The sequence below is a fragment of the Aeromicrobium halocynthiae genome (assembly GCF_039531385.1).
GTDB classification, from domain to species: domain Bacteria; phylum Actinomycetota; class Actinomycetes; order Propionibacteriales; family Nocardioidaceae; genus Aeromicrobium; species Aeromicrobium halocynthiae.
This window is the reverse complement of the sequence record NZ_BAAAPY010000001.1, coordinates 115,344-169,957: the sequence shown is the minus strand read 5'-3', so window position 1 is coordinate 169,957 and position 54,614 is coordinate 115,344. Positions and strand designations below refer to the sequence as shown.

General features: G+C 71.0%; 60 protein-coding genes and 1 tRNA gene (2 of these 61 cut by a window edge). 25 read left to right on the top strand and 36 right to left on the bottom strand.

Going from position 1 to position 54,614, the window contains the following annotated elements; translation table 11 throughout:
* Positions 1–526 carry the 5' portion of an undecaprenyl-diphosphate phosphatase gene (locus ABD213_RS00760; protein WP_344323129.1) on the bottom strand. 314 nt of this gene lie to the left of the window's left edge, so the window shows 526 of its 840 coding nt (coding positions 1–526); it begins with the start codon at positions 524–526; its stop codon lies beyond the left edge, outside the window.
* A gap of 48 nt (positions 527–574) precedes the next feature.
* Here ABD213_RS00760 and ABD213_RS00755 point away from each other — a divergent pair, with 48 nt between their 5' ends.
* Together ABD213_RS00755 and ABD213_RS00750 are read left to right on the top strand one after the other, a co-directional pair.
* Positions 575–1,537, top strand: coding sequence for an aldo/keto reductase (locus tag ABD213_RS00755; protein ID WP_344323127.1), 963 nt, complete (start codon positions 575–577; stop codon positions 1,535–1,537).
* Positions 1,538–1,723, top strand: a complete 186-nt coding sequence (locus ABD213_RS00750) for a DUF5703 family protein (RefSeq protein WP_344323124.1) — start codon at positions 1,538–1,540, stop codon at positions 1,721–1,723.
* Positions 1,724–1,739: 16 nt separating this feature from the next.
* Here ABD213_RS00750 and ABD213_RS00745 read toward each other — a convergent pair whose 3' ends face one another.
* The 3 genes from ABD213_RS00745 to ABD213_RS00735 are packed head-to-tail and all read right to left on the bottom strand — an operon-like array spanning position 1,740 to position 4,054.
* Positions 1,740–2,336: a DUF1294 domain-containing protein gene (locus ABD213_RS00745; RefSeq protein ID WP_344323122.1), complete on the bottom strand. Its 597-nt coding sequence runs from the start codon at positions 2,334–2,336 to the stop codon at positions 1,740–1,742.
* 14 nt (positions 2,337–2,350) lie between these two features.
* Entirely contained in the window at positions 2,351–3,646 is a 1,296-nt protein-coding gene (locus ABD213_RS00740) for a M20/M25/M40 family metallo-hydrolase (RefSeq protein ID WP_344323120.1), read from the bottom strand.
* 9 nt (positions 3,647–3,655) lie between these two features.
* Positions 3,656–4,054: an SRPBCC family protein gene (locus ABD213_RS00735; protein WP_344323118.1), complete on the bottom strand. Its 399-nt coding sequence runs from the start codon at positions 4,052–4,054 to the stop codon at positions 3,656–3,658.
* Positions 4,055–4,090: 36 nt separating this feature from the next.
* Between ABD213_RS00735 and ABD213_RS00730 the strand changes: the two genes are divergently transcribed.
* The 4 genes from ABD213_RS00730 (at position 4,091) to ABD213_RS00715 (ending at position 6,932) form a co-directional block, all read left to right on the top strand.
* Positions 4,091–4,969, top strand: a complete 879-nt coding sequence (locus ABD213_RS00730) for an AAA family ATPase (protein WP_344323115.1) — start codon at positions 4,091–4,093, stop codon at positions 4,967–4,969.
* Positions 4,970–4,979: 10 nt separating this feature from the next.
* Complete coding sequence (locus ABD213_RS00725) at positions 4,980–6,368, top strand: VWA domain-containing protein (RefSeq protein ID WP_344323112.1); 1,389 nt, start codon at positions 4,980–4,982, stop codon at positions 6,366–6,368.
* Positions 6,369–6,466: 98 nt separating this feature from the next.
* A complete protein-coding gene (locus ABD213_RS00720; protein WP_344323110.1) occupies positions 6,467–6,661 on the top strand; it encodes a DUF6458 family protein in 195 nt (64 codons plus the stop codon).
* 94 nt (positions 6,662–6,755) lie between these two features.
* Positions 6,756–6,932: a DUF6458 family protein gene (locus tag ABD213_RS00715; protein WP_344323107.1), complete on the top strand. Its 177-nt coding sequence runs from the start codon at positions 6,756–6,758 to the stop codon at positions 6,930–6,932.
* Here ABD213_RS00715 and ABD213_RS00710 read toward each other — a convergent pair.
* The 5 genes from ABD213_RS00710 to ABD213_RS00690 form a co-directional block, all read right to left on the bottom strand.
* Positions 6,913–7,656, bottom strand: a complete 744-nt coding sequence (locus tag ABD213_RS00710; RefSeq protein WP_344323105.1) for a hypothetical protein — start codon at positions 7,654–7,656, stop codon at positions 6,913–6,915. The two genes, ABD213_RS00715 and ABD213_RS00710, sit on opposite strands and share 20 nt — an antisense overlap.
* A gap of 178 nt (positions 7,657–7,834) precedes the next feature.
* On the bottom strand, positions 7,835–8,203 hold the full coding sequence (locus ABD213_RS00705) for a MerR family transcriptional regulator (RefSeq protein WP_344323102.1): 369 nt from the start codon (positions 8,201–8,203) through the stop codon (positions 7,835–7,837).
* Positions 8,204–8,205: 2 nt separating this feature from the next.
* Positions 8,206–8,508 carry a WhiB family transcriptional regulator gene (locus ABD213_RS00700; RefSeq protein WP_344323099.1) on the bottom strand — a complete coding sequence of 101 codons (303 nt, stop codon included), beginning with the start codon at positions 8,506–8,508 and terminating at the stop codon, positions 8,206–8,208.
* Positions 8,509–8,854: 346 nt separating this feature from the next.
* Positions 8,855–8,940: transfer RNA gene (locus ABD213_RS00695), tRNA-Leu, on the bottom strand.
* Positions 8,941–9,014: 74 nt separating this feature from the next.
* Entirely contained in the window at positions 9,015–10,289 is a 1,275-nt protein-coding gene (locus ABD213_RS00690; RefSeq protein WP_344323097.1) for a DUF445 domain-containing protein, read from the bottom strand.
* A gap of 52 nt (positions 10,290–10,341) precedes the next feature.
* On the opposite strand from ABD213_RS00690, the gene ABD213_RS00685 reads away from it, so the two are divergent.
* Together ABD213_RS00685 and hrpA are read left to right on the top strand one after the other, a co-directional pair.
* Positions 10,342–11,106, top strand: coding sequence for a CPBP family intramembrane glutamic endopeptidase (locus ABD213_RS00685; RefSeq protein ID WP_344323095.1), 765 nt, complete (start codon positions 10,342–10,344; stop codon positions 11,104–11,106).
* Between the two features lie 61 nt (positions 11,107–11,167).
* Entirely contained in the window at positions 11,168–14,815 is a 3,648-nt protein-coding gene (hrpA, locus tag ABD213_RS00680; protein ID WP_344323093.1) for an ATP-dependent RNA helicase HrpA, read from the top strand.
* 67 nt (positions 14,816–14,882) lie between these two features.
* Here hrpA and ABD213_RS00675 read toward each other — a convergent pair whose 3' ends face one another.
* Positions 14,883–15,245 (bottom strand): FKBP-type peptidyl-prolyl cis-trans isomerase, encoded by a 363-nt coding sequence (locus tag ABD213_RS00675; RefSeq protein WP_344323091.1) that lies wholly within the window; start codon positions 15,243–15,245, stop codon positions 14,883–14,885.
* A 73-nt stretch (positions 15,246–15,318) separates the two neighbouring features.
* Here ABD213_RS00675 and ABD213_RS00670 point away from each other — a divergent pair, with 73 nt between their 5' ends.
* Positions 15,319–16,338, top strand: coding sequence for a zinc-binding dehydrogenase (locus ABD213_RS00670; protein WP_344323089.1), 1,020 nt, complete (start codon positions 15,319–15,321; stop codon positions 16,336–16,338).
* A gap of 22 nt (positions 16,339–16,360) precedes the next feature.
* Here ABD213_RS00670 and ABD213_RS00665 read toward each other — a convergent pair whose 3' ends face one another.
* From ABD213_RS00665 to ABD213_RS00655, 3 genes are all read right to left on the bottom strand, one after another.
* Positions 16,361–16,813 (bottom strand): MarR family winged helix-turn-helix transcriptional regulator, encoded by a 453-nt coding sequence (locus tag ABD213_RS00665; RefSeq protein WP_344323087.1) that lies wholly within the window; start codon positions 16,811–16,813, stop codon positions 16,361–16,363.
* A 63-nt stretch (positions 16,814–16,876) separates the two neighbouring features.
* Complete coding sequence (locus tag ABD213_RS00660; protein WP_344323085.1) at positions 16,877–18,091, bottom strand: acyl-CoA dehydrogenase family protein; 1,215 nt, start codon at positions 18,089–18,091, stop codon at positions 16,877–16,879.
* 13 nt (positions 18,092–18,104) lie between these two features.
* Positions 18,105–19,412: an acyl-CoA dehydrogenase family protein gene (locus tag ABD213_RS00655; protein ID WP_344323083.1), complete on the bottom strand. Its 1,308-nt coding sequence runs from the start codon at positions 19,410–19,412 to the stop codon at positions 18,105–18,107.
* 202 nt (positions 19,413–19,614) lie between these two features.
* On the opposite strand from ABD213_RS00655, the gene def reads away from it, so the two are divergent.
* Entirely contained in the window at positions 19,615–20,208 is a 594-nt protein-coding gene (gene def / locus ABD213_RS00650) for a peptide deformylase (protein ID WP_344323081.1), read from the top strand.
* Here the strand turns inward: def and ABD213_RS00645 are convergent.
* A complete protein-coding gene (locus tag ABD213_RS00645) occupies positions 20,163–20,774 on the bottom strand; it encodes a 1-acyl-sn-glycerol-3-phosphate acyltransferase (RefSeq protein ID WP_344323079.1) in 612 nt (203 codons plus the stop codon). The two genes, def and ABD213_RS00645, sit on opposite strands and share 46 nt — an antisense overlap.
* 10 nt (positions 20,775–20,784) lie before the next feature.
* The gene (locus tag ABD213_RS00640; RefSeq protein ID WP_344323077.1) at positions 20,785–21,624 is read right to left on the bottom strand and encodes a TrmH family RNA methyltransferase; all 840 of its coding nucleotides are present in this window, start codon (positions 21,622–21,624) and stop codon (positions 20,785–20,787) included.
* Positions 21,625–21,725: 101 nt separating this feature from the next.
* Between ABD213_RS00640 and ABD213_RS00635 the strand changes: the two genes are divergently transcribed.
* A complete protein-coding gene (locus ABD213_RS00635; RefSeq protein WP_344323075.1) occupies positions 21,726–22,253 on the top strand; it encodes a YbhB/YbcL family Raf kinase inhibitor-like protein in 528 nt (175 codons plus the stop codon).
* Between the two features lie 44 nt (positions 22,254–22,297).
* On the opposite strand, the gene bluB is transcribed toward ABD213_RS00635, so the two are convergent.
* From bluB to ABD213_RS00615, 4 genes are all read right to left on the bottom strand, one after another.
* Positions 22,298–22,927 (bottom strand): 5,6-dimethylbenzimidazole synthase, encoded by a 630-nt coding sequence (bluB, locus tag ABD213_RS00630; protein WP_344323073.1) that lies wholly within the window; start codon positions 22,925–22,927, stop codon positions 22,298–22,300.
* Complete coding sequence (locus ABD213_RS00625) at positions 22,924–24,003, bottom strand: SPFH domain-containing protein (RefSeq protein ID WP_344323071.1); 1,080 nt, start codon at positions 24,001–24,003, stop codon at positions 22,924–22,926. The genes bluB and ABD213_RS00625 overlap by 4 nt, the downstream gene beginning before the upstream one ends.
* A 333-nt stretch (positions 24,004–24,336) precedes the next feature.
* Positions 24,337–24,780 (bottom strand): NfeD family protein, encoded by a 444-nt coding sequence (locus ABD213_RS00620; protein ID WP_344323069.1) that lies wholly within the window; start codon positions 24,778–24,780, stop codon positions 24,337–24,339.
* 94 nt (positions 24,781–24,874) lie between these two features.
* A complete protein-coding gene (locus ABD213_RS00615) occupies positions 24,875–25,678 on the bottom strand; it encodes an ABC transporter ATP-binding protein (RefSeq protein ID WP_344323068.1) in 804 nt (267 codons plus the stop codon).
* A gap of 106 nt (positions 25,679–25,784) precedes the next feature.
* Here ABD213_RS00615 and serB point away from each other — a divergent pair, with 106 nt between their 5' ends.
* Positions 25,785–26,996, top strand: coding sequence for a phosphoserine phosphatase SerB (gene serB / locus ABD213_RS00610; protein ID WP_344323067.1), 1,212 nt, complete (start codon positions 25,785–25,787; stop codon positions 26,994–26,996).
* On the top strand, positions 26,993–28,195 hold the full coding sequence (locus tag ABD213_RS00605) for an MFS transporter (protein WP_344323066.1): 1,203 nt from the start codon (positions 26,993–26,995) through the stop codon (positions 28,193–28,195). The genes serB and ABD213_RS00605 overlap by 4 nt, the downstream gene beginning before the upstream one ends.
* A 46-nt stretch (positions 28,196–28,241) precedes the next feature.
* Here the strand turns inward: ABD213_RS00605 and ABD213_RS00600 are convergent, their stop codons facing one another.
* Complete coding sequence (locus ABD213_RS00600) at positions 28,242–28,457, bottom strand: dodecin (protein WP_344323065.1); 216 nt, start codon at positions 28,455–28,457, stop codon at positions 28,242–28,244.
* Positions 28,458–28,512: 55 nt separating this feature from the next.
* Between ABD213_RS00600 and ABD213_RS00595 the strand changes: the two genes are divergently transcribed.
* Together ABD213_RS00595 and ABD213_RS00590 are read left to right on the top strand one after the other, a co-directional pair.
* On the top strand, positions 28,513–28,863 hold the full coding sequence (locus ABD213_RS00595) for a DUF3099 domain-containing protein (protein ID WP_344323062.1): 351 nt from the start codon (positions 28,513–28,515) through the stop codon (positions 28,861–28,863).
* Positions 28,853–29,053: an acetone carboxylase gene (locus tag ABD213_RS00590; RefSeq protein ID WP_344323060.1), complete on the top strand. Its 201-nt coding sequence runs from the start codon at positions 28,853–28,855 to the stop codon at positions 29,051–29,053. The genes ABD213_RS00595 and ABD213_RS00590 overlap by 11 nt, the downstream gene beginning before the upstream one ends.
* A 21-nt stretch (positions 29,054–29,074) precedes the next feature.
* Here ABD213_RS00590 and moaA read toward each other — a convergent pair whose 3' ends face one another.
* Complete coding sequence (moaA, locus tag ABD213_RS00585; protein WP_344323058.1) at positions 29,075–30,061, bottom strand: GTP 3',8-cyclase MoaA; 987 nt, start codon at positions 30,059–30,061, stop codon at positions 29,075–29,077.
* A gap of 71 nt (positions 30,062–30,132) precedes the next feature.
* Between moaA and ABD213_RS00580 the strand changes: the two genes are divergently transcribed.
* The gene (locus ABD213_RS00580) at positions 30,133–30,915 is read left to right on the top strand and encodes an SURF1 family cytochrome oxidase biogenesis protein (protein WP_344323056.1); all 783 of its coding nucleotides are present in this window, start codon (positions 30,133–30,135) and stop codon (positions 30,913–30,915) included.
* Here the strand turns inward: ABD213_RS00580 and abc-f are convergent.
* The 10 genes from abc-f to ABD213_RS00530 form a co-directional block, all read right to left on the bottom strand.
* Entirely contained in the window at positions 30,902–32,503 is a 1,602-nt protein-coding gene (abc-f, locus tag ABD213_RS00575) for a ribosomal protection-like ABC-F family protein (protein WP_344323054.1), read from the bottom strand. The genes ABD213_RS00580 and abc-f overlap by 14 nt on opposite strands.
* Before the next feature lie 151 nt (positions 32,504–32,654).
* Entirely contained in the window at positions 32,655–33,782 is a 1,128-nt protein-coding gene (gene bioB, locus ABD213_RS00570) for a biotin synthase BioB (protein WP_344323051.1), read from the bottom strand.
* A gap of 70 nt (positions 33,783–33,852) precedes the next feature.
* On the bottom strand, positions 33,853–34,272 hold the full coding sequence (locus ABD213_RS00565; RefSeq protein WP_344323049.1) for a metal-sulfur cluster assembly factor: 420 nt from the start codon (positions 34,270–34,272) through the stop codon (positions 33,853–33,855).
* Positions 34,269–34,748: a Fe-S cluster assembly sulfur transfer protein SufU gene (sufU, locus tag ABD213_RS00560; protein ID WP_344323047.1), complete on the bottom strand. Its 480-nt coding sequence runs from the start codon at positions 34,746–34,748 to the stop codon at positions 34,269–34,271. Before sufU ends, ABD213_RS00565 begins: the two co-directional genes overlap by 4 nt.
* Entirely contained in the window at positions 34,748–36,064 is a 1,317-nt protein-coding gene (locus ABD213_RS00555) for a SufS family cysteine desulfurase (protein WP_344323045.1), read from the bottom strand. Before ABD213_RS00555 ends, sufU begins: the two co-directional genes overlap by 1 nt.
* Positions 36,064–36,828 (bottom strand): Fe-S cluster assembly ATPase SufC, encoded by a 765-nt coding sequence (gene sufC / locus ABD213_RS00550; protein WP_344323043.1) that lies wholly within the window; start codon positions 36,826–36,828, stop codon positions 36,064–36,066. Before sufC ends, ABD213_RS00555 begins: the two co-directional genes overlap by 1 nt.
* Position 36,829: 1 nt before the next feature.
* Positions 36,830–37,156, bottom strand: coding sequence for a non-heme iron oxygenase ferredoxin subunit (locus ABD213_RS00545; RefSeq protein ID WP_344323040.1), 327 nt, complete (start codon positions 37,154–37,156; stop codon positions 36,830–36,832).
* On the bottom strand, positions 37,153–38,379 hold the full coding sequence (sufD, locus tag ABD213_RS00540; protein WP_344323038.1) for a Fe-S cluster assembly protein SufD: 1,227 nt from the start codon (positions 38,377–38,379) through the stop codon (positions 37,153–37,155). The genes ABD213_RS00545 and sufD overlap by 4 nt, the downstream gene beginning before the upstream one ends.
* Entirely contained in the window at positions 38,376–39,800 is a 1,425-nt protein-coding gene (gene sufB / locus ABD213_RS00535; protein ID WP_344323036.1) for a Fe-S cluster assembly protein SufB, read from the bottom strand. The genes sufD and sufB overlap by 4 nt, the downstream gene beginning before the upstream one ends.
* Positions 39,797–40,483 carry a helix-turn-helix transcriptional regulator gene (locus ABD213_RS00530; protein WP_344323034.1) on the bottom strand — a complete coding sequence of 229 codons (687 nt, stop codon included), beginning with the start codon at positions 40,481–40,483 and terminating at the stop codon, positions 39,797–39,799. The genes sufB and ABD213_RS00530 overlap by 4 nt, the downstream gene beginning before the upstream one ends.
* Positions 40,484–40,631: 148 nt before the next feature.
* Here ABD213_RS00530 and ABD213_RS00525 point away from each other — a divergent pair, with 148 nt between their 5' ends.
* Positions 40,632–41,717, top strand: a complete 1,086-nt coding sequence (locus tag ABD213_RS00525; RefSeq protein WP_344323032.1) for a DNA polymerase domain-containing protein — start codon at positions 40,632–40,634, stop codon at positions 41,715–41,717.
* 55 nt (positions 41,718–41,772) lie between these two features.
* Entirely contained in the window at positions 41,773–42,585 is an 813-nt protein-coding gene (locus tag ABD213_RS00520; protein ID WP_344323029.1) for a GTP pyrophosphokinase, read from the top strand.
* Positions 42,586–42,594: 9 nt separating this feature from the next.
* Here the strand turns inward: ABD213_RS00520 and ABD213_RS00515 are convergent, their stop codons facing one another.
* From ABD213_RS00515 to ABD213_RS00505, 3 genes are read right to left on the bottom strand one after another with little or no spacing between them, the layout of a single operon-like run.
* On the bottom strand, positions 42,595–43,071 hold the full coding sequence (locus ABD213_RS00515) for an OsmC family protein (protein ID WP_344323027.1): 477 nt from the start codon (positions 43,069–43,071) through the stop codon (positions 42,595–42,597).
* Positions 43,072–43,096: 25 nt separating this feature from the next.
* Positions 43,097–43,669 (bottom strand): YdeI/OmpD-associated family protein, encoded by a 573-nt coding sequence (locus ABD213_RS00510; protein ID WP_344323025.1) that lies wholly within the window; start codon positions 43,667–43,669, stop codon positions 43,097–43,099.
* Positions 43,666–44,766: an ATP-dependent DNA ligase gene (locus ABD213_RS00505; protein WP_344323023.1), complete on the bottom strand. Its 1,101-nt coding sequence runs from the start codon at positions 44,764–44,766 to the stop codon at positions 43,666–43,668. The genes ABD213_RS00510 and ABD213_RS00505 overlap by 4 nt, the downstream gene beginning before the upstream one ends.
* Positions 44,767–44,876: 110 nt before the next feature.
* Here ABD213_RS00505 and ABD213_RS00500 point away from each other — a divergent pair, with 110 nt between their 5' ends.
* The 3 genes from ABD213_RS00500 to ABD213_RS00490 are packed head-to-tail and all read left to right on the top strand — an operon-like array spanning position 44,877 to position 47,481.
* Positions 44,877–45,797 carry an ABC transporter ATP-binding protein gene (locus tag ABD213_RS00500; RefSeq protein WP_344323021.1) on the top strand — a complete coding sequence of 307 codons (921 nt, stop codon included), beginning with the start codon at positions 44,877–44,879 and terminating at the stop codon, positions 45,795–45,797.
* A 44-nt stretch (positions 45,798–45,841) separates the two neighbouring features.
* Positions 45,842–46,567 carry an ABC transporter permease gene (locus ABD213_RS00495; RefSeq protein WP_344324659.1) on the top strand — a complete coding sequence of 242 codons (726 nt, stop codon included), beginning with the start codon at positions 45,842–45,844 and terminating at the stop codon, positions 46,565–46,567.
* Positions 46,558–47,481 carry a COX15/CtaA family protein gene (locus tag ABD213_RS00490; RefSeq protein WP_344323017.1) on the top strand — a complete coding sequence of 308 codons (924 nt, stop codon included), beginning with the start codon at positions 46,558–46,560 and terminating at the stop codon, positions 47,479–47,481. The genes ABD213_RS00495 and ABD213_RS00490 overlap by 10 nt, the downstream gene beginning before the upstream one ends.
* 230 nt (positions 47,482–47,711) lie before the next feature.
* Here the strand turns inward: ABD213_RS00490 and ABD213_RS00485 are convergent, their stop codons facing one another.
* Positions 47,712–48,077, bottom strand: coding sequence for a DUF1330 domain-containing protein (locus ABD213_RS00485; RefSeq protein ID WP_344323015.1), 366 nt, complete (start codon positions 48,075–48,077; stop codon positions 47,712–47,714).
* 302 nt (positions 48,078–48,379) lie between these two features.
* Between ABD213_RS00485 and ABD213_RS00480 the strand changes: the two genes are divergently transcribed.
* Positions 48,380–48,931 (top strand): DUF6989 domain-containing protein, encoded by a 552-nt coding sequence (locus tag ABD213_RS00480; protein WP_344323013.1) that lies wholly within the window; start codon positions 48,380–48,382, stop codon positions 48,929–48,931.
* Between the two features lie 21 nt (positions 48,932–48,952).
* On the opposite strand, the gene ABD213_RS00475 is transcribed toward ABD213_RS00480, so the two are convergent.
* The gene (locus ABD213_RS00475) at positions 48,953–49,903 is read right to left on the bottom strand and encodes a heme o synthase (protein ID WP_344323011.1); all 951 of its coding nucleotides are present in this window, start codon (positions 49,901–49,903) and stop codon (positions 48,953–48,955) included.
* Between the two features lie 83 nt (positions 49,904–49,986).
* Between ABD213_RS00475 and tkt the strand changes: the two genes are divergently transcribed.
* The 3 genes in view from tkt to ABD213_RS00460 are tightly spaced (at most 58 nt apart) and all read left to right on the top strand, a layout consistent with a single transcriptional unit that may run on beyond the window.
* On the top strand, positions 49,987–52,170 hold the full coding sequence (gene tkt / locus ABD213_RS00470) for a transketolase (RefSeq protein ID WP_425546003.1): 2,184 nt from the start codon (positions 49,987–49,989) through the stop codon (positions 52,168–52,170).
* 58 nt (positions 52,171–52,228) lie between these two features.
* Positions 52,229–53,317: a transaldolase gene (tal, locus tag ABD213_RS00465; RefSeq protein ID WP_344323009.1), complete on the top strand. Its 1,089-nt coding sequence runs from the start codon at positions 52,229–52,231 to the stop codon at positions 53,315–53,317.
* 3 nt (positions 53,318–53,320) lie between these two features.
* Positions 53,321–54,614, top strand: the 5' portion of a protein-coding gene (locus ABD213_RS00460) for a glucose-6-phosphate isomerase (protein WP_344323006.1). It continues 299 nt past the right edge of the window; the window shows 1,294 of its 1,593 coding nt (coding positions 1–1,294); its start codon is at positions 53,321–53,323; its stop codon lies beyond the right edge, outside the window.

The following is a 54,614-nucleotide window of genomic DNA, read 5'->3' as shown; positions in this document are numbered from 1 at the left end:
TGCTGATGGTCGCGCCGGAGCGGGAGACACCCGGGATCAGGGCCGCCGCCTGCGCCGCGCCCAGGGCCACGGCGTGGGTCCACGTGAGCTGCTCGATGGGCCGGGTCTTGCGCCCGATCTTCTCGGCCAGGCCCAGCAGCAGACCGAGCACGATCAACATGGTCCCGATCACCCACAGGTTGCGGAACTGGCTGTCGATGAGGTCCTCCAGCAGGAGGCCGAGCACGACGATCGGCAGGGATCCGACGATGATGAACCAGCCCATGCGCCACTCGAGCTCCTGGCGGGCCGGGGCCGAGACGAGTCCTCTGAGCCACCCGCGCCCGATCGTCCAGATGTCTCGCCAGAAGTACAGGACGACGGCGACCTCGGTGCCGATCTGGACGACGGCCGTGTACGCGGCACCCGGGTCCTCCCAGCCGAAGAACTTCGGGAAGATGGCCAGGTGGGCGCTGCTGGAGATGGGCAGGAACTCGGTCATCCCCTGGAGGACACCAAGGACCACGGCGCGCAGGAGTTCGTCCACCGTGCGAGCCTAACCAGTGCGTGGGGGGCGTGGGTCTAGGGTTCTCGCATGCAGGTGCGTCGCGTCGGACACTCCGGACTCGAGGTGTCCCGGATCGGCCTCGGCACGATGGGCTTCGGCGTCTCGTCGGACGAGACGGCGTCCATCGACATCGTGCGCGCCTTCCTCGACGGCGGCGGGACGCTCGTCGACACCGCCCCGGTCTACGCCGAGGGCCGCGGGGAGGCGATGCTCGGCTCGGTCCTCGCCACGCTCGGCGTCCGGGACGACGTGGTCCTCGCCAGCAAGTGCGTCGTGGGCGTGCGCGACGGTCGTGTCGTGCAGGACGCCTCGCGCGGCATGCTGCTGCGCCAGCTCGACGCATCGCTCGAGGCGCTCGGCACCGACCACCTCGACCTGTGGCAGCTGCACGGCTGGGACGACCGCACCCCCTTGGAGGAGACGCTCTCCGCCCTCGAGATCGCGGTCACCTCCGGACGTGTCCGCTACGTTGGCACCTGCAACCTGCCGGGCTGGCTGACCGCCCTGACCCAGGCCACGTCGCTCGCCCGACCTGCAGGCACCGGCTTCGTCAGCGCCCAGGTCCAGTACTCCATGCTGGAGCGCTCTCCCGAGGCCGAGGTGGTCCCCGCCACCGAGCACCTCGGTCTGGGGCTGCTCGCGTGGTCCCCGCTCGCGCGGGGCGTCCTCACGGGCAAGTACCGCCACGGCACGCCGGCGGACTCCCGCGCCGCGAACCCGGCCTGGGCGGCGTACATGGACCCGTTCCTCGACGCCGAGTCCACGGCGGTGGTCGACGCGCTCCTGCGCGCGGCCGACGGGCTGGAGGTGGCGCCGGCGCACGTGGCCCTCGCGTGGCTGCGTGACCGCCCGACCGTGGCGTCGGCGCTCGTCGGGGTGCGGACGCCCGAGCAGATGACCGCACTGCTGGCCTCCGAGGACGTCACCCTGCCCCCTGAGATCATCGAGGCGCTCGACGACGTGTCGTCACCGGACGGATGGGAGAGCTGAGTGGTCGAGTACGAGTTCTGGAACCTCTCGATCGGGCGCGAGCAGTCCCGAGGCGCGGTCTGCCGCATGCTGACGCAGGCCGCCGAGTACCAGGGATGGGAGCTCGACCGCCTGCGCAAGGATGCCACGGGCAACCGCAGCGTCCGGCTGCGTCGCAAGATCATCCGCATGCGGCCCACCTACTGAGCCGGGCCGGTCGGCCTCAGGCCACCCGGGTGAGGGCCATCGCCAGGGCTGTCGTCACGAGCCCGACGTTCACTGCCACCGTGCAGCCGAAGACCCTGCGGAAGGGCTGCTTGACGGTCTTGTGCCGCAGGAGGCGACGTGCGGCTAGCCCGCCCGGCCACCCGCCCAGCAGGCCGAGCAGGTGCAGCGTGGACTCCGGCGTGCGTCGGGCTCCGGCACGTGCGGCGCGCTTGTCGGTGGCGTAGACCGCGAACGTCAACGGCGAGACCGCGACGAACGCCCCGATCCACCCGACGGCGACCCCGGCGAGGAGGGCCGCCGCGGTCGCGACGAGGAGGAACACGACGGTGAGCACCGCGGCCACCGGTGTTCCACCCGGCGCCGGTCGTGCCCGCGGTCCACGACCGACGTACCGCACGTCGACGGCGCAAGGACGCCCCTGCGCGTCCGTGTCGACGGTGTACGTGACCCGACGGCCGACCTCGGGGCGACGGCCCGACGGGAAGTCCGTCACGTGGACGAACAGGCGCCTCCCGTCGTCCGAGGCGACGAACCCGTAGCCACGTCTGTCGTCCCACGAGGCGATGGCGCCCGACAGACGCGCTGGCGCCATGGTCGGGTCCCGCCTCAGACGCGGCCGAGGAAGTCGTCGAAGACCCGCGCGCCGAAGGCCAGGGCGTCGACCGGGACCCGCTCGTCGACACCGTGGAAGAGCGCGGTGAAGTCGAGGTCGCCGGGCAGGCGCAACGGGGTGAATCCGTACGACGTGATCCCGAGCCGGTCCCACGCCTTGGCGTCGGTCCCGCCGGACATCAGGTACGGAGCGATGTGCGCCTCGGGGTCCTGGGAGTGCAGCGCGAGGGTCATCGCGTCGACGAGGTCGCCCTCGAAGGGGTACTCCAGCGCGACGTCGGTGATGTGGGGCTCGACGCTCACGTGGTCTCCGACGACGTCCTGGACGGCGGGCATGAAGGTCTCGCCGTGACCGGGCAGGTACCGGCCGTCCACGAACGCCACCGCCTCTCCGGGCACGACGTTGTGCTTGTAGCCGGCCTGCAGCATGGTCGCGTTGGTGGTGTTGCGCAGGCCCGAGCCGATCATGCGGATCGCCGGCCCCACGTGCGCGAGCACGGTGGCGGGGTCGGTGGAGGTCTCCCCCGTCAGCTCGCGGACCGTCTCCACGAGTCGCTGCATCGACGGGCCGGGGCTCTGCTCCCAGACGTGCTCGCCGAGCGCCACGAGCGCCGCGGCGAGGTGGGTGACCGCGTTGTCCGGCTGCGCCATCGACCCGTGGCCCGCGGTGCCGCGCGCGGTCAGGCGCATCCAGTTGATGCCCTTCTCACCGGACTCGATGAGGTACAGACGCTGGCCGCCGACCTCGACCGAGAAGCCACCGACCTCGCCGATCGCCTCCGTGCAGCCCTCCAGGAGGTCCGGGCGGTGATCGACGATCCAGTGCGCTCCCTGGCGACTGCCGGCCTCCTCGTCCGCGGTGAACGCGAGCGTGATGGGGCGGTCCGGGACGGCGCCCGCCCGCTGGCGCGCCCGCACCACCGACAGCAGCATCGCGTCGAAGTCCTTCATGTCGACCGCGCCACGACCCCACAGGTAGCCGTCGACGACCTCGCCGGCGAACGGGTCGACGCTCCAGTCGGCAGCCTGCGCGGGCACGACGTCGAGATGACCATGGACCAGCAGTCCGGGGCGCGAGGACGTCTGGTCGCCCCAGCGTGCGACGACGCTGGTGCGCCCGGTGGCAGCCTCGACGATCTCCGACTCGATGCCGACCTCGGCCAACGACGCCGCGACGTACTCGGCGGCCTTGCGCTCCCCCGGACCCGAGTCGTCCCCGAAGTTGGAGGTGTCGAGCCGGATCAGGTCGCGGCAGATCTCGAGGACCTCCGCATCGGGTGTGTAGGCCATGACGCGATCCTACGTGCGGAGCAAGCCGTCGATGACCCGCGAGAACAGCATGCGTCCGACGGCCCGCTCGGCACGGGCGAACGCCTTGGGCACGCCGGTCGTGTGCGCGACCTCCCGCCACTCCACGCGGCTGCCGAGGTCCAGGGGGGTGACGGTGACCTCGGCCCAGCCCGTCACGACGCGGCCCTGCTTCTCGAGCCGGAAGCGTCGGGGCGGGTCCCAGTCCACGATCCGCATCGGGTCGTCGAAGCCGAGCGGCCCGATGCCGGTGCGCGCCAAGATGCCGCCGTTCACGGCGTGGACCTTCGTCAGGGGGACGTGGTCGCCGTGGCGGGACCAGTCGGTCAGGCGGGTGAAGGCCTCCTCGGCCGTCAGGGGGACCTCGCGCACCACGCTGAACTCGCTCACGGCACGATGGTAGGCACCAGCACCGGAAGGGGCACGATGGCCACCACGCCGTTCACGTCGGTCGCCGACGTCAGGACCCGACTCGCCGACGTCGGCTACCTCGCGTCCGACGCCGTCGCCACCACCGTCTACCTCGCCAGCGAGCTCGGCAAGCCGTTGCTCGTCGAGGGTCCCGCGGGCGTCGGCAAGACCGACCTCTCGCGTGCCGTGGCCGAGGCCTCCGGCGCCGAGCTGGTGCGCCTGCAGTGCTACGAGGGCGTCGACGAGGCCCGCGCCCTGTACGAGTGGAACCACGCCAAGCAGCTCCTGCGCATCACGGCCGGTCGCGAGGAGACGTGGGACGAGGCGCGCAGCGACATCTTCAGCGAGGAGTTCCTGCTCCCCCGGCCCCTGCTGACGGCCATCCGACGCGACGGGCCCACGGTCCTGCTCGTCGACGAGACCGACAAGGCCGACGTCGAGATCGAGGGACTCCTGCTGGAGGTCCTCGGTGACTTCCAGGTGACCGTGCCCGAGCTGGGCACGATCCGCGCCACCACGCGTCCCTTCGTCGTCCTGACCTCGAACGCCACGCGGGAGCTGTCCGAGGCGCTGCGTCGACGTTGCCTCTACCTGCACGTGGACTTCCCCGACCCCGAGCTCGAGCAGCGCATCGTCGGCCTCAAGGTGCCGGAGCTCGACGCCAGCCTCGCGGACTCGGTCGTCCGGGTCGTCAATGCGCTGCGAGCGATGCCGCTGCGCAAGGCGCCATCGGTCTCGGAGACCATCGACTGGGCTCGCACCCTGCTCGCCCTCGGTGCCGACGTCCTCGACGACGAGGTGATGAGGGACAGCCTCGGTGTCATCCTCAAGCACGCCGACGACGCGGCGAAGGCCCGCCAGGGCCTCGACCTCGACTCCGTCCTGACGCCGTAGCGGACGTCCTGTGGACCATGCGCGTCAGGCCGAGCCGCTGACCGACCGCCTGGTCGGGCTGGTCGCTGCGCTGCGATCCAAGGGGGTGCCGGCCGGAACGAGCGAGACCGTCGACGCCGCACGCGTCGCCGCGGTGCTCGGCTTCGACGACCGGGAGCTGCTGCGCGAGGGCCTGGCGTCGGCTCTCGTCCGTCGCGGCGGCCAGCGCGAGGTCTTCGACATGACCTTCGACCTCTACTTCCCCGCGGGCGTCGGGACGCCCGAAGCCGCACGGGACGTCGACGACGACGTGTCCGTCGAGGACCTGCGCGACCTGCTCGCGATGGCGCTGGCCGAGGGTGACCTGCGCAGCCTCGAGCAGGTCGCGGAGGTGGCGGTCGACGCCCTGGGTCAGGTCGGCACCCCCGGGACGCAGACGGCCGGGTGGTCGGCCTTCCAGACGCTCGACCGCATCCAGCCCCAGACCACGCTCGTCTCCGCGATGTCGATGCGCAGTGGTGGAGGGGCTCCGGGCGGTGCGCCGGCGCACGACGTCACCTCACGCATCGAGCGCGACGAGGTCCGTCGTCTCATCGAGGCGTTCCGACAGATGGTGGCCGCCGAGGCCAGGCGCCGGACGTCGGAGGTGCGTGGGCGCGACGTCGTGACGCGTCACGCCGTGCGGTCCTCCTCCGACCAGGTCGACTTCCTGAGCGCGAACCGCAAGGAGCTCGAGGAGCTGCGCGCCGGGGTGCGTCCCCTGGCGCGCAAGCTCGCCACGCGGCTCGCCGCTCGTCGGCGTCGTGCGCGCAGGGGCCGCATCGACGTGCGCCGCACCATGCGTCGCGCCATGGGCACCGGGGGTGTCCCGCTGCGGCCGGTCTTCGAGCGCCCGAGGCCGTCGCGTCCCGAGCTCGTGCTCCTGTGCGACGTGAGCGGGTCCGTCGCCGGGTTCTCCGGCTTCACGATGCTGCTGGTGCGAGCCCTGAGCGACCAGTTCACCCGCATCCGCGTCTTCGCCTTCGTCAACGCGATGGCCGAGGTGACCGACATCGTCAAGGAGTCCGACGACCCCGCGCGCGCCATCGCGGACCGGGCGAGGGTCACGAAGTGGCACACGAGCAGCGACTACGGCGAGGCCTTCGGTGACTTCGCCGAGCACTTCCTCGACGCCGTCGGGCCGCGCACGAGCGTCCTCGTCCTCGGGGACGCACGCAACAACAACCTGTCGCCGAACCTCGAGGCCCTGCACCGCGTGGGCGAACGGGCCAAGCGGATCTTCTGGCTGAACCCCGAGCACGAGAACCGCTGGGGACTGGGCGACTCGATCGCACCGGAGTACGCCGAGGTGGTCCCGATGTACGAGTGCGCGACCGTCGAGCAGCTCTCGCGATTCGTCTCGCGCCTGCTGCCGGTCTGAGGTTCAGAAGCACTCGACCAGCGTGTCGGGGTGCGACGTGGCCCGATCCCCGCCACAGTGAGGCCGTACCCGCCCCCCGAACCCTCCCAGGAGGAATCATGCAGCTCGGTGCTTCCCTGTTCATGATCGCCGTCGGTGCGATCCTCGCCTTCGCCGTCGCCGACGCCATCAACGGCGTCGACCTCACCCTCGTCGGCTACATCCTCATCGGCGTCGGTGCCCTCGGTCTGCTGCTCTCGCTGTTCCTTGGCGGTTCGCGGCGCGGGCGCGACGATCTTCCTCCCCCTCGCTGATCGGTACCTGCCCGCCGACGAGCTCCTCCACGCCGCGAGCATTCTCGCGGTAGGTTGAGTTCCGCCTGTCCCACGAGTCACGGAGGTCATCACGATGTCGCTGGGTGCTTCGCTGTTCCTGCTCGCCTTCGGCGCGATCCTCGCCTACGCCGTCCAGGACGACGCGGTGTCGTGGATCGACCTGGGTGTCGTCGGGCTGATCCTCATGGCGGTCGGGGCGATCGGTCTCGTCCTGTCGCTGCTGCAGTCCTTCAACGCCTCGCGTCGCTGACGTCGCCTGCGCGGGCTCGGCGACGCCGACGGCTCTCTCGCATCTCGCGTCCGAACCGGCGCGCCAGGCGATCCTCCTCGGGCGTGTCCTTGACTCGGGTGGCCATGACCGCGCTGATCGACAGTGCGACGGCACCCGCCGCGAGACTCAGGTAGGACAGCACCTGACAGACGATGAAGAAGGCCGTGGCCGTGTCCGGGGGGCCGGAGGCGAACACCTCGACGAGGTTCCATCGCCGGACCGGGTCTCGCGCGTCGTCGGCGTAGCTCAAGGTGACGGCGGCTGCGACGATCGCGGGGCTCAGTCCGATCCACGTCGCCAGGCTGAGCGCCCAGACGCGCTCGAGGGCTCCCACGTGCCACATGGCGCGGGCGAAGGTCGTCAGGAGCCACCCCGCGAGACCGAACAGGTGGAGGAGCAGCAGGATCAGGCCGGCCATGAGGCCCATGAGCAGCGCGAGGAACGGGTCCTGCAGACCGGGAGACCCGTGGAGGGCCACGGAGACGGCGGTGGCGCAGGCCCACGCCGCAAGAATGTCCTTCCAGCCCGCGATCGCAGCGCGGCGCCGTCCCGACCAGAGGCTCCCGATCACCCTCCAGGCGATCGTCGTGCCCAAGACGATGGTCGCGACGGACACGACCAGGAAGCGGTCCTGCTGCATCGCCCCGCGGGCGACGACAGTGAGGCCGACGAAGGCGATCAGGACGACTCGGTCGGCCAGCACCCACCTGCGGTCATGACGTCGCCGACGTGCCCTGTCCGCTCGATCGGAGCGGACTCGTCCCCGGCGAGCCGATCTCGCCCGGGCTCGATGCCGGCGTCGCGCCAGCGTGGTCGCCCTCTTCCGTCCCCTCGCCACCACGCCATCATGCCTGGGCAGAGGTTCGAGGTGCAGGGGGTCGTCAGCTCAGGCCCTGACCCCCGGACCTGAGTCGTTCGCGCTTGGAGGTCCGCCGGGCCTCGGCGTGGAGGTCGTCAGCCGGGTGCTCGACGGCGCGCCGCGCCGCCGTCGCCGGCAGCAGGCCCTCGGAGAGGAAGCGCCGCATCAGCTCGACGCGGTCGAGGTCGGCGCACGTGAAGCGGCGGTAGCCGGCCTCGGTGAAGGCCGAGGGACCCAGCGTGAACCGCCGGTCCCAGGTGCGCAGCGACGACGTAGCCACACCCACGATCCGTGCGGCGTCGTCGATCGGCACGGCGATCGACGTGTCGTGTCCGTTGTCGGCATCGATGGCCGAGACCCCCCTCTCGTTGCCTCCTCGTGAGTCGACCATCCTCAACCTGCCTCGAGGACTCGTTGCTCGTCGGCAGCGGCGTACCACGCGTTGCGCTCGTCCATGGTCATGCCGCCCCACACGCCGTAGGGCTCGCGGACGGAGAGGGCGTGCTGCCTGCACTCCTGGATCACGGGGCACCCGCCGCACACGTCCTTGGCGGCGGCCTCGCGGTTGCGCTTGGCGGCGCCCCGCTCGGCATCGGGTGAGAAGAAGACGGCTGAGTTCATCCCGACGCATGCGCCGCGGTACTGCCACTCCCACACTTCCTGGCGGACGACTGGGAGCCTGCTGAGATTCGCCATGATTCCCCCTTCGGAGACGTTGGCACGAGGTGCGCCGAACTTGTTCAATAAGTACACCAGAACTTGTTCAACAAAGCAAGCACCTGAACAAGAATGCTGGGTGAAGGATCGTGCCGTCTCGTCCTTCCCTCTCGCGTTCCCGCTCGGTAGCGTACGAAACGGCATCGACGCGCTCGCGCGTCAGGAGCCGTCATCCCGCACAGACAGGTGGTTCCCATGTCCGAGGCCACCCTTCCCGCGAACGTCTGGCCAGCTTCACGATCCCTCGGCACGACTGAGCCCGTCGCCGGGACGCCCGGTGGGACGGACAAGGCCCCCAGCTGGCGAGAGCATGGGGGCCTTGCTGTGTCCGAGGGGGGACTTGAACCCCCACAGCCCTATCGGGCCACTAGCACCTCAAGCTAGCGCGTCTACCAATTCCGCCACCCGGACGAGGTGTCGTGCACCGCTGGCGCACGATCGGCAACTCTAGCAAAGCCTCGGACCGGATCCGAACCGGGTCGCCCTCACAGCAGCTGGACGAGCCCGTGGATGGTGATGCCCACGAGTGCGCCCACGACGGTGCCGTTGATGCGGATGAACTGCAGGTCACGGCCGACGTGCAGCTCGATGCGCTGCGCCGTCTCCTTGCCGTCCCACCGATTGACCGTCGCCGAGATGATGGTGGCGACCTCCGAGCCGTACCGGTCGACGACGTAGCCGGCCGCGTCGGCGGCCAGCCGGTCGACCGTCTCGGTCAGCTCGACGTCGGTCTGCAGCCGTTCGGCCGCTCGGTGCAGCTCGTCGAGCGCCCGCTGGCGGAGCAGGCCCTGCTCGTCCTCGAGCGACCCGATGAGGGCCCGGCGCAAGGCGTCCCAGATGGCGACGGACGTGCGCGCCACCTGTGGTCGCGTGAGGACCCGCTGCTTGAGCCGCTCCGCGCGCTGCTGGACCTCCGCGTCGTGCTGGAGGTCGTCGGCGAGGTCGACGAGCAGGCGGTCGAGCGCCCGTCGGGCGCGGTGCTCGGGGTCGTCGCGGATCTCCCGGACCCAGGCGAGTGCCTCGGCGTGCAGGCGGAGCGCCACGCGCTCGTCCACCCACTGGGGCGTCCACCACGGGGCGCGGTCCGTGACGAGGGCGTTGACCTCGTCGGCGTTGCGGACCAACCACGCGTCCAGCTCGTCGAGCGTCAGGTCCACCAGCCCCACGTGCGCTCCCTCGCCGACGACCTCCGCCAACGCCTGACCGGCTGCGGGGCTCAGGGGCTCCTCGAGGAGCCTCGGGATGATGGACTCCGTGACGACGGCACTCACGTCGTCGGGTCGGACTCGAGCGAGGGCGCGCGCTGCCATGCGCGACCCCTCCTCGACGGCCCGTCGGGCGTGGCGCTCGTCGGACAGCCAGGCACCGAGGCGGGTCGCGAGCCCGGCGACCAGGATGCGTTCGCGCACCACGTCCGAACGCAGGAAGTTCTCCGTCACGAACTCCTGCAGGCTCGCCCCGAGCGTCTCCTTGCGTCGAGGGATGATCGCGGTGTGCGGGATCGGCAGCCCGAGGGGGTGCCGGAAGAGGGCGGTGACGGCGAACCAGTCGGCGATCGCGCCGATCATGCCGGCCTCGGCCCCGGCGTTCACGTAGCCGAGCCATCCGTCCTGCTCGTGCGTGAGCACGAAGATCACGGCGGCGACGAGCAGCAGGGACAGCGCCACGAGCCGCATCCGCCGGAGCCGCCGACGGCGGTCGGCATCGGCCTCGGTGTCGCCGATGCTGAGGCCCGAGGGGAGGTTCGTCGCTGTCGTCACGCGCGAAGCCTAGTCAGGGGCCGGCATCGGCGGGCGTGCGTACACTCCCAGCATGCTGGAGGAGCAGGTGCGGTCCCCCGGGCGCCGTGTGCTCGGCGTCGAGGTGCTCATCGTCCTGGGACTGTCCCTCGGACAGTCGGCCGTCTACGCGATCGTGCGGCTCGTCGACCTGCTGAGCCGCGGACCGCTGCGGGAAGCGACAGCCACGCTGAACCCGACCCGCAGCGAGCGACCCTGGTTCGACCTGACGTACCAGCTGATGGGCATCGGCTTCGCCCTCGTGCCCGTGGCCCTCGCCCTCTACCTGCTCTGGCGCGACGACCCCCGCCTCGTGCGACGCCTGGGACTGACCACCGCCTCCCCCGTCCGTGCCGTGGCCGAGGGCTTCGTCCTCGCCGCCCTGATCGGTCTGCCGGGCATCGCCTTCTACCTCGTCGGCCGCGAGCTCGGCGTGACCGCCGAGATCCTTACCGTGCCTGCGAACGTGTACTGGTGGACCACCGTCGTGCTGGTCCTCGCGGCGGTGCAGAACGCGCTGCTCGAGGAGGTGGTCATGGTCGGCTACCTCTTCACGCGTCTCACGCAGATGGGCTGGGGACGGTGGCAGGTCGTCGTCGCCAGCGCGACGCTGAGAGGCAGCTACCACCTGTACCAAGGCATCGGGCAGGGCGTCGGCAACTTCCTGATGGGGCTGATCTTCGGCTGGTGGTACCTGCGGACCGGCCGTGTCCTGCCCCTCGTCATCGCCCACACCGTGCTCGACGTGTTCGCCTTCGTGGGGATGCTCTACCTGGGCGAGCAGCTGGGCCTGCGCTGAGGCGCGGCCGCCTCCGGGCGCCCACCGCCGCGCGGCCGTGACCACCTAGACTGACCGGGCCGTGAAGCTCTCCTTCGACCCCGCCCTGCCGATCTCCGAGCGGCACGACGAGATCCTCGAGACGATCCGCGACCACCAGGTCGTCGTGATCGCCGGCGAGACAGGGTCGGGCAAGACCACCCAGCTGCCCAAGATCGCGCTCGAGACCGGCGCCACCCGGATCGCCCACACCCAGCCGCGACGCATCGCCGCCCGGTCCGTCGCGCGCCGGATCGCCGACGAGTGCGAGGTCGAGCTGGGAGCAGAGGTCGGGTACGCGGTCCGCTTCGACGACCGCTCCACCGCCGAGACGGCCGTCCGGCTCGTCACCGACGGCCTGCTCCTCGCCGAGATCAACCACGACCCCGAGCTGCGGCGCTACGACTGCATCATCATCGACGAGGCCCACGAACGCACTCTCTCCATCGACTTCCTGCTCGGCTACCTCAAGCGGCTCCTCCCCCGCCGCCCCGACCTGAAGCTCGTCATCACGTCGGCCACCATCGACGTCGAACGCTTCGGTGCCATGTTCGACGCCCCGGTGATCGAGGTCAGTGGACGCACCTACCCCGTCGAGGTCCGCTACCGACCGCCGGTCGACGACGACGGCATGCACGACGCGATCGTCGCTGCCGTCGACGAGCTCCCTCGTGAGGGCGACATCCTCGTCTTCCTCTCCGGGGAGCGGGAGATCCGCGACGCCGCCGACCTCCTCACCGCCCGCAGGCTGCCGCGCACCGAGATCCTCCCTCTCTACGGGCGACTGTCCGCGCAGGACCAGCAGAAGATCTTCAGCGGCCACGGCGGTCGCCGGATCGTGCTCGCCACCAACGTCGCGGAGACGTCGCTGACGGTGCCCGGGATCCGCTACGTCATCGACACCGGCTACGCCCGCATCTCCCGCTACAGCCAGCGACTGAAGGTCCAGCGGCTGCCGATCGAGCCGATCTCGCAGGCCAGCGCCGCGCAGCGTGCCGGCCGCTGCGGACGGGTCGCCGACGGCATCTGCATCCGGCTCTACGAGGAGGAGGACCACGACGGTCGCCCCGAGTTCACCGACCCGGAGATCCTTCGCACGAACCTCGCCTCCGTCCTGCTGCAGATGGCGGCGCAGGACCTCGGCAGCATCGACGACTTCCCGTTCCTCGACCCGCCGGACTCACGGGCCGTCAGCGACGGCCTCACCCTCCTGCGCGAGCTGGGGGCACTCGCCGAGAACGAGTCCCGGGGCCGTCGCCGCGGGGCCGGCGCCTCCGGTGGGGCCTCGGGCGAGCGCCTCACCCGGCTGGGTCGGACGATGGCGAGCCTCCCCCTCGACCCCCGCATGGCGCGCATGCTGCTCGCCGCGGACCGCCACGACTGCCTCGCCGACGTGTTGGTGATCGTCTCGGCCCTGTCCATCCAGGACCCGAGGGAACGACCGCTGGAGCAGCAGGCCGCGGCCGACGCCAAGCATGCCCGCTTCCGCCAGCCCGACTCGGACTTCCTGTCCTACCTGAGCCTGTGGACCTACCTGCGCGACAGGCGCCAGGAGCTCTCCGGCAACGCCTTCCGCAGGCTCTGCCGCGAGGAGTTCCTGCACTACCTGCGCGTTCGCGAGTGGCAGGACATCCACGCCCAGCTGCGGCGCACCGTCCGCGAGCTCGGGATGAAGCCCGGTGAGGTCGGCGCCGACCCCGCCGACGTCCATCGGGCGCTTCTCACGGGTCTGCTGTCGCACGTCGGTCTGCGCGAGGGCGACGGCAAGGAGTTCCTCGGTGCGCGTGGCGCTCGCTTCATGGTCTTTCCCGGCTCCGGTCTTGCGAAGAAGCCGCCGCGGTTCGTCGTGGCCGGAGAGCTCGTGGAGACGTCACGGCTGTGGGCGCGCGACGTCGCGAAGGTCGAGCCGGAGTGGATCGAGAAGGCCGCCTCCCACCTGGTCAAGCGGCAGTACGCCGAACCCCACTGGTCGGCCAGGCGCGGTGCCGCGATGGCGCGCGAGCGCGTCACCCTCTACGGCGTGCCGCTCGTCGCCGACCGGCTCGTGCCGCTGTCCCGCACCGATCCGCACCTCGCCCGGGAGCTGTTCATCCGCCACGCCCTCGTCGACGGCGAGTGGCGGACGCAGCACCGCTTCTGGCACCGCAACGCCGAGCTGGTCGCGGAGGCCGAGCAGGTCGAGGAGCGGGTCAGGCGCCGAGGACTGCGGGTCGACGACGAGGCGCTGTTCGACTTCTACGACGCCCGCGTGCCCGCCGACGTCGTCTCGGTGCGCCACTTCGACGCGTGGTGGAAGAAGGTCCGGCGCGAGCACCCGGACCTGCTGACCTTCGACGACGACCTCCTGCGGATCGACGTCGACGACCTGGAGCAGGACTTCCCGACGGCGTGGCGGTCCGAGAGCGCGGAGTACGACGTCAGCTACGCCTTCGAGCCCGGCAGCGACAGCGACGGGGTCATCGTCGACGTCCCCCTCGACGACCTCCTCGGCCTCGACCCGCGCGAGTTCGTCTGGAACGTGCCGGGCCACCGCCTCGAGCTCGTCACCGAGCTGCTGCGGACCCTGCCCAAGCCCCTGCGACGACAGCTCGTGCCCGCCCCGCAGCACGCGGCCGAGATCCTGCAGGACATGGACCCCGGGGCCACGGACCTGACCGCCGAGCTCGTGCGGCAGATCCGTCACCGGGTCGGGGCCGAGGTCACCGAGGACGTCCTCGACCTCACGGCGGTGCCCGACCACCTGCGGGTCGTCTTCAGGGTCCTCGACGACGGAACGGAGCTCGCTCGCGGTCGCGACCTCGACGCTCTGCGCGAACGGCTCGAACCCCAGCTGCGACGCGACCTCGAGAACGTCGCGCGGAGCCAGGAGCGCACCGGCATCACGACCTGGGACGTCGGCACGCTCGAGCCGGTCCTGCGCGCCGGTCGCGTCGACGGCTTCCCCGCGCTCGTCGACGAGGACGGGTCCGTCGCGCTGCGGGTGCTGGACTCCCCCGCCGAGCAGGCCGCAGCGATGATCCGCGGCCAGGCCCGGCTGCTGTCGCTCACCCTGCCCACGACGACGCCGCGACTCGGCAAGGCGCTCGACCTGAAGCAGAAGCTCACGTTGTCCGCCGCGCCGTACCGCGACCCCGCCGCCGTGCTCGACGACGCGCGACTCGCTGCCCTCGACCACCTGGTCGCCGAGCACGGCACGGCGTGGGACGAGCAGGACTTCACCGTCCTGCGTGACCTCGTCCGCCCTGACGTGCACGACGTCACCGAGTCGATCGTCCGCGACGTCCTCCGTGCGGTGGAGACCCTCGCCAAGGTCCCGACGGACTCGACGACGAGGGCCCCGCAGGACGTGGTCGAGGACGTCCGGGTGCAGCTGTCCTGGTTGGTCTTCGACGGTTTCGTCCGGGAGCTCGGGCGGGTGCAGCTGCGCCGGCTCCCGATCTACCTGCAGGCTGCCGCGCGTCGGCTCCAGACGCCGAAAGCGCCGTCGTCGCACGACATCGCCGACCTCGAGGCGGAGTTCCACGAGCGCACTGCCGCGTGCTCACGGTGGCGTCGTCTCGCGCCCGACGTCCAGCAGGTGCGGTGGGCCTTCGAGGAGCTGCGCGTCAGTCGCTACGCCCAGAACCTCGGCACCGCGCACCCGGTGTCGATGAAGCGGGTCCGCCGGATGCTCGACGAGCTGGTCGTCTGAACACGAGGGCCCGCGACCGAACCGGTCGCGGGCCCTCGTGACAGCAGGTGATGGGTGGCTCGTCGAGTCAGCCGACGCCCATCAGGTCGATGACGAAGACGAGCGTCTTGCCCGAGAGGCGGTGACCGCCACCGGCCGGACCGTAGGCGAGCTCGGGCGGGCAGATGAGCCGACGCCGACCGCCGACCTTCATGCCGGGGATGCCTTCCTGCCACCCGGCGATGAGCTGGTTCAGGGGGAAACGGACGGACTGGCCACGGTCCCAGGACGCGTCGAACTGCTCGCCGGTGTCGAACTCGACCCCGACGTAGTGGACGTCGACGACGCCGCCGGCGACGGCCTCGGGGCCGTCTCCCTCGGTGATGTCGTCGATCTGGAGCTCGGTGGGCGCGGGGCCCTCGATGAAGTCGACTTCAGGCTTGGAGGTCATGCCTCGATCCTCGCACGCGGCCGCCGGCGTGCCGCGCCGGGCACCGCGGCCCCGCCTCTGGGAGGATCGGACCATGCGCGCCACGATGATCCACGGCCCCGGTGACATCCGCCTGGAGACCGTCCCCGACCCCCAGCTCACCGACGACACCGACGCGGTCGTGCGGGTCGTCGCTGCCTGCGTGTGCGGCAGCGACCTCTGGCCCTACCGCGACACCTCCACCGGGGCCAACGGCCCGCAGCAGATCGGCCACGAGTTCGTCGGCGTCGTCGAGCAGGTCGGCTCCGCCGTCGAGGCGGTGGCCGTCGGCGACTTCGTCATCGCCCCGTTCCTGTTCTCCGACAACACCTGTGCGCTCTGCGCCAAGGGGATCCAGTCCTCGTGCGTCAACGGGGGCGGGTACACGGGCTGTCAGTGCGAGCTGGTGCGGGTGCCGTTCGCCGACGGCACCCTCGTGACGGTGCCCGGAACCGTCGACGAGGCGATGATCCCCCACCTGCTCACCCTGTCCGACGTGTTCCCCACCGGGCACCACGCAGCCGTGTCGGCCCGGGTCGGCGAGGGCAGCACGGTGGTCGTCGTCGGCGACGGCGCGGTCGGCCTCAGCGGCGTGCTCGCTGCCAAGCGTCTCGGCGCGGCGACGGTCGTCGCGATGTCGCGCCACGCCGCGCGCCAGGACATCGCCCGATCCTTCGGCGCCGACCACGTCGTCGAGGAGCGAGGACGGGAGGGTGCGAACGCCGTGAAAGAGATCCTCGGCGGCATCGGCGCGGACTCCGTGCTGGAGTGCGTCGGCACGAAGGAGGCCATGAAGCAGGCGTTCCAGTCCGTGCGGCCCGGCGGGACGGTCGGCTACGTCGGCATCCCGCACGGCGTCGAGCTCAACATGCCCGTCATGTTCGCCACGAACTCCAACCTGGCCGGCGGGGTCGCCCCGGTCCGTTCCTACCTGCCCGACCTGTTGCCAGACGTCCTCGACGGCTCGATCCTGCCCGGCCGGGTCTTCGACGCCGAGATGGCGCTCGCCGACGTCGCCGAGGCGTACCGCGCCATGGACGAGCGTCGCGCGACCAAGGTGATGCTGCGCCCCTGAGTGCAGGCAGACCCGGCACCACTCAGAACGGGTGGTCCTCCATCGCGTCGTTGAGGCGGCCGAGCTGGCGGGCGAAGCCGGACAGCTCCGTCGGGGTCCAGTCCTTCATCAGCGTCACGAGCCAGTCGTGGCTCTCGCGACGGAACCGCTCCAGCTGTTCCCTGGCCTCCGGGCGCGGCGTCAACAGCTGCGCGCGCCCGTCCTCGGGGTCCGCCACCCGGTGCACGAGCTCCATCTGCTCCATCGCGGTGACCGCTCGGCTGATCGTCGACTTGTGCACGCGCAGCGACTCCGCGAGATCGGAGGCGCGCACGCCCTCCGGGGCGTCGCAGACCGCGATGAAGACCACGAAGGTGTTGTAGTCGAGCCGCTCGTGGATCCTCGAGAGGTGGGCGAGCGACCGGGCACGGACGTGCCGGACCAGGCGGGCCAGCTCGTAGTCGACGTGGAAGTCGTCGGGCAGCTGACGGCTCATGGGGGTCATCCTACGACCGGCCGTCCGCTGCCCGACGTCTCCACCCGGATCCGCGAGCCACCCTCAGCGCAGCTGCGAGGACGACAGCTCGAGGATCCGGCGCGCCACGATGAGCTGCTGGATCTGCTGGGTGCCCTCGAAGATGTCGAGGATCTTGGAGTCACGCGACCACTTCTCCAGCAGCTCGGTCTCGCCGTAGCCGAGGGACCCGGCGAGCTCGACGCACTTGAGCGTGATCTCGTTGCCGACGCGCCCGGCCTTGGCCTTGGACATCGACGCCTCGACGGAGTTGGGCTTGCGGTTGTCGGCCAGCCACGCCGCCTCCAGCGTCAGCAGCAGGGCGGCCTCCCAGTCGGCCTCCATCTGGATGAAGGTGGCGGCGGCGTGCGACTGCGTCGACAGCGGCCGGTCGTAGTCGATCACGACGCCGGCGTCCTCCAGGAGCTCGCGGGTGAGCTCCAGCGCCGCGCGGGCGCAGCCGACGGCCATGCCGGCCACCAGCGGGCGGGTGTTGTCGAAGGTCGCCATGGCACCCGCGAAGCCCTGCTTGGTGTCGATCTCCGGGCTGCCGAGCAGGTTCTCGGCCGGCACGCGGCAGTTGTCGAGCACGATCACGGCCGTGTCGGACGCACGGATGCCGAGCTTGTGCTCGAGTCGCTCCACCCTGATGCCGGGCAGCGACTTCGGGACCACGAAGCTCTTGATGGCCGCGCGACCGAGGTCCTTGTCGAGCGTCGCCCACACGACGACGGAGTCGGCACGGTCACCGGAGGTGACGTAGATCTTCTCGCCGTTGAGCACGTACTCGTCACCGTCCTTGACGGCCGTCGTACGGATGGCCGCCGAGTCCGAGCCGGCGCCCGGCTCGGTGATCGCCATGGCGGCCCACGTGCCCTCGAACTTCTCCAGCTGCTCGTCGGTGGCGACCGAGGCGATGGCGGAGTTCCCGAGACCCTGGCGCGGCATCGAGAGCAGCAGGCCGACGTCGCCCCAACACATCTCGATGATGGAGAGCACCGAGGAGAGGTTGGTGCCGTTCTTGACCGTGGTGTCGCCGGAACCGTCGTCGGTGCGACGCACGCCCGCGGCGCCGGCGCCCTGGCTCTGGCCGGAGTCGCCCATGCCGTCGATCAGGGACGCGAGGAGGTCGAGCTCCTTGGGGTAGGCGTGCTCGGCGCGGTCGTACTTGCGCGAGTTGGCACGCAGGAACTCCGCCGCGACCTGGTTGGCCTGGCCGACGAAGGCGCGGAACTTCTTGGGGGTGTCGAGATTGATCATCGGTGTGCTGCCCTCAGACGAGGACGACTCCTTCCATGACGGCGACGGCGCGCAGGTCGCGGTACCAGCGCTCGACGGGGTGTTCCTTGACGAAGCCGTGACCACCGAGCAGCTGGACGCCGTCGGTGCCGATCTTCATGCCGTAGTCGGCGGCGAGGCGACGCGCGAGCGCCACCTCGCGGGAGGCGTCGCGGCCCTGCTCGAGTCGGGACGCCGCCTTGAGGGTCACGAGCCGCAGGCCCTCGAGCTCGATGGCGATGTTGGCGACCATGAAGGCGACGGACTGGCGGTGCGCGATCGGCTCGCCGAAGGCCTCGCGGCCCTTCACGTACTCCTTGACGTAGTCGAAGACCGCCTTGCCGGTCCCGGCGGCCAGCGCGGCCCACGCAACGCGGGAGAGGCGGACGCACTCGCGGTAGTCCTCGCTCGTGCCGAGCAGGGCCGACTCCTCGACGCGGACGCCGTCGAGCTTGAGCCGGGTCAGGGAGGCGGCGCGCAGACCCATGCTGGGGTCCTCGGCGAGAGACACGCCCTCGCTCCCGGACTCGACGATCACCAGGCGCGGCTCGCCGTCGAGCTCGACGCCGATGACGAACAGCTCGGCCTCGGTGCCACGGACGACGCCGGACTTGATGCCGTCGAGGACGAGCGAACCGCCCTCGCGGCGGGCCGTGGCGGCCGGCCGCAGCGGGTCGAACAGCGCCGTGGGCTCGGACAACGCGAGCGCCGCGGCGGGGACGTCGTCGCCGGTGAAGGACGGCAGGTACGTCTGCTGCTGCTCGTCGGAGCCCCAGAGGGAGATCGCCGTGGCGACGGCGGCGGGGGCCAGGCACGCGACGGCCTGGCCCATGTCGCCCTCGGAGAGGGCCTCGGCGACGAGTGCGCCGGTGACGGCAGAGCGTTCCTCGGAGAGTCCCCCGAGCTCCTCGGGGACGTTGAGCAGCGTGAGGCCGAACTCGCTCGTCTGCGACAGGACCTCCTTGCTCGTGAGGTCGTTCGCGTCGGCCTCCTCGGCGGCGGGTCGCAGCACCTCGCTCGCGAACTCGTTCATGACGCCGACGATCATCTGCTGGTCCTCGGTCGGCGTGAGGTCGAAGAGGCCGGAGTCGGAGGGGCGGCTCTGGCGGCGGGCCTTGCCCGAGCCCGAGACGCGCTTAAAGGTGCGGTTGGCGGTGCCGGCGGCCTGGAAGCCGGACTTGGCCCCCTGGTAGACGGCGCGCTCGGTGGCCTTGCGCAGGCCGAGTCGGTCGATGGCCGGGGAGCTGGCGATGCGGTTCAGCACCGCCAGCCCGATGCCCATGGGGTCCTTGCGATTGGCCACGAGAGCTCCTTGGTGAGGATGAGGCTGACAACAGATCGGTTCGGGGCGGACGGACGAGCGTCGCGCAGCGGTCGAGCCGTGGTGCCCGCCGCACGACAAATGTAACTCAGAGTTGCACTTTTGGGTACGGTCGGTGTCGCAGATCACCGCGGCACCGACGGCGGTAGGTTGGCCCTGCTCTCTCACCCGTTCTGGAGGTCCGGTGTCCCACCCGTCGTCGCGCCCGCTGCCCCCTGGCGGCTCCGTCCGTCCGATCACCCGCTGGGGCACGCCGGTGATGCACCGCGAGCTCCGCGAGGTCACACAGTTCGACGACGAGCTGCAGGTCCTCGTCGCGGACATGGTGGCGACGATGGCCGCCGCGAACGGTGTCGGACTCGCCGCGAACCAGGTCGGCGTCGACCTGAAGGTGTTCGTCTTCGACTGTCCCGACGCCGACGACGTCCGGGTCACAGGCGTCGTCTGCAACCCGGTCCTGGATCTGCCCGAGGGCGCGGCACGTCAGCTGGAGGAGGCCGACGAGGGCTGCCTGTCCCTCCCGGGCGCCTTCACGTCCTGCTCACGCCCGGACGAGGCCACGGTCACCGGCCTCGACGAGCACGGGGAGCCGGTCACGTTCCACGGCACCGGGCTGCTGGCGCGGTGCCTGCAGCACGAGACCGACCACCTCAACGGGACGGTGTTCGGCGACCGGATCCCCGAGAAGGCCCGCAAGCGGCTCTACAAGCAGCACCGAGAGCTGGCCGACGCCTACCCGGAGGACTGGCCGGTCTCCCCGGCCTCGCTCGAGGACTGAGCGTCCTCCTCGCGCAACCGCGGCACGGTGGCATCCGCCGGCTTGATGCCGGGCTTGTCGGCGTAGAAGGACCGCACGAGGTCCATGTCCGCGACGACGTCGTCGCTCGCGTGGAAGGTCGGTCCGAAGCCCATGGTGCGCGTCGGGGGGTCGAAGAAGGCGAGCGTGATCGGCAGTCCGGTCTGCAGCGACAGCCGGCGGAACCCGGACTTCCAGTACGTCCCCCTCGAGCGGGTGCCCTCGGCCGCGATCACGAGCCGGAACGGCTCCCCCGACGACCGCGCCTCGGCGACGAGCCCAGGGATCACCTCGGAGGCGTTGGAACGATCGAGCGGCACGCCGCCCATGCGGCGCAGCAGCCAGCCCAGCGGTCCGCGGAACAGCTCGGCCTTGACCAAGACGCGCGGGTGGGCGCCGTGGTGCCACATGACGAGCAGCATCGTCACGAAGTCCCAGTTCGAGGTGTGCGGCGCACCGACGAGGATGCCTTCCTTCGGCAGGTCGCCGACCATCCGGTACCGCATCATGCGGACGACGGTGCGGGCGAGACCTCGACGAACGACCATGCAGCGCAGACTAGGCCGTGCCGGTCGCGGCCGTCTCGCCGGACCGTCCGCGCGGGCGCAGCTGCCAGCAGGCCACCGCGGCCGAGGCGGCCACGTTCAGGGAGTCGATCTGCGCGGCCATCGGGATGGTGACACGCAGGTCGGCGGAGTCCTGCCAGTGGTCGCTCAGGCCGTGACCCTCCGACCCGAGCACGACGGCGAGCCGGTCCACGTCGGCGTCGATCGTGTCGAGCGGCACCGCGTCCTCGGCGAGGGTCATCGCGAGCGTCGTGAAGCCCGCGCACCGCAGCGTCGTGGGCGTCGCGAACCAGTCCTCGATCCGTGCGTACGGGAGGCGGAACACCGACCCCATCGCGACCTTGACCGAGCGCCGGTAGAGCGGGTCGGCGCACCGCGGCGAGAGCAGCACCGCGTCGAAGCCGAACGCCGCCACGCTGCGGAAGACCGCACCGACGTTCGTGTGGTCGACGAGGTCCTCCAGCACCACGACGCGACGTGCCCCGGTGAGGACGTCCTCGACCGACGGGAGCTCCGGGCGCTCGAACGCTGCGAGGGCGCCGCGGTGCACGTGGAAGCCGGTCAGCGACTCGATGGCGCGCTCCTCCAGCACGAAGCACGGCACGTCGTGGCCGGCCATGAGCTCGGCGAGACCGTCGAGCCAGCGTTCGGCCATGAGGAAGGAGCGGGGACGGTACCCCGCCTCGAGCGCCCGACGGACGACCTTCTCCCCCTCGGCGATGAACAGTCCGCGCTCACCCTCCAGCGCCGAACGGAGCTGGACGTCCCGCAGGGCGACGTAGTCGCGGAGCCGGTCGTCGGCGGAATCGTCGAGGCGGACCAGGTCGGGCACGCAGGTCAGCCTACGGCGGGAGGGACGGCGCATGCCCCCGGGAGGCGGGTCCCCCGTTCCTCGACGTGTCGCGCGCCTCACTTCGCACTACCGTGGACGGCATGAGTCTCGAACGCCCCGTGAGCCCCGACCCGTACACCCTGCTGCCGGAGGTCGCCTCCTTCGACGTCACGAGCACCGACGTGAGCGATGGCCAGCCGTTGAAGGACGACCAGGTCAACGCCGGCGGCGACACCTCACCGCAGCTGTCCTGGTCCGGTGCCCCCGAGGGGACGCAGTCCTACGTCGTGACCTGCTTCGACCCCGACGCCCCGACCGTCTCCGGCTTCTGGCACTGGACGGCGGTCGACATCCCCGCCGACGTCACCTCCCTGGACGCCGGTGCCGGCGCGGGCGACGACAGCCTGCCGGGCGACGCCTTCCACGTGCGCAACGACGGTGGTGCGAAGAACTTCATGGGCGCTGCGCCCCCGGAGGGCGACCAGGTGCACCGCTACTACTTCGTCGTGCACGCGGTCGGCGAGCCCACCCTCGGCGTCGACGCCGACGCCAGCCCGGCCGTCGTGGGCTTCAACCTCGCGTTCAAGACGCTCGGACGCGCGATCGTCCACGGCACGTACCAGCACTGAGTGCCACCCGCGAGCCGTCCGACGACACCGTCGGACGGCTCGCGTCATCTCTGCTCGAGCAGCTCGTCGAGAGGTCTGGCTCGCGCCCACCGCTCCTCGACGAGCATCGGACGGTCGTAGAAGCGGTCCACGGGCCCGAGGCAGAGCACGGCCACCGGCTCGGAGCCTTCGGGTAGGTCGAGGAGGTCGCCGAGTGCCACGGGGTCGAACATCGAGACCCATCCCATCCCGAGGTTCTCCGCTCGTGCGGCGAGCCAGAGGTTCTCGATGGCGCACGCGACGGACGCGAGATCCATGTGGGGCATGGTGCGACGCCCGAAGACGTGCCCGTCGCGACCTTCGCCGAGCGCGACGACGAGCAGCTCGGCGCAGTCGGCGATGCCCTCGACCTTCAGACGGAGGAATTCTGCGGCCCGCTCCCCCATCACCGCGGCGGTGCGGTCGCGTTCGTCGGCGACGAGCGCGCCGATCTGCTCGCGGACCGTCGCGTCGACGATCCGCAGGAAGCGCCACGGCTGCATGAGACCGACGCTGGGCGCCGCGTGCGCGGCCTCGAGCAGACGACGCAGGACGAGCTCGTCCACCGAGCCACCGGCGAAGTGCCGCATGTCGCGGCGCTCGGCGATGACCCGGTAGACGGCCTCGCGCTCGGCGTGGTCGAACTCCTGCGTCACTCGGCGTCGGGGGCCGGTCGACTCTTCGGCGTGGCACCCGGGCCCTCGGCGTCCTTCGCCGCTTCCAGGGCGGCCTCGACGGCCTCCTGGGTCCCGGCGTCGTCCTCGGTCTCCTCGACGACCGGGGCCTCCATGTCGACGCGCTTCTTCGACCCGCCACCGTCGACGGGGACCGTCCCGATGGCACCGCCGATCGAGCCGAGCGCCTTGGTGAGCTCGGCGGGCACGATCCAGGTGGACGCGTTCTCGCCCTGTGCGATCTTGGGCAGCGTCTGGAGGTACTGGTAGGCCAGGAGCTTCTGGTCGGGGTTCCCGTCGTGGATGGCCTGGAAGACCGTCTGGATCGCCTGGCCCTCGCCCTGCGCGCGCAGGATGGAGGCCTGACGGTCGGCCTGGGCGTTCAGGATCTGGGCCTGCTTCTCACCCTCCGCCGTGAGGATCGAGGCCTGCTTGGAGCCCTCGGCCGAGAGGATCGCGGACTGCCGCTCGCCCTCGGCGGTCAGGATCGCGGCGCGCTTGTCGCGCTCGGCGCGCATCTGCTTCTCCATCGCGTCGGAGATCGACGGCGGCGGGTCGATGCCCTTGAGCTCGACGCGGTTCACGCGGATTCCCCACTTGCCGGTGGCGCCGTCGAGCTCGCCGCGCAGGCCGGAGTTGATCTGGTCGCGGCTCGTGAGCGCGTGCTCCAGGCTCATGCCGCCGATGATGTTGCGCAGCGTCGTCATGGTCAGCTGCTCGATGGCCTGGATGTAGTTGGCGATCTCGTAGGTGGCCGAGACGGGGTCGGTGACCTGGAAGTAGATGACGGTGTCGATCGAGACGGTCAGGTTGTCCTCGGTGATCACCGGCTGGGGCGGGAACGACACGACCTGCTCGCGCGTGTCGATCATGTAGCGGACCTTGTCGACGAACGGCATGACGATGTTGAGGCCGGCCGGGAGCGTCGCGCGGTACTTGCCGAATCGCTCGACGATGCCGGCGCGTGCCTGGGGCACGATCTTGACGGTCATCGAGACGGCGACGATCGCGAGGATCACCAGCAGCACGAGGACCACGGTCAGGGCTGTCGGGAACATCTCATTTCCTCCAGGACGGTGGGTGGGGCGGGCGGTGGGGACTCGTCGGACGGGGGGGTGTCGGTGGCACCGACCCTACGGGCCGGAGGCGTCGGGCACGAACCGGTCGGTCCTCCGGGTGCTGGCGACCTGCCCCCGCTCCGTCGCCGGGTCGTCGTGCCGCACACGTCGTCGCGAGCGGTCCACGCGGCCGGTGCCTCCGGCACCCCGGGGGCGTGCCCCTCGACGGAGGCGCGACGGTGGGTCAGCCTCCCTGTCCTCGCCCGCCGCGCCGCGTGGACCTGGTGCGCCACCGGTCCGTGGTCGCTCACGTGGGCAGGGACCCGGTCCGGCTCACCGCTCTGCGACGACGGCGGTGGCACCGTCGATGCGGGTGACGACGACCTCCACACCCGGCGCCAGCGGGTCGCCCGACTCGGTGCGGGCCGACCAGACCTCGCCGGCGAGCTCGACCCGCCCGCGGAAGGTGTCGACGGCCTCGGACACCACGGCGGTGCGGCCGACGAGGTTGTGGTGACCGGTCGTGAGCGTCGGACCCCGGTGCAGTCGAGCGACCATCGGTGGGCGCGCGAAGTACAACAGCCCGGTGCCGACGGCGGCGAAGACGAGCAGGGCCAGCCACAACGGCCCACCGAGACCACTGACGACGGCCGCCGTCAGCGCGCCGAGGGCGAACATCAGGAAGATGAGGTCCAGGCTCATCATCTCCACGATCGCCAGCAGGACGGCGATGCCGATCCAGACCACCCACGCGTTGTCGGCGAGCCACTCGATCATGGTCGATCTCCTGTCGTCGGGTCGCCCGTCCGGACGACCGAGAGCGGTACCCCAAGGGTACCAGCGCACCGCCCCGCGACCGGCCGACGCGAACTCATCCTGCTCGGTGACCGAAGGCGGCTCGGCGGGCGGCGTACCGCTGGCCGACCTTGTTCAGCTCGAGGCGCATCCCGAAGGTGCGGCCCAGGGCTGCGGCGGTGAGGGTCTGCTCGATCGGCCCGGCCTCCACCACCCGACCGTCACGTAGCAGCAGGACGTGGGTGAAGCCCGGAGGGATCTCCTCGACGTGGTGGGACACCATCACGACGACCGGTGCACCGGGCGCCGTGGAGAGGATCTCCAGGCTCATCAGGAGGTCCTCGCGCGCACCGAGGTCGAGCCCGGCGCCCGGCTCGTCGAGCAGCAGCAGCTCGGGGTCGGTCATGAGCGCACGCGCGATGAGGGTGCGCTTGCGCTCACCCTCGGACAGCGTGCCGAAGGTGCGGTGCGAGAGCGCTCGGATCCCGAGCTCGCCGAGGATCTGATGCGCCCGCTCGAGGTCGTCGCCGTCGTACGTCTCGCGCCACCGGCCGGTGACCGCGTGCGCCGCCGAGACGACGACGTCCTCGACCGTCTCCGCCGGCGGGATGCGGTCGGCGATCGCCGTGCCGCTGTGCCCGATGCGCGTGCGCAGGTCGAAGACCTCGGTGCGACCGAGCCGCTCCCCGAGGATGTCGGCCGTGCCACTCGTCGGGTGCATCTGGGCCCCGACGACCTGCATGAGCGTGCTCTTGCCGGCGCCGTTGGGGCCGAGCACCACCCAGCGCTGGTCGTCCTCGACCCGCCAGGAGACGTCGGTCAGCAGCGCCTTGCCCGGCCGCAGGACGGACACCGACTCGAGCTCGATCACGGTCGTCATCGGTCCTCCGTCCGGGCGGCCTGGTGTGCATCGTCTGGGCGTCGCGCCCAACCTATCGTGGCCCGACCACGACGCGCGGCGCGGTCGGCCGATAGCCTCAGGCCCTGTGACCGAGCACGTGCCCGCGCTGCACCTGACCTCCCCCACCGTCCTGGTGACGCTCACCGGACCGGATCGCAGCGGCGTCTCCACCCGGTTGTTCGAAGAGCTGGCACACCACGAGCTCGAGGTCGTCGACGTCGAGCAGCTCGTCGTGCGAGGTCGCCTCGTGCTCAGCGTCCTGGCGACGCGACCGGAACGGCCCGAGCCGCTCGAGGAGTCCGTCCGCGCCGTGGGCGAGGAGCTCGGGCTCGAGGTGGAGATCGAGCACGGGACGGGTGACAACCGACCCCGGCGCGTCGGTCGCAGCCAGGTCACCGTCCTCGGCCATCCCCTCACGCCGGCCGCCATGGCCGCGGTGACCGCGCGCATCAAGGACGCCGGCGGCAACATCGACCGCATCCTGCGACTCGCCCGCTACCCCGTGACGGCGCTGCGGATGGAGGTCTCCGGCGCCGACCCGGACCAGCTCCAGGCCGACCTCGCGGCGGCGGCCTTCGAGCACGAGGTGGACCTCGCGGTCGAGGAGCGCGGCATCCTCCGGCACGCCCAGCGACTCATCGTCATGGACGTCGACTCCACGCTGATCCAGGGCGAGGTGATCGAGATGCTCGCCGAGCACGCCGGCTGCGCCGACGAGGTGGCCGGCGTGACCGAGGCGGCCATGCGGGGCGAGCTGGACTTCGAGCAGTCGCTGCGCCACCGCGTCGAGAAGCTCCGCGGGGTCCCCGAGTCGGCGCTCGACGACGTCTACGACGCACTCGTCTACACCCCCGGCGCGCGGACGATGATCCGCACGCTCAAGCGACTGGGCTACCGCTTCGCACTCGTCAGCGGTGGATTCACCCAGATCATCGAACGCATCGCCGACGACCTCGGGATCGACTACCACGCGGCCAACGAGCTGGAGATCGTCGGCGGCCGGCTGACGGGCCGCGTCGTCGGGGACGTGGTCGACCGTGCGGGCAAGGCCGAGGCGCTGCGACGCTTCGCCGCCGACGCGCGCATCGGCATCAAGAACACGGTCGCCGTCGGTGACGGCGCCAACGACCTCGACATGCTGGCCGCCGCCGGCCTCGGCATCGCCTTCAACGCCAAGCCACTCGTGCGAGGTCAGGCGCGGACGTCCCTGAACTCGCCCTACCTCGACTCGATCGTGTACCTCCTCGGCATCACCCGCGAGGAGGTCGAGGCCGCCGACGCCGGGGACCCCGCATGAGCGTGCCGGTGCGACCACCTCCGAGGCGGGGCGTCGCGTGGGGCTCCGGTCCTGGTTTCGTGGTGATGCTCGCCGCGGTGGTCGCGATGTTGGCCGGCGCCAGCGCACCGTCGCCGTTCTACCCGGTCCTGCAGGCCGACGTCGGCTTCGGCGACGCGGTGCTGACGACGATCTTCGCCGTCTACGTCGTCACCTTGCTCCTGACCCTGCTCGTGACCGGTGGTCTCTCCGACCACCTCGGCAGGCGTCCGGTCGTCGGGGTCGGGCTCGGGGTGCTCGCCGCGAGCATGGTGGGGCTCGCCGTCGCGGACTCGGTGGCGACGCTCCTGCTCGCCAGGGCCCTGCAAGGTGTCGCCGCCGGGTTGCTGCTCTCCAGCCTCTCGGCCGCGGTGGTCGACCTGGAGCCGCCGGACCGCCCGGGTTCGGCGCCGGTGGCCAACACGGTCCTCCCGCTCGCGGGGCTCGCGGTCGGCGCCCTGGGTGCCGGCATCGCGATCGACACCCTGCGCGACCCCGCACCGGTCGTCTTCGGTGGCTTCGCCGTCCTGTACGTCGTGCTCGCCACCGCGGTGCTGCTGGGCCCGGAGAGCTCACCTCGCGTCCCGGGCTGGCGTCGCAGCCTCGTCCCGACGGTGTCGGTGCCGACCACCTCTCGCGCCATGTTCGTCCGGGCGCTCCCGGCGGTCGTGGCGGGATGGGCGACGGGCGGCCTGTACCTCTCGCTCGTCTCCCCGCTCGTCGCTCGAGAGCTCGGCGGCTCCTCCAGCGCCGTCCAGGGACTCGCCGTGGCGCTCCTGATGGCGTCGGGGTCGGTGGGCTGCTTCGCCGTGCGTCGCCGTGCGGCGCGCCAGATCGCGGTCCTCGGCACGAGCGCGCTCGCCGTCGGCACCGCACTGACCGTCGCCGCACTGCTGGCGCACACGCTGGTCGGCTTCCTGCTGGCCGTGGTCGTGGCGGGCTTCGGGTTCGGCACCGCCTTCCTCGGGGTGATGCAGTCGCTCACCCCGACGGCCTCACCGCAGGAGCGCGGTGCGCTGTTCTCGGCGATCTTCACCGTCAGCTACCTCGCCTTCAGCGTCCCCGCGGTGATCCTCGGCCTCGTCGTGCCGGAGGTCGGGCTGCTGGTCGCCACGGTCGCCTACGGCGCACTGGTCGTGCTGCTGTCGGCGGTCGCGGCGGCCCTGCGGTGGCGGGAATGACCCCCGCCACCGCTCGGTCCAGCCGGTGGGGCTCAGGAGGCGTGGCTCACTCGTCGTCCTCGAGGCGGAAGCCGAGCTTGAGGGTCACCTGGTAGTGCTCGACGTCGGTGTCGACGATGTGCCCTCGGATCCCCTCGACCTCGAACCAGTCGAGGTGGCGCAGGGTCTTGCCGGCGCGACGGATGCCGTTCTCGATGGCCTCGGTGACCCCGTCCGGGGACGTGCCGACGATCTCGGTGATGCGGTAGGTGCGGTTGCTCATGCAGTCATCATGCAGGCTGTCATGCAGGCTCTGGTGCTCGGCGTACGCTGGAAGGGTGTCAGCAACCGACAGGAACGACCGCGACCGCCGGGCCGAGGAGCAGGTCTACTCGATCACCTCGGCCGCCACGGGTCACAGCGACGAGCTCGGGTCCCGCGAGAAGCGCTACGCCATCTCGATGGGCATCCGCTCGGTGTGCTTCGTCGGCGCCGTCGTCGTCTGGCAGTACGCGGTGTGGGTCGCTGTCGTCATGGTCGTCCTCGCGACGTTCCTGCCCTACTTCTCGGTGGTGCTGGCGAACTCCGGCGTCCGCCGCAAGGGCACCGGGAGCGACGTCATGAAGCCCGAGCCGTACGGCGAGCTCAGCGAGGCCGCCACCACCGCCAAGGACACGCGTGAGGAGTGACGGTCCGGACGAGCTCATCTGCTCGTCCAAGGGTTGCGTCGAGCCTGCCGTCCACCGGGTGGAGTGGAACAACCCCAAGATCCACACGCCCGATCGTCGCAAGGTGTGGCTCGCGTGCGGCGAGCACGAGCAGACCCTGCGTCGCTTCCTCGATGCGCGTGGCTTCTACCAGGAGACCGTCCCGCTCTGAGGACCTCGGGTCGGCGGGAGATCAGCCGCCGATGGCGGACATGGGACGGGTCGGCTGGAGGAAGCTGGGGTCGTCGATGCCGTGACCGGGCAGCTTGGTGCTCATCGCCGCGACCCATCGTCGCGCGATCTCCTCGTCGCTCGCGCCGGCGCGCAACGCCGCGCGCAGGTCGGACTCCTCGCGGGCGAACAGGCAGTTGCGCACCTGTCCGTCGGCCGTGAGCCGGACGCGGTTGCAGTCACCGCAGAACGGTCGGGTGACCGAACCGATGATGCCCACCGTGCCCGGACCGCCGTCGACGAGGAAGCGCTCCGCGGGGGCCGACCCTCGCCCTGCCTGCGGCCGGAGGTCGACGTGGGCGGACAGCAGCGCCAGGGTCTCGTCGGCGGTCACCATCGCCTCGCGGTTCCAGCCGTGCTGGGCGTCGAGCGGCATCTGCTCGATGAAGCGCAGCTCGTAGCCCTGCTCGAGGCTCCAGTGCAGGAGCTCGGCTGCCTCGTGGTCGTTGACGCCCCGGAGGAGCACCGCGTTGATCTTCACGGGCTCGAGTCCGGCGGCCTTGGCCGCGGCGAGCCCCGCGACGACGTCGTGGAGACGGTCCCGTCGGGTGATGGTGAGGAACGTGGCCGGGTCGATCGTGTCGAGGCTGACGTTCACCCGGTCCAGACCCGCTGCTGCCAGTGCCCCGGCGGTGCGCTCGAGGCCGAGACCGTTGGTGGTGATCGCCGTCCGTGGCGAGCCGGGCAGGTCCTTCGTCGCCGCGATGATCGAGGGCAGACCTCGTCGCAGCAGCGGTTCACCACCGGTGAAGCGCACGTCACGGACGCCGAGCAGGCGCACGCCGATGCCGATCAGCCGGACGAGCTCGTCGTCGCTCAGGACCTCCTCGGTCGGCATCCACTCGAGCCCCTCCGCCGGCATGCAGTACTGGCAGCGCAGGTTGCAGCGATCGGTCAGGGAGACGCGCAGGTCCGTCGCGACGCGTCCGTGGGTGTCGATGAGCTGCATCGTGCCAGCCTACGAGTCGGCTCCCACCCCCTGCTGGGCGGTGGCTTGGGGCCGGACACTAGGTTCGGGCCGTGTACCGGTTCCTGCTCAGCCGCCGGTGGCTCGGGTTCGCCGCGGTGGTCCTCCTGCTGCTCGCGATCTGCGTGCGGGCCGGCATGTGGCAGATGGACAAGCACGACGCGCGGGTGAGCGAGAACCGGGTCGCGCGGGCGAACCTCCTCGCCGATCCCCGACCACTCGAGGAGGTCGTGCCGGCCGGGAGCTCGGTCGATCCGGGCGACGAGTGGGCCACGGTCCGTGCGCAGGGCGTCTACGACGTCGAGAACGAGATCGTCGTGCGGTTCAGCACCCGCGACGGTGCCCCCGGGGTCGACGTCGTCACCCCTCTGCTGCTCGACGACGGCTCCGCGGTCCTCGTCGACCGCGGGTGGATCCAGACCCTGAACAACGGGGAGCGCCCCGACGTCGTGCCGCCACCGCCGTCCGGTGAGGTGGAGGTGGTCGGCTGGGTGCGACCCGACAGCGGAGCGCGGGACGAGGCGGTGACGCCGGTCGACCGGCAGGTCCGCGCCATCAACAGCGAGGCCGTCGCCTCCTCGCTCGGTCTCGACCTCCGGTCGGGCTACCTGAACCTGCAGGAGCAGACCGGCGGCACGGACGCCCTCGCCACCGAGCCCCTGCCGGACCTGGGCCAGGGGCCGCACTTCTTCTACGCGCTCCAGTGGTGGTTCTTCGGGCTGCTCGCGCTCGTCGGCTACTTCTGGTTCGCGCACGCGGAGGCACGCGACCGGCGCGAGGGCGGCCCCGAGCGACAGCGGTCTCGACCGGCGTCGTCACGCGTCACGCGAGGCTGACCAGCTCGGCGTACTCGGCGTTCCAGAGGTCCTCGTCGCCGTCGGGCAGCAGCAGCACGCGGTCGGGTTCGAGCGCCTCCACGGCACCCTCGTCGTGCGTGACGAGCACGATCGCCCCCTGGTAGGAGCGGATGGCCGCGAGCACCTCCTCGCGGGAGGCGGGATCGAGGTTGTTGGTCGGCTCGTCGAGGAGCAGCACGTTGGCGCTGGAGACGATGAGGCTGGCCAGCGCGAGCCGCGTCTTCTCCCCGCCGGACAGCACCCGGGCCGGCTTCTGGGCGTCGTCGCCGGAGAAGAGGAAGGCGCCCAGCACGCTGCGTGCCTGCGTCTCGGTGAGCTCGGGGGCGCCGTCGCGCATGTTCTCGAAGACCGTCTTGTCGAGGTCGAGCGTGTCGTGCTCCTGGGCGAAGTACCCGATGCGCAGGCCGTGGCCGGGCTGCAGCTCGCCGGTGTCGGGGTCGAGCTCGCCGGCCAGCATCCGCAGCAGGGTGGTCTTGCCCGCACCGTTGAGGCCGAGGATCACCACGCGACTGCCGCGGTCGATCGCGAGGCCGACGTCGGTGAAGATCTCCAGCGAGCCGTAGGACTTCGACAGGCCCTCAGCCATGAGCGGCGTCTTGCCGCACGGGGCCGGGGCAGGGAAGTCGATCCGTGCCACGCGCTCGCTCTGGCGCTCGTCCTCCAGACCGGCGAGCATCTGCTCGGCACGCCGTAGCATCTGCTGGGCCGCGGTGGCCTTCGTCGCCTTGGCGCGCATCTTGTTGCCCTGGGCGATGAGACGCTCGGCGGTCTTCGTGGTGGTCTCGCGCTCCTTCTTGCGACGCACCTCGTCGGCCTCGCGCTGGCGCTGGTAGTGCTTCCAGCCCATGTTGTAGACGTCGATGGTCGAACGGTTCGCATCGAGGTAGAGGACCTTGTTGACGGTCTCCTCGATCAGGTCGACGTCGTGGCTGATGATGACGATGCCGCCGGAGAAGGTCTGCAGGAACCCGCGCAGCCACCGGATCGAGTCGGCGTCGAGGTGGTTGGTGGGTTCGTCGAGCAGCAGGGTGTCGGCGTCGGAGAACAGGATGCGCGCCAGCTCGATCCTTCGGCGCTGCCCACCGGACAGCGTGGAGAGCGGCTGGGCGAGGACGCGGTCGGGCAGCCCGAGGTTCGCCGAGATGGTGGCAGCCTCGGCCTCGGCGGCGTACCCGCCGCCGGCGGCGAACTCGCTGTCGGCGTTCGTGTACCGCTTCATGGCGCGCTCGGCGACCTCCGGGTCGTCGCTGGTCATGTCGACCTCGGCCTGGCGCATGCGTCGCAGGGCCGCGTCGAGGCCGCGGACGGACAGGATGCGGTCCCTGGCCGAGACGCTCATGTCCTCGACCTTGGGGTCCTGCGGCAGGTACCCGACGGTGCCGCTGCGGGTGATGGAGCCCTCGGCCGGCTCTCCCCCGGCACCGGCGAGCATCTTGGTGAGGGTGGTCTTGCCGGCGCCGTTGCGTCCGACGAGTCCGATCTTGTCGCCCTTCGCCACCTGGAAGGAGACGTCGGACATGAGGACGCGCGCGCCGAAGCGCAGCGTCACGTTGCTGACGGTGATCATGGGTGCTTTCCGGAAGTGGGGTCTGGGGTGCCTCGAGACGGACGCCGCGGCGGCGTCGAACGTCTACTCCCGTTGAATCAGCACCGGATCAGTCTACCCAACGCGCTCCGCGGGCCGAGCGGTGCCGTCGCCCCGTCGAGGACGGCCTCGCTCAGGCATTGGGGGCCAGCTCGGTCCCCGCGCCCCGGCGACGCAGACGGGGCGAGCGGTCGTCCTGGTGGGACTCATCGGACGGGTTCTCGAGCTCCGGCAGCAGCTCGGCCGGGTCGCGGAGCGTGCCGTCGGTGCCCAGCACGTGCAGACCGGCGTCGGCGATCATCTGCAGGTCGGTGCGTGCGGCGTGACCCTCGCTCGTGAGGTAGTCCCCGAGGAACAAGGAGTTGACGGCCTCCAGCGCGATGGGCTGGAGCGACCGCAGGTGCATCTCGCGCCCACCGGCCATCCGCACCTCGCGGTCGGGACAGGCCAGCCGCACCATGCACAGGATGGTCAGCGCGCGCTCGGGCGTCATCTCCCACGTCCCTGCGAGGGGCGTCCCGTCGAACGGCATGAGGAAGTTCACCGGGATGGACTCCGACCCCAGCTCACGCAGCGCCAGGACGGCCTCGACGAGCTGCTCGTCGCTCTCTCCCAGCCCGACGATGAGCCCGGAGCACGCCGAGAGGCCGGCCGCCTGTGCCCGGCCGACCGTCTCGACGCGGTCGTCGTAGGTGTGCGTCGTGCAGATGGCCTCGTGGTGGGACTCCGCGGTGTTGATGTTGTGGTTGTAGGCGTCGACGCCCGCCTCGGCGAGACGCTCGGCCTGACCGTCCTTGAGCAGGCCCAGGCAGGCACACACCTCGACGTCCGGCTGCTCCTCACGCACGGCACGGACGATGTCGGCGACGCGGTCGACGTCGCGGTTCGACGGTCCGCGACCCGAGGAGACGAGGCAGACGCGCGACGCTCCCCCGCACACCCCGGCGCGGGCCTGCTCCGCGGCCTCCTCGGCCGAGAGCCAGGAGTACCGCAGGATCCCGGCCTCGGAGTTGAGCCGCTGCGAGCAGTAGAAGCAGTCCTCCGGACACAACCCGGACTTGAGGTTGACCAGGTAGTTGACCTTGACGCCCGTGCCGAAGTGGTGCCGTCGTACGCGACCGGCCGCGTCGACGAGGGCCCAACGCGCCTCGCGTGGCGTGCGCAGGACCGCGAGGCACTCCTCGGCGTCGAGACGATGCCCTTCGAGCACCCGCGAGGCCAGGGTGCTCAGGTCAGGTGAACGGTGTTCAGGTGGCGCCATGGACAGAAACCTAGCAGGGCGCCTGAACGGTGTTCAGGTGCCCTGCTGGGTGGAGAGTGGGTGAAGTGCGTCAGCCGACGTTGAAGCCGAGGGCGCGCAGCATCTCGCGGCCGTCGTCGGTGATCTTGTCCGGACCCCACGGCGGCATCCAGACCCACTCGATCCGGAAGTCGTTGACCAGACCGTCGAGCGCCTGGCGCGTCTGGTCCTCGATGACGTCGGTCAACGGGCACGCGGCCGACGTCAGCGTCATGGACAGCACCGTGTTGCTGTGCTCGTCGACGTCGACACCGTACACGAGGCCGAGGTCGACGACGTTGATGCCGAGCTCGGGGTCGACGACGTCCTTCATCGCCTCCCAGACGTCGTCCGACGACGTGGCGCCTGCAGGAGCGGTGTCGACCTCGGGCAGGTCGGAGTGGTCAGCGGTGACGGTGTCGGTCGTGCCGTTCGTGATGGCGCCGTCCTCGGTCGTGCTGTTCTCGGTCATCGTCCCTCCTGGAACGCATCGGTGGCTGTGCCGGCGCCCGCCTGCGTGGCGGCGTCCTTGAACGCCATCCACGCCAGCAGGGCGCACTTGACGCGGGCGGGGAACCTGGCGACGCCGGCGAAGGCGATGCCGTCCTCCAGCACCTCCTCATCGGGCTCGACGTTCCCCTTGCCCTGCATCAGGGCCTGGAACTCCTCGAGCACGCCGAACGCCGTGGTGACGTCCTTGCCGTGCACGAGGTCGTAGAGCACCGACGTCGACGCCTGGCTGATGGAGCAGCCCTCCGCGGCGTAGGAGACGTCGGCGATCGTGTCGTCGTCGAGGTGGACACGCAGCGTGATCTCGTCACCGCACGTCGGGTTCACGTGGTGCACCTCGGCCCCGAACGGCTCGCGCAGTCCCTCGCCGTGCGGGTGCTTGTAGTGGTCGAGGATGATCTCCTGGTACAGGGCGTCGACCTGGTCGGCTCCACTCATCAGCGCCCTCCGAAGTACTGCTGGGTGTAACGCAGACCCTCGACGAGCGCGTCGATCTCCGCCTCGGTCGTGTAGAGGTAGAACGACGCCCGCGTCGTCGACTGGACGCCGAACCGGCGGTGGGCCGGCTTGGCGCAGTGGTGACCGGCGCGCACGGCGATGCCGCGGGAGTCGAGCAGCTGCGCGACGTCGTGCGGGTGCACGTCGCCGAGGGTGAAGCTCACCGCTCCTCCGCGGAGGACGGCCTCGGTGGGCCCTACGACGCGGAGTCCCTCGACCTGCTGCATCCGCTCCAGCGCGTACGTGGTGATCGCCTGCTCGTGCGCGGCGACGTTCTCCATGCCGATGCCGTCGAGGTAGTCGGCGGCGGCGGCCAGACCCACGGCCTGCGCGATCGGCGGAGTGCCTGCCTCGAACCGCGACGGGGGCGCCGCGAAGGTCGAACGCTCCATGGAGACGGTCTCGATCATCTCGCCCCCGCCGAGGAAGGGCGGCAGCGACGCGAGCAGGTCGTAGCGGCCCCACAGGACGCCGATGCCGGTGGGACCGACCATCTTGTGCCCGGTGAAGACCACGACGTCGGCCCCCAGGGCGTCGACGTCGACCGGCAGCTGCGGCACCGCCTGCGAGGCATCGACCACGACGATCGCGCCCACCGCGTGGGCGCGGTCGATGATCAGCTCCAGCGGGTTCACCGTGCCGAGCATGTTCGAGACCCAGGTGAGGGAGACGACCTTGGTCCGCTCGGTGATGAGCGTGTCGAGGTCGTCGAGGTCGAGGCGACCCTCGTCGGTCACGCCGAACCAGCGCAGGACGGCGCCACTGCGCTCGGCGAGCAGCTGCCACGGCACGATGTTGGAGTGGTGCTCCATCTCGGAGATGACGATCTCGTCGCCGGATGCGATGCCGTTGGGGTGGGACGATCCGGCGTCGCCGAGCACGCGCGCCACGAGGTTGAGCGCCTCGGACGCGTTCTTGGCGAACACGACCTCCTCGCGTCCGTGCTCGCGGCGTCCGGCGCCGATGAAGTCCGCGATGCGCGTGCGGGCGCCCTCGAACGCCTCCGATGCCTCCGCACCGAGCTGGTGCATGGCCCGCGCGACGTTGGCGTTGTGCTGCAGGTAGTGGCGCTCGATCGCCTCGACCACCTGACGCGGCTTCTGCGAGGTGTTGGCACTGTCGAGGTAGACGAGGGGGTGGTCCCCGGCCAGACGACGTCCGAGGATTGGGAAGTCCTCCCGGATCCTCTCGACGTCGTACGGCTCGCCGGCCTGGGTCCACACCCCGGCGCCGGTCCCGCTCGTCAGGGAGGGCATCAGACGCTCTCGGTGGCCCGGGTGTACTTGTCGTATCCCTCGGCCTCGAGCTGGTCGGCCAGCTCGCGACCGCCGGACTCGGCCAGGCGGCCGGCGACGAAGACGTGGACGTGGTCGGGCTTGATGTACTGCAGGATGCGCGTGTAGTGCGTGATCAGCAGGACGCCGCGATCACCCTGGGCGCTGAAGCGGTTGACGCCGTCGGAGACGACGCGCAGGGCGTCGATGTCCAGGCCGGAGTCGGTCTCGTCCAGCACCGCGAACTTCGGGTTCAGCAGCTCCAGCTGGGCGATCTCGTGCCGCTTCTTCTCACCACCGGAGAAGCCTTCGTTGACGCTGCGCTGGGAGAACTCCTTGTCCAGCGTCATGCGCTCCAGGGCGGCGTTGACGTCCTTGACCCAGGTGCGCAGCTTGGGGGCCTCGCCGTCGATGGCGGTCTTCGCCGAGCGCAGGAAGTTCGCGACCGAGACGCCCGGCACCTCGACGGGGTACTGCATTGCGAGGAACAGGCCGGCGCGGGCCCGCTCGTCGACGCTCAGCTCGAGGATGTCCTGACCGTCCAGGAGCACCTCGCCGTCGGTGATCGTGTACTTGGGGTGGCCGGCGATGGAGTAGGCCAGCGTCGACTTGCCTGAGCCGTTCGGGCCCATGATGGCGTGCACCTCGCCGGAGGAGATGGTGAGGTCGACGCCGCGCAGGATCTGCTTGGGGCCGTCCTCGGTCTCGACGGAGACGTGCAGGTTCTTGATCTCGAGAGTGCTCATGTCAGCTCCTGATGGGGGCGGAGACGTCGACGAGGACGCGTCCGTCGGAGATGGTCGTGGGATAGGTGGGCACCGGTTCGGTGGCCGGGAGGTTCAGGGGGGCGCCGGTGCGGGCGTCGAAGCGCGAGCCGTGCAGCCAGCACTCGATCTCACAGCCCTCGACCTCCCCCTCGGACAGGGCGATCGCCGCGTGCGAGCACTCGTCGCGCAGGGCGTGGACGGTGTCGCCGTCCTTGACCAGCACGACGTCGACGCCGTCGATCGTGACCGCGGTGGGCGTGTTCTCGGCGAGCGCGTCCAGCGGTGCGGCGAACTGCGGACCGGTCACCGGACCCCACCCTCGGCGGGGGTGCCGGTCTGCGGGCGGCGGTCGAGACCGCTGAGGTCCGCGCCGGCGAGCTCGGCCTCGATCGCCTCGACGAGCCGCTCGCGCAGCTCGGGCACGGCGATGCGACGGATGACGTCGTTGAAGAAGCCGTGCACGACGAGACGACGCGCCTCGGCCTCCTCGATCCCCCGGCTCTGCAGGTAGAACAGGTGGTTGTCGTCGAAGCGACCCGTGGTGCTGGCGTGACCGGCACCGGCGATGTCGCCGGTCTCGATCTCCAGGTTGGGCACGGAGTCGGCCTTGGCGCCGTCGGTGAGGACGAGGTTGTCGTTCTGCTCGAACGTCTCGATGCCCTCGGCAACCTTGCGGATGAGCACGTTGCCGATCCAGACGGTGTGGGCGTCCTGGCCCTGCAGGGCGCCCTTGTACTCGACGTTGCTGCGCGTGCGCGGTGCCGTGTGGTCGACGAACTGACGGTGCTCGATGTGCTGGCCGGCGTCGGCGAAGTAGACGCCGAGAAGGTCGGCGCTGCCGCCGGGACCGGCGTAGTCGACGTTGACGCTCGTGCGGACGAGGTCGCCACCGAGGCTGATCTCGAACAGGCGGATCGAGGCGTCGCGCCCGACGCGGACGTTGTACTGCCCGGCGTGGACGGCGTCGTCGGCCCAGTCGTTGATCGTCACGACGTCCACCCGTGCGCTGTCGCCGACGAGGATCCGGGTGAGGGCGTCGTACGTGGCGCTGCCGGCGTGGTCGACGACGATCGTGACCGAGGCGTGGGCGCCCACGCGGATCACGTGGTGCGCCCACACGGTGTCGTCGACGGACGACCCGCTGAGCCGCAGGTGCACGGGCGCGTCGGCCTCGAGGTTCGCCGGCACGTCGAGCAGCAACGTCTCGCCGGCGTTCGCGGCCGCGAGGGCCCCGAGCCGGTCGAAGGGTGCGTTGACGCCGAGGGCGCGTGCCTCGTCCGCGGGGACGGGGCCCAGCGAGACACCCTCCGGCAGCTGCTCCTCGCGCTGCAGGACGGCGTCGGAGGCGGTCCCCTCCAGCAGTCCACGGAGCCGCTTGAGCGGCGTGAATCGCCAGATCTCCTCCAGCCCCATCGGCACCGGGTGCGCGTCGACGTCGAACGTCGGCTCCGGGTGCAGGTGGGACTCGACGTGGTCGAGCTCCAGCGTGTTCTCGATGTTCTCGACGGAGTTGTCCACGGTGGTGGTCATCCGACAGCGCCCTCCATCTGCAGCTCGATGAGACGGTTCAGCTCGAGGGCGTACTCCATGGGCAGCTCCCGGGCGATCGGCTCGACGAAGCCGCGCACGATCATGGCCATGGCCTCGTCCTCCTCCATGCCGCGCTGCATGAAGTAGAAGAGCTGGTCGTCGCTGACCTTGGAGACCGTGGCCTCGTGGCCGAGCGTGACGTCGTCCTCGCGGACGTCGACGTACGGGTAGGTGTCGGAGCGGCTGATCTGGTCGACCAGCAGCGCGTCGCACTTGACGGTGCTGGCCGAGCCCTCGGCGCCCTCCATGACCTGCAGGAGCCCTCGGTAGGAGGTGCGTCCGCCGCCGCGCGCGACCGACTTGCTCAGGATCGAGCTGGAGGTGTTCGGGGCGGCGTGCACCATCTTGGCGCCGGCGTCCTGGTGCTGACCCTCGCCGGCGAAGGCGATCGACAGCGTCTCGCCGCGGGCGTGCTCGCCCATGAGGTAGACGGCCGGGTACTTCATGGTGACCTTGGAGCCGATGTTGCCGTCGACCCACTCCATGGTGGCGCCGGCCTCGCACGTCGCACGCTTGGTGACCAGGTTGTACACGTTGTTCGACCAGTTCTGGATGGTCGTGTACCGCACGCGGGCGTTCTTCTTGACGACGATCTCGACGACGGCCGAGTGCAGCGAGTCGCTGGAGTAGATCGGGGCCGTGCAGCCCTCGACGTAGTGGACGTAGGAGTCCTCGTCGGCGATGATCAGCGTCCGCTCGAACTGGCCCATGTTCTCGGTGTTGATCCGGAAGTAGGCCTGCAGCGGGATGTCGACGTGCACACCCTTGGGCACGTAGATGAACGAGCCTCCGGACCACACGGCGGTGTTCAACGCGGAGAACTTGTTGTCACCGGTCGGGATGACGGTGCCGAAGTACTCCTCGAAGAGCTCGGGGTGCTCCTTGAGGGCGGTGTCGGTGTCGAGGAAGAGCACGCCCTGCTCCTCCAGGTCCTCGCGGATGGAGTGGTAGACGACCTCGGACTCGTACTGCGCGGCGACGCCGGCGACGAGGCGCTGCTTCTCCGCCTCGGGGATGCCGAGCTTGTCGTAGGTGTTCTTGATGTCCTCGGGCAGGTCCTCCCAGCTCTGGGCCTGCTTCTCCGAGGAACGCACGAAGTACTTGATGTTGTCGAAGTCGATGCCCTCAAGCTCGGCGCCCCACGTGGGCATGGGCTTGCGCTCGAACAGGCGCAGGCCCTTCAGGCGCTGGTCGAGCATCCACTGCGGCTCGTCCTTCTTGGAGGAGATGTCGCGGACGATCTCCTCGTTGAGGCCGCGCGTGGCGGCGGCGCCGGCGTCGTCGGAGTCGGCCCATCCGAACTCGTAGCGGCCGACGTCCTTGAGACCCGGGTTGAGGTCCTCGATCGAGTTGGTGGTCATGACACCCTCTCCTGTTGACGTGCATGGGGGGACGGGACTCGCCCCGCGGGCAGGTGCGTGGTGCACACCCCGTCCCCGTGGGCGATGGTGGCGAGTCGCTGGACGTGGGTGTCCAGGAGCTCGGCGATCATCTCGGTCTCGGCCTCGCACAGCTGCGGGAACTCCCCCGCGACCGACGCGACCGGGCAGTGGTGCTGGCAGATCTGCTCGCCGGCAGGGCTGCGACCGACGGACGCTGCGAAGCCGTCGTCGCTCATGGCGTCGGCGAGCACCTGCGGGCGGTCCTGCGGCGCCGCCTGCTCGACGACGTCGCGGTAGCGCTCGAGCACCTGACCCATGCGGTGACGGGCGAACGCGGCGACGGCCTCGTCCCCACCGGCGTCGCGCAGGAAGCGCAGGGCGTCGGCGGCGAGGTCGTCGTACGCATGGGCGAAGGTGCTGCGTCCGGCCTCGGTGATGACGAAGACCTTGGCAGGCCGGCCGCGACCACGGCCGGCCTCGGCGCGTGGCTGGCGCTGCTCGACGACGCCCTCGGCCAGCAGCTGGTCGAGGTGGCGCCGCACGGCGGCCGGCGTGAGACCGAGTCGTTCGGCGAGCGCGGCCGCCGTCGAGGGACCGTGCTCGAGGATCGACGTCGCGACGCGCTCACGGGTCGGGGCATCGCCCTGGTCGTTCGCGGTCATCGTCGTCACCTCCGGCACGTCCGTCGTCGCGGCCATGTATTTCACAACACCAGTGTGCCGTTAATGATTCCAGCCGTTCAACGAAGGCCACCCTCAGTCGGAGCCGTGAACGGAGTGCTTCCGCGCATCGCGGGCCTAGGGTGGCGTCATGGAGGCGAAGTCGACATCGGTCGAGATCGAGGCGGGTGGACGCGCTGTCCGCGTCTCCAGTCCGGACCGGGTCATCTTCCCGGCGTCCGAGCTCGGCCCGGACGTCACCAAGCTGCAGGTCGTGGAGTACTACGTCGCCGTCGGCGACGGCATCGTCCGTGCCCTGCACGACCGACCGACAGCCCTCGAGCGCTGGCCGAAGGGCGTCCTGCCGGGCATGACGTTGACGACGCGCCAAGCGTCCGGGGGTCGTGGGCAGCAGGGGGACGCGTTCTACCAGAAGCGACTCATGCGCGGGATGCCCGACTGGGCCCGTTCGGTGCGCGTGCACTTCCCATCGGGCCGTACCGCCGACGAGCTCTGCCCCGACCACGTCGCCGTCGTCGCGTGGGCGGCTCAGATGGGCACCATCGTCTTCCACCCCTGGCCGGTGCGGCGCGACGACGTCGACCGCCCCGACGAGCTGCGCATCGACCTCGACCCCCACGGCTCGACGACCTTCTCCGACGCCGTACGCGCCGCGCTCGCGACGCGTGAGCTGCTGGAGGAGCTCGGCCTCGTCGGCTGGGTCAAGACCAGTGGCAAGCACGGGGTCCACGTGTACGTGCGCATCGAGCCGCGCTGGACCTTCACCGACGTCCGTCACGCCGCCATCGGTCTCGGCCGTGAGCTCGAGCGTCGGGTCGACGGGGTGACGACCTCGTGGTGGAAGGAGGAGCGCGGCCACAACATCTTCGTCGACGTCAACCAGAACGCCCGCGACCGCACGATCGCCTCGGCCTACAGCCTGCGTCCGCGCCCCGGGGCACCGGTCTCCTTCCCGCTGTCCTGGGCCGACCTCGAGGTTGTCGACGACCCCGCGGCCTTCACCCTGCACACCGTGCCGGACCTCCTGGCCGAGCGTGGCGACGCCTGGGCCGGCATCGACGAGGACCCGGGCTCGCTCGAGCCGCTGCTGGACCTCTGGCGCGCGGACCTCGAGCGCGGCCTCGGCGACCTCCCCTACCCGCCGGAGTACCCGAAGATGCCGGGCGAGCCGAAGCGGGTCCAACCGAGCAAGGACACCGACCGCGCCCGCGACTGACGGTGCACGACGACTCCGAGGTCGCGATCGCACCGGACGGACGTAGGGTGAAGAAGTGGAGCCCCTCGCGACGTCGAGCCTCGAGCTCGTCGACACCGATCCCGATGCCGTGATCAGCATCGGCGACCTGCGGACCCTGCGCCAGGAGTTCACCCGCTTCATGCTGCGGCACCGCTTCGCGATGGAGGAGGTCGTCACCAAGCTCTCCATCCTGCGCGACGAGTTCGCCGTCATGCACGAGACGAACCCGATCGAGCACATCGCGTCGCGGCTGAAGTCTCCCGACAGCCTGGCCGAGAAGATGGAGCGCAAGGGCACCAGGCCGACCTTCGCGTCCATCCGCGAGACCATCACCGACATCGCCGGCGTGCGTGTCACGTGCAGCTTCGTCTCCGACGTCTACCGCGTCTTCGAGCTCATCACCAACCAGTCGGATCTCTCGGTGCTCGACGTCCGTGACTACATCGCGACGCCGAAGGAGAACGGGTACCGCAGCCTGCACGTGCTGCTGGAGGTGCCCGTCTACCTCTCCGACGGCGCGGTGCCGGTGACAGTCGAGGTCCAGTTCCGCACCATCGCGATGGACTTCTGGGCGAGCCTGGAGCACAAGATCCACTACAAGTACCGCGGCCAGGTCCCGGACGACCTCCAGGAGCGGCTGTGCGAGGCGGCCGACTCCGCCCATGCGCTCGACGCCCGCATGGAGTCGCTGCACGACGAGGTCCGCGGTCTGGGCGACGACGGTGTCGAGACCCTCACCGAGGAGATCCGCGGAGACCTCGTCACCGGCGACGAGCTGGTCCCCACCGACGCGCTCATCGACCAGCTGCGCCGACTCTCGAGCGACGGCACCGACCAGCCAGGCTGAACGCGCCCGTCAGCGTCGCGACCGGGGGTCCACGGTCGTCGTCGGTCGGTGCTCCACCGGGAAGGCCACCGAGGCGGCGATGAAGCAGTTCCGCGACGCCTCGCCGTGGATGGACTCCGCCGTCGCGACCATCGCGGCGTCCGCGACGACGACGCGAGGGTGGAGGACGACCGCCGTGAACCGCCCGCCCACGCCCGTCTGTTCCATCGTGGCGACCGGATCGTCGTGGTAGTCGACCACGACCACGCCGTGTCTGACCGCGCTGTGCAGGTAGGACAACAGGTGGCACTGGGCCAGCGCAGCGAGGAGCAGCTCCTCGGGGTTCCAGCGCTCTGCACGCCCACGGAACGTCGGATCGGCCGATCCGAGGAGGTCCGGCTTGCCCTCGGCCCGCAGCAGCACGTCGCGGTCGTAGTCGCGGTAGCCGCTCGTGCCCGTGCCTCGATCGCCCTGCCAGGCGACGGCGAGCCGATAGGTGTGGTCCACTCCCCCAGGATGCCTCGGGTCGGGCTCAGCGGTCGGGTCGCTCGTGCGCGGCGCACCGTCGCACGACGGCCTCGATGCGGGAGCGGCGAGTGGCCTCCCGCTTGGCGAAGGCGATCTGGCTGAGCGCGTGCTTGCGCGCCGAGGGAGGCAGCTCGTCCCAGAACCGACGCGCTCGCGGCACCGCGTCGAGGGCCGTGGTCAGCTCCTCCGGCTCGAGGCCGGCCTCCGGTCCGTCGAGCACGGTCCACGAGCCGTTGGCACGGGCCACCTCGACCGCCACGAGCCCCGGCCCCTGCATGCGTCCCTGCTCCGTCAGCTCGGCGACCCGCGCCTTGTTGGTCGCCGCCCATCCACTGCCCGGCCGCCGAGGGCAGCACCAGACCAGGCTCGCCTCCCCGTCGCGACGCGCCTGGCCGTCGACCCACCCCCAGCACAGCAGCTCGCGCACGGTGTTGTCGTAGGACAGCGCGTCGTCGCCGGGGGCGTTGCGCGCGTCGATGCGCAGCCACACGCCGGGGCTGCTCGCATGGTGCTCGGCAAGCCAGCGCCCCCACTGCGACCGGCTCGGTGGCTCCACCCGCTCCCGCGAGCGGGTCACGGGCCCAGCACCTGTGCGAGGTCGTAGCGGACGACCTCCTCGAGCTGGGCGTACGTGCACGACGAGGGTTCGCGGTCGGGCCGCCACCGCTTGAACTGGGCCGTGTGCCGGAACCGGGCTCCGTCGCCCTGGCCCTCCATGTGCTCGTAGCCGACCTCGGCCACCCGCTCGGGTCGCAGCGGCACGAAGGAGAGGTCCTTGGTCCCGGTCCACCGGCTCTGCCCGCCCGGGAGCCGACCCTCGGCGTGGGCGGCGGCGTCCTGCCACGCACCCCACGGGTGGTCGGCCGGGTCCGCGACGAGCGGCGCGAGCTCCTCGACCAGCTCCGCCCGTCGTCCAGCGGTGAACGACGCGCACACCCCGACGTGCTGGAGCCGACCGTCGTCGGCGACGAGCCCGAGCAGCATCGAGCCGAGCAGGGGCTGCTCGTCGGTCGACGTCTTGTGCAGGCGGTAGCCAGCCACCACGACGTCGGCAGTCCTGGCGTGCTTGACCTTGAGCATCGTGCGCCCGTTGGGCACGTAGGGATCGGCGAGACGCTTGGCGACGACGCCGTCGAGACCGGCCCCCTCGAAGGCGTGGAACCACTCGGTGGCCTCGGCGGCGTCGTACGTGGTGCGCGTCAGGTGCACCGGGTCGTGGACGTCGCCAAGAGCCTGTTCGAGACGATCGCGACGCTCGGCCAACGGTAGATCGACCAGCGACTCGTCGCCGAGCGCCAGGAGGTCGAAGACGACCAGGCTCGCCGGAGTTCGCTCAGCGAGCTCGGCGACCCGGGAGGCCGCCGGGTGGATGCGCTGGGACAGCGTGTCGAAGTCGAGCCGGTCGCCGACCACGGTGACGATCTCCGCGTCCACGACGCAGCGCTCCGGCAGCTGCTCGCGCACCGCGGCCTCGATCTCGGGGAAGTAGCGTCCGAGCTCCTTGGTGGATCGGCTGCCGATCACGACCTCGTCGCCGTCGCGGAAGACGATCGCGCGGAACCCGTCCCACTTCGGCTCGTAGACCAGTCCGCCGTCGACGGAGTCGGCCGCCGGGACCCCCTTCACCGATCGGGCGAGCATGGGTCGAAGGGGCGGCATCACCGGCAGGTCCATGGCCCCATCATGGCCGCCGGCGGGGACACCCGACAGTGCCGAGGCCCACGACCGGGTCCCACCGGACCGCTGCCCGACGAACCGTTCGGCGCCCTCTCTAGACTGTCGGGGTGAATGGACCGGCGGTGCAGGTGCGTGACCTCGTCATGCGCTACGGCTCCACCACCGCGGTCGACGGTCTCAGCCTCGACGTCCCCGAGGGCTCGATCACCGCCGTGCTCGGCCCGAACGGCGCCGGCAAGACCACGACGGTCGAGACCTGCGAGGGCTTTCGCGCCCCGCAGTCCGGGTCGGTGCGCGTCCTCGGGCTCGATCCTCGTCTCGACGCCGTCAGGCTGCGGCCCCGGGTCGGCGTGATGCTGCAGTCCGGGGGCGCGTGGACGGGCTCGCGCGCCACCGAGATGCTGCGCCACATGGCGTCGCTGCACGCCCATCCACTCGACCCGGACGCCCTGGCCGACCGGTTGGGGCTCGCGAGCTGCGGCCGGACCCCCTACCGCCGCCTCTCCGGGGGCCAGCAGCAGCGCCTCTCGCTCGCCATGGCCGTCGTCGGGCGTCCCGAGCTGCTCTTCCTCGACGAGCCGACCGCGGGGCTCGACCCCCAGGCACGTCGCGCCACGTGGGAGCTGCTCGCCGAGCTGCGCGGAGCCGGCGTCACCGTCGTGCTGACCACCCACTTCATGGACGAGGCCGAGCAGCTCAGCGACCTCGTCCACGTCGTCGACGCCGGCACCGTCATCGCCTCCGGGTCGCCGGCCGAGCTCACCGCCGCCGGCGCGCGCGGGACGATCCGCTTCGCCGCACGACCGGGTGTCGACGTCGTCGCGCTCATGGAGGCGCTGCCGCACGACACGAAGGTCGAGGAGGTCGAGGGCGGCCGCTACGTGCTGACCGGCGAGATCGATCCCCGCCTCCTCGCGGACCTCACCCGCTGGTGCGCCGATCACGACGTCCTCACCGAGAGCGTGCTGGTCGAGCGCCAGAGCCTCGAGGACCGCTTCCTCGACCTGACCGGGAGGACGCTGCGGTGAGCCTCGACCTCTCCCCCCGGCCCGGGGCCGCCCGTCCGGCGACGATGGTGCGTGCGCAGGCGCTGATGGAGCTGCGGCTGCTGAGCCGCAACGGGGAACAGCTCCTCCTCACGCTCGTCATCCCCCTGCTGCTGCTCGTGGCCGCGACACGCGCCGGGTCCGTCGTCGACCTCGGTGCCGGCCGGACCATCGACGTCGTCACCCCCGGCGTCCTCGCCCTCGCGGTGCTCTCGACGGCCTTCACGTCCTTGGCCATCGCCACCGGCTTCGAACGTCGCTACGGCGTGCTCAAGCGGCTCGGGGCCTCTCCCCTGCCCCGCTGGGGCCTGCTCGCCGGCAAGGTGGCCGCGATCGCGGTCGTGGAGCTGGTCCAGCTCACCGTCCTCGTCGCCGTGGCGCAGCTGCTCGGCTGGCAGCCGACGGGGGGAGCCGGCGCCTACGCCTGGCTCGTCGTCCTGGCCGTCCTCGGCACTGCGGCGTTCGGAGCCCTGGCCCTGCTCATCGCGGGCACCCTGCGTGCGGAGGCGACGTTGGCGGTCGCCAACCTGGTCTACGTCGTGCTGCTGGTCGGAGGCGGTCTGATCGTCCCGCTCTCGCGCCATCCCGACGCGATCGCCGCCGTGCTGCAGCTGTTGCCGTCCGGCGCGCTGGGCGAGGGTCTGCGCACCGCCTTCGAGACCGGGTCCCCCGGTCTCCTGCCCGTTCTCGTCCTGACCGTGTGGGCCGTCGGCGCCGGCCTGCTGACCGCGAGGTGCTTCCGATGGGAATGACCGACCCGCTGCTTCGACCCTCCCGCCGTGCCGTCAGTGGCTGGGCCTGGGCCTCGGTCGTCGCCAACACCGTCATCGTGCTCACCGGCGGGGCCGTCCGGCTCACCGCCTCGGGGCTCGGCTGTCCCACGTGGCCGCGCTGCACCGAGGAGTCCTTCGTCCCCCACGGCGAGCTCGGGTGGCACGGGGTGATCGAGTTCGGCAACCGCCTCCTCACGTACGTGCTCATCGCGATCGCGATCGGCACGCTCGTCGCGGTGTGGCGCTGGACGAGCGAGCGTCGACTGCGGCTGCTGTCCTTCCTGCTCGCCGCCGGGATCCCGTTCCAGGCGGTGGTCGGCGGGATCACGGTGCTCACCGACCTGAACCCGTGGGTCGTCGCCCTGCACCTCATGCTGTCGATGGTGCTGATCGCAGGGTCGACGATCCTCCTGGTGCGCGTGCGGGCGCGCGGGGTGACCGGCGTCCCGCAGCGCACGCGAGCCCTCGTCGTCGCGACGTTCGCCGTCTTGTGGATCGCGCTCTACCTCGGCACGGTCGTCACCGGCAGTGGTCCGCACGCCGGCGACGTGGACGTCCCGCGCAACGGCCTGGACCCGCAGGTGTGGAGCCACGTGCACGCCGCCAGCGTCTACGTCCTCGTGGCCCTCACCGTCGCGTGCTGCGTCGCGCTGCGTGGCACACGAGCGGCGTCGGCCGCGTACTGGCTGCTCGGGGTCGAGCTCGCGCAGGGACTCGTCGGGTTCGTCCAGTTCTTCACCGGTCTGCCGATCGTGCTCGTCGGCATCCACCTGCTCGGTGCCGGGGTGCTCGCGGCTCTCGGCACGCGGCTGCTGGTGGTGACGACCTCGTCGGGGACGCCGGCCGCGGACGAGCAGCGGGACGTGTCCACCTCCGTCCACCAGACTTCATGAGCCTCGGGGCGGGTCGTCGTCGGAGGCGACACGCCACGACCACCGCGACCGTGAAGGTCACGGCCGATCCCGCCACCTGCCAGGCCTCGTAGGGACCGGACTCCTGGCCCGTCGCCGGGTCCACGTGGTAGCGGTCCCACGCCATCCAGGCCAGCCATGCCCTGCGGACACGAGGGCACCGATCCCGAGGGCCAGTGCTCGACGAGCGTCGGCCGGGACTGCCGGACCGTTCAGCCGCGCCACGGCGACGTCGCCTGCAGCACGGCCTCCTCGAGCGCCTCGGTGCGCAGGTGGGTGATGCGCTGGTAGTCCTCGTCGGCCACCATCGCGGTGAACGCCTGGCGGGAGGGGTAGCGCACGAGCAGGACCGCGTCCCAGCCGGAGCCCTCGGCGGGCACGAGGGACGTGCCGCTGTCCCCGGCGTACACGACGCTCCCGCCGACCCGCTCGAGGTGGGGAACGATCTCGCGCGCGTAGCGGTCGTAGCTCGCGCGACCGTCCGGACGGAACCGCAGCAGGTTCACCATCACGACGGGTCCGCCGTCGTCCTCCTCGAGGTAGCGCTGGAGGTCGCGGCCGGTGGGGTCGACGGGCATGGTGCGCGGGTCCTGTCTGTCGGGCGTCGGTACTGCCGGGCATCGGGGCGACGCCGTCGTACCGATGCAAGCACATCGTGGGGGCCGTCCGCCGGGCAACGGGACGAACGTCGGGCCCGCACGGCCCGCAGCCGCTAGGTTGCGCAGATGACGTCCGCTCCCGTCCAGCCGACCGAGCTCCCCAACGGCGAGCGCCCGAGCCGGCGAGCCGTCGCAGCGTTGGCCGTCCTGCACGCCGGTCTGCTGCTGCTTGGAGGCGTCGCGCTCTCGTTGCCGGTCCCCGCTCAGGGCTGGGCGGTGCTGTGCCTCGTCGCCGCGTACGCCGCGACCCACTGGTCTCTCGCGCGGTCGGACGACCCGACTGGGCTGCGCTCGCGCTCTTCCTCGTCCCCGTCTCGCTGTTCCAGGTCCTGCCGGACTGGGTGCTGGCGGACCTCGTCGGCACGCTCGCCTTCCCCGATCGCGGTGGACCGCGCATCGACGACGTCATCCCGGTGGCGATGGCGCTCATGTGGGTGCCGCCGCTGTTCGTCGCGATCGTGCTGGCGGGGCTGCGTCCGGCGCGCGCCGCCCTGACCGCCGTCGTCCTGTTCGCCGGCGCGGAGCTGTGCGCGCCCTTCGTCGGGCTGTGGGAGCCGACCGGGGAGACGCTGCGCGTGCTGGGGATCGCCGTCTACGTCCTGCCCGCCGAGGCGGCGCTGGGCTGGGCCGCGGCGGTGGCGTTCCTCGCCACGCGAGGCCGTGGCTCCGGCGTGCGGGTCGCCGCCGCCGGCGCGGTCTCGACCTTCTACCTGGGCGCCCTCGTGCTCGCGCACTTCGTCATCGACGTCGCCGGCTGGAACATCACGGCCTGAGACCGCGACGCCGTCCGCGCCTCAGCCGATGAAGGGGTCCACGGCGGCCGCGACGAACAGCAGGGCGAGATAGGCGTTGGAGAGGTGGAACAGACGCATCGGCTTGATCACCGACAGCTCCTCGGACTCCGTGCACCGCTGCTTGAGGTCGTAGGCCTCGACGAGGAAGACGATGCCGAGCAGCAGCGCCGCGCCCGGGTAGAACCACCCCGTGCCGGCGACGGGCCACAGGGCGAGGGACGTCGCCACCATCAGCCAGCTGTACCGGACGATCTGGCGGCTCACCTCGGCCGACGTCGCGACCGACGGCAGCATCGGCACGCTGGCCGCGGCGTAGTCCTCGCGGTAGCGCATCGCGAGGGCCCAGAAGTGCGGTGGCGTCCAGAAGAACACCACGAGGAACAGCACCACCGGCGCCCACGCGAGCTCGCCGGTGACCGCGGTCCAGCCGATCAGGGCCGGGAAGCAGCCCGCCGCCCCTCCCCAGACGATGTTCTGGGTGGTACGCCGCTTGAGCAGCATCGTGTAGCCGACGACGTAGAAGACGTTCGCGGCCAGCGCCAGGGACGCCGACAACCAGTTGACGAAGAAGCCCAGCCACAGGGTGGAGACCACGCCGAGCACGAGGCCGAAGACGAGGGCCGACGTGTTGGAGACCTTGTGCCGCGGGAGCGGCCGGCGGGCGGTCCGGCGCATCTTGGTGTCGATGTCGGCGTCCACCACGCAGTTGAGGGCGTTCGCGCTGCCGGCCGCGAGCGACCCGCCGACCATCGTCGCCACGACCAGCCACAGGGGCGGGACGTCCCGCGCCGCCAGGAACATGACGGGGACCGTCGTGAGGAGCAACAGCTCGATGATCCGCGGCTTGGTGAGGGCGACGTAGGCGCCGACCACGTCGCGGGTCGTGCCGAAGCCGCCGCGCGGCGTCGACGCCGGGGCCGAGCTCGAGACGTCGTCGTGGAGGGCACTCACCCGATCAAGTCTAAGCCCACGCGAGTAGGCTCGTCGTGACGGTACGGACTTGCCCGCCACAGACCCCTCAGGAGCACGCCATCGTGACCTCATCGTCCCCCGCACTCGACTGGAACGAGACCGACGACCGTGCGGTGGACACCGTGCGGATCCTCGCCGCCGACGCGGTGCAGAAGGTCGGCAACGGCCACCCCGGCACGGCGATGAGCCTGGCGCCCGCCGCCTACCTGCTCTACCAGAAGGTCATGCGCCACGACCCGGCCGACCCGCACTGGACCGGACGCGACCGGTTCGTGCTGTCGTGCGGTCACTCGAGCCTCACGCAGTACATCCAGCTCTACCTCGCCGGGTACCCCATGGGTCTCGAGGACCTCAAGAGCCTGCGCACGTGGGGCAGCCAGACGCCGGGCCACCCGGAGTACGGACACACCCCCGGTGTGGAGGTCACCACCGGTCCCCTCGGTCAGGGCATCGCGAACGCTGTGGGCATGGCGATGGCCGCCCGACGCGAGCGGGGTCTGCTCGACCCCGACGCCGCGCCCGGCGAGAGCCCGTTCGACCACTCCGTCTACGTCATCGCCTCCGACGGCGACGTCCAGGAAGGCGTCTCGGCGGAGGCGTCCTCCCTCGCCGGACACCAACGGCTCGGCAACCTGACCGTGCTCTACGACGACAACAAGATCTCCATCGAGGACGACACCAACGTGGCGTTCAGCGAGGACGTCGCAGCACGCTACGAGGCCTACGGCTGGCACGTGCAGACCGTCGACTGGACCCAGGGCGCCGGTCACGGGTCGGGCGACTCCTACCGCGAGGACGTGCCCGCCCTGTGGGAGGCGTACCAGGCCGCGCAGCGGGTGACCGACAGGCCGAGCCTCATCGTGCTGCGGACGATCATCGCCTGGCCGGCACCCACGGCGCAGAACACCGGCGCCTCCCACGGCTCGGCGCTCGGCGACGAGGAGGTCCACGCCACCAAGGAACTGCTCGGTTTCGACCCGGACCAGACCTTCGAGGTGAGCGACGAGGTCATCGCGCACACCCACGGCGCGCGAGAGCGAGGCGCAGTGGCTCACGAGGCGTGGCAGGAGCGGTTCGACACCTGGGCCGGCGAGCACCCGGAGGCCGCGGACCTCCTGCGTCGCCTCCAGGACCGCACCTTGCCCGACGGGTGGACCGACGTCCTCCCGACCTTCGACGCCGACGAGAAGGGTGTCGCGACGCGCGCGGCCTCCGGCGACGTCCTGACGGCGATCGCTCCCGTGCTGCCCGAGCTCTGGGGCGGCTCGGCCGACCTCGCGGGCTCCAACAACACCACGCCCAAGGGCGAGCCGTCCTTCCTGCCGCCCGACCTGTCGACCGAGAAGTTCAGCGGCGACTGGTACGGGCGGGTGCTGCACTTCGGCATCCGCGAGCACGCGATGGGCTCGATCATGAACGGCATCGCCCTGCACGGCCCCACGCGGCCCTACGGCGGCACCTTCCTCGTCTTCAGCGACTACATGCGACCGGCCGTGCGCCTCGCGGCGCTGCAGCAGCTGCCCGTCACGTACGTGTGGACGCACGACTCCATCGGCCTCGGCGAGGACGGACCCACGCACCAGCCCGTGGAGCACCTCGCCGCGCTGAGGGCGATCCCCGGACTCGACGTCGTGCGGCCCGCCGACGCCAACGAGGTCGTCGAGGCCTGGCGCACCCTGCTGCAGATCACCGACCGCCCGGTCGCGCTCGCGCTGAGCCGCCAGAACGTCCCGACGTTCCCGCGCGGTGAGGTCGACGGCACCCACTGGGGTGAGGCATCCGGCACGGCCCGCGGCGCGTACGTGCTCCTCGACACCGAGGGGACCCCCGACGTCGTTCTCATCGGCACCGGCTCGGAGCTCCAGCTCGCCGTGCAGGCGCGCGAGCTCCTCGCTGCCGACGGCATCGCCGCCCGCGTCGTCTCCATGCCGTCGCGCGAGTGGTTCGAGCGACAGGACGCCGAGTACCGCGACAGCGTCGTGCCCCCGGCCGTCCGCGCTCGGGTCGTCGTGGAGGCGGGCGTCTCCTTCGGTTGGCGCGACGTGGTCGGCGACGCCGGTCGCGTCGTCGGGCTGGAGCACTTCGGAGCCTCCGCCGACTACGCCCGCCTCTACGAGGAGTTCGGCATCACCGCCCAGGCCGTCGTCGACGCGGCGCGTGAGGCCATCGAGGCTGGGCACGAGACCGGTGGTGTCCCGGTCCATGCTCGACCGAGCGGGCCGGTCCTGCCGCTGGCCGACCACTGAACCATCGACCCGGGCCGCCCCGAGTCATCGAGCAGCACCCGAACATCAGGAGATCAGCATGAACGAACGACTGCAGGCCCTGAGCGACGCCGGGGTCTCCATCTGGCTGGACGACCTCTCCCGCGAGCGGATCGAGAGCGGCAACCTCGCCGAGCTCGTCCGTGAGAGCGGGGTCAAGGGTGTCACGACCAACCCGACGATCTTCGCCGCCGCCCTGTCCCAGGGTGAGCGGTACGCCGAGCAGGTCGCCGAACTGAAGGCCGCCGGTGCCGATGTCGACACCGCCGTCTTCGAGATCACCACCACCGACGTCAAGCAGGCGTGCGACGTCCTGCGCCCCGTCTTCGACGAGACGGACGGCGTCGACGGCCGAGTCTCCATCGAGGTCGACCCCGGCATGGCGCGCAGCACCGACGACACCATCGAGATGGCCGAGCGCCTGTGGGCCGCGGTCGACCGACCCAACCTGCTCATCAAGATCCCCGCCACCGAGGAGGGCCTGCCGGCCATCGCGGCGTCGATCGCTCGCGGCATCAGCGTCAACGTCACGCTGATCTTCTCCCTCGAGCGGTACCGCGGCGTGATGGATGCGTACCTCTTCGGCCTCGAGCAGGCACACGCCGAAGGACGTGACCTGTCGGCCATCCACTCGGTCGCGTCGTTCTTCATCAGCCGCGTCGACTCCGAGGTCGACGGGCGTCTCGAGGAGGGCCACCCGCTGCGCGGCAAGACGGCCCTCGCCAACGCCCGCCTCGCGTACGAGGCGTACGAGGAGACGTTCGCGAGCGAGCGGTTCGCCACCCTCGAGGCGCAGGGCGCGCACCGGCAGCGCCCGCTGTGGGCGTCGACGGGCGTCAAGGACCCGGCGTACGAGGACACGCTCTACGTGAGCGAGCTGGTCGTGGCCGACACCGTCAACACGATGCCGGAGAAGACCCTGGAGGCCTTCGGCGACCACGGCGAGGTCCACGGCGACATGGTCTCCGGGCGCGCCGACGAGTCCCGCGAGGTGATCGCCGGCCTCGAGAAGGAGGGCATCTCCTACGACGAGGTCGTCGAGGTGCTCGAGAACGAGGGACTGGACAAGTTCGACGCCTCCTGGGCCGAGCTGCTCGACACGGTCCGCTCCGAGCTGGACAAGGCCTGAGCCGTGGTCGACGTCGTCCTCTCCGGTCCGGCCGCCGACGCGATCGCCGACGACCTCCGGACCGTCGTCAGCGACCGGGTCGCGTCCCGCATCTTCGACCACGACGCGGACCTGTGGGGTCCCGACGCGCGCGCCGAGGCGCAGGAGCGCCTCGGGTGGACCTCGCTGGCTGAGTCCTCGCGCCCGCTCCTCACCCCGTTGGGATCGCTGCGCGACCGGCTGCGCGAGGACGGCGTCGACCACGTCGTGCTGTGCGGCATGGGCGGGTCCTCGCTCGCTCCGGAGGTGATCTGCGCCGCCTACGGCGTCGAGCTCACCGTCCTGGACTCCTCCCACCCCGACACGGTCCACCGGGCGCTGGCGGACCGCATCGAGCGGACCGTGGCCGTCGTCTCGAGCAAGTCCGGCGGCACGGTCGAGACCGACAGCCAGCGCCGCGCCTACGAGCAGGCGTTCACCGACGCCGGCATCGACCCGACCGACCGGATCGTGGTCGTCACCGACCCCGGTTCGCCCCTCGACGAGCTCGCCGGCGCCGCCGGGTACACCGTCTTCCACGCCGACCCGCAGGTCGGTGGACGCTACTCCGCGCTGACCGCCTTCGGGCTCGTGCCGAGCGCGCTGGCCGGTGTGCCCGTCGTCGAGCTCCTCGACGCTGCCGGCGCCGTCGAGGGTGCGCTGCGCTCGGACGACGCGGACAACCCTGCCCTGCGTCTCGGGACGCTGCTCGGCGCCTCGGCGCGCGACGGCATCGACAAGCTCGTGCTCGACGAGGACCCCGCCCAGGCCTGGGGCCTCGGCCACTGGATCGAGCAGCTCGTCGCCGAGTCCACCGGCAAGATCGGCCGGGGCATCCTCCCGGTGGTGGTGCCCTCGGCCGCAGCGCCCAACGCGGTCACCGCGACGGCGGACTCGGTCCGGGTCTCGCTCGGGACCCTCGAGCCACCCCAGGCCGGTACCGACCGCGCTGCGGCGGTCGCCGGGGAGCTCGGCGCCCAGTTCCTCCTGTGGGAGGTCGCGACGGCCGTCGCCGGACGACTCATCGGCATCGATCCCTTCGACCAGCCCGACGTCGAGAGCGCCAAGCAGGCCGCACGCGACCAGCTCGGTGGCTCGGCAGCAGCGCAGGCACCGGACCTGCAGGACCAGGGAATCGACGTCTTCGGCGTCGGAACCGGGGCCCAGTCACTGGCCGACGCCCTCGAGCAGCTGGTGGACGCGCTCGACCCCGAGCACGGCTACGTCGCGGTGCAGGCCTACCTCGACCCGCGCTCGGACCCGCAGGCGGCTCGACTAC

What these genes read in the sequence shown, in the direction of transcription:
- ABD213_RS00755 (WP_344323127.1), top strand. Translation starts at nt 575, where the DNA reads ATGCAGGTGCGTCGCGTCGGACACTCCGGACTCGAGGTGTCCCGGATC.
- ABD213_RS00745 (WP_344323122.1), bottom strand. Translation starts at nt 2,336, where the DNA reads ATGGCGCCAGCGCGTCTGTCGGGCGCCATCGCCTCGTGGGACGACAGA.
- ABD213_RS00740 (WP_344323120.1), bottom strand. Translation starts at nt 3,646, where the DNA reads ATGGCCTACACACCCGATGCGGAGGTCCTCGAGATCTGCCGCGACCTG.
- ABD213_RS00730 (WP_344323115.1), top strand. Translation starts at nt 4,091, where the DNA reads ATGGCCACCACGCCGTTCACGTCGGTCGCCGACGTCAGGACCCGACTC.
- ABD213_RS00720 (WP_344323110.1), top strand. Translation starts at nt 6,467, where the DNA reads ATGCAGCTCGGTGCTTCCCTGTTCATGATCGCCGTCGGTGCGATCCTC.
- ABD213_RS00715 (WP_344323107.1), top strand. Translation starts at nt 6,756, where the DNA reads ATGTCGCTGGGTGCTTCGCTGTTCCTGCTCGCCTTCGGCGCGATCCTC.
- ABD213_RS00705 (WP_344323102.1), bottom strand. Translation starts at nt 8,203, where the DNA reads ATGGTCGACTCACGAGGAGGCAACGAGAGGGGGGTCTCGGCCATCGAT.
- ABD213_RS00700 (WP_344323099.1), bottom strand. Translation starts at nt 8,508, where the DNA reads ATGGCGAATCTCAGCAGGCTCCCAGTCGTCCGCCAGGAAGTGTGGGAG.
- ABD213_RS00685 (WP_344323095.1), top strand. Translation starts at nt 10,342, where the DNA reads ATGCTGGAGGAGCAGGTGCGGTCCCCCGGGCGCCGTGTGCTCGGCGTC.
- ABD213_RS00675 (WP_344323091.1), bottom strand. Translation starts at nt 15,245, where the DNA reads ATGACCTCCAAGCCTGAAGTCGACTTCATCGAGGGCCCCGCGCCCACC.
- ABD213_RS00670 (WP_344323089.1), top strand. Translation starts at nt 15,319, where the DNA reads ATGCGCGCCACGATGATCCACGGCCCCGGTGACATCCGCCTGGAGACC.
- ABD213_RS00665 (WP_344323087.1), bottom strand. Translation starts at nt 16,813, where the DNA reads ATGAGCCGTCAGCTGCCCGACGACTTCCACGTCGACTACGAGCTGGCC.
- ABD213_RS00660 (WP_344323085.1), bottom strand. Translation starts at nt 18,091, where the DNA reads ATGATCAATCTCGACACCCCCAAGAAGTTCCGCGCCTTCGTCGGCCAG.
- ABD213_RS00645 (WP_344323079.1), bottom strand. Translation starts at nt 20,774, where the DNA reads ATGGTCGTTCGTCGAGGTCTCGCCCGCACCGTCGTCCGCATGATGCGG.
- ABD213_RS00635 (WP_344323075.1), top strand. Translation starts at nt 21,726, where the DNA reads ATGAGTCTCGAACGCCCCGTGAGCCCCGACCCGTACACCCTGCTGCCG.
- ABD213_RS00625 (WP_344323071.1), bottom strand. Translation starts at nt 24,003, where the DNA reads ATGTTCCCGACAGCCCTGACCGTGGTCCTCGTGCTGCTGGTGATCCTC.
- ABD213_RS00620 (WP_344323069.1), bottom strand. Translation starts at nt 24,780, where the DNA reads ATGATCGAGTGGCTCGCCGACAACGCGTGGGTGGTCTGGATCGGCATC.
- ABD213_RS00615 (WP_344323068.1), bottom strand. Translation starts at nt 25,678, where the DNA reads ATGACGACCGTGATCGAGCTCGAGTCGGTGTCCGTCCTGCGGCCGGGC.
- ABD213_RS00605 (WP_344323066.1), top strand. Translation starts at nt 26,993, where the DNA reads ATGAGCGTGCCGGTGCGACCACCTCCGAGGCGGGGCGTCGCGTGGGGC.
- ABD213_RS00600 (WP_344323065.1), bottom strand. Translation starts at nt 28,457, where the DNA reads ATGAGCAACCGCACCTACCGCATCACCGAGATCGTCGGCACGTCCCCG.
- moaA (WP_344323058.1), bottom strand. Translation starts at nt 30,061, where the DNA reads ATGCAGCTCATCGACACCCACGGACGCGTCGCGACGGACCTGCGCGTC.
- abc-f (WP_344323054.1), bottom strand. Translation starts at nt 32,503, where the DNA reads ATGATCACCGTCAGCAACGTGACGCTGCGCTTCGGCGCGCGCGTCCTC.
- bioB (WP_344323051.1), bottom strand. Translation starts at nt 33,782, where the DNA reads ATGGCGCCACCTGAACACCGTTCACCTGACCTGAGCACCCTGGCCTCG.
- ABD213_RS00565 (WP_344323049.1), bottom strand. Translation starts at nt 34,272, where the DNA reads ATGACCGAGAACAGCACGACCGAGGACGGCGCCATCACGAACGGCACG.
- sufU (WP_344323047.1), bottom strand. Translation starts at nt 34,748, where the DNA reads ATGAGTGGAGCCGACCAGGTCGACGCCCTGTACCAGGAGATCATCCTC.
- ABD213_RS00555 (WP_344323045.1), bottom strand. Translation starts at nt 36,064, where the DNA reads ATGCCCTCCCTGACGAGCGGGACCGGCGCCGGGGTGTGGACCCAGGCC.
- sufC (WP_344323043.1), bottom strand. Translation starts at nt 36,828, where the DNA reads ATGAGCACTCTCGAGATCAAGAACCTGCACGTCTCCGTCGAGACCGAG.
- sufD (WP_344323038.1), bottom strand. Translation starts at nt 38,379, where the DNA reads ATGACCACCACCGTGGACAACTCCGTCGAGAACATCGAGAACACGCTG.
- sufB (WP_344323036.1), bottom strand. Translation starts at nt 39,800, where the DNA reads ATGACCACCAACTCGATCGAGGACCTCAACCCGGGTCTCAAGGACGTC.
- ABD213_RS00530 (WP_344323034.1), bottom strand. Translation starts at nt 40,483, where the DNA reads ATGACCGCGAACGACCAGGGCGATGCCCCGACCCGTGAGCGCGTCGCG.
- ABD213_RS00525 (WP_344323032.1), top strand. Translation starts at nt 40,632, where the DNA reads ATGGAGGCGAAGTCGACATCGGTCGAGATCGAGGCGGGTGGACGCGCT.
- ABD213_RS00505 (WP_344323023.1), bottom strand. Translation starts at nt 44,766, where the DNA reads ATGGACCTGCCGGTGATGCCGCCCCTTCGACCCATGCTCGCCCGATCG.
- ABD213_RS00495 (WP_344324659.1), top strand. Translation starts at nt 45,842, where the DNA reads ATGGTGCGTGCGCAGGCGCTGATGGAGCTGCGGCTGCTGAGCCGCAAC.
- ABD213_RS00490 (WP_344323017.1), top strand. Translation starts at nt 46,558, where the DNA reads ATGGGAATGACCGACCCGCTGCTTCGACCCTCCCGCCGTGCCGTCAGT.
- ABD213_RS00485 (WP_344323015.1), bottom strand. Translation starts at nt 48,077, where the DNA reads ATGCCCGTCGACCCCACCGGCCGCGACCTCCAGCGCTACCTCGAGGAG.
- tal (WP_344323009.1), top strand. Translation starts at nt 52,229, where the DNA reads ATGAACGAACGACTGCAGGCCCTGAGCGACGCCGGGGTCTCCATCTGG.